The sequence below is a fragment of the Virgibacillus sp. L01 genome, assembly GCF_052246775.1.
Taxonomy (GTDB): domain Bacteria; phylum Bacillota; class Bacilli; order Bacillales; family Amphibacillaceae; genus Lentibacillus.
Genome location: NZ_JBQQCP010000003.1, coordinates 288358 through 346028, shown reverse-complemented (window position 1 = coordinate 346028; position 57671 = coordinate 288358). Strand labels below are relative to the sequence as shown.

59 protein-coding genes and 1 pseudogene (2 of these 60 only partly in view) are annotated in these 57671 nt (G+C 35.7%); 25 read left to right on the top strand and 35 right to left on the bottom strand.

The features are described 5' to 3' along the window. Nucleotides 1-1207, top strand: the 3' portion of a protein-coding gene (locus ACTWQM_RS08745; protein ID WP_443257807.1) for a carboxypeptidase M32. Its footprint begins 284 nt before the window's first position; 1207 of the gene's 1491 nt are visible here — the last part of the coding sequence; its start codon lies off the left edge, out of view; its stop codon occupies nucleotides 1205-1207. 115 nt (nucleotides 1208-1322) lie between these two features. On the opposite strand, the gene ACTWQM_RS08740 is transcribed toward ACTWQM_RS08745, so the two are convergent. Genes ACTWQM_RS08740 through ACTWQM_RS08730 form a run of 3 tightly spaced genes read right to left on the bottom strand, consistent with a single transcriptional unit; the run spans nucleotide 1323 to nucleotide 3657 of the window. Beyond that, nucleotides 1323-2981, bottom strand: a complete 1659-nt coding sequence (locus ACTWQM_RS08740) for a b(o/a)3-type cytochrome-c oxidase subunit 1 (protein ID WP_443257806.1) — start codon at nucleotides 2979-2981, stop codon at nucleotides 1323-1325. Then, nucleotides 2981-3484, bottom strand: coding sequence for a cytochrome c oxidase subunit II (locus tag ACTWQM_RS08735; protein WP_443257792.1), 504 nt, complete (start codon nucleotides 3482-3484; stop codon nucleotides 2981-2983). The genes ACTWQM_RS08740 and ACTWQM_RS08735 overlap by 1 nt, the downstream gene beginning before the upstream one ends. A gap of 26 nt (nucleotides 3485-3510) precedes the next feature. Then, entirely contained in the window at nucleotides 3511-3657 is a 147-nt protein-coding gene (locus ACTWQM_RS08730; RefSeq protein WP_443257791.1) for a cytochrome c oxidase subunit 2A, read from the bottom strand. 226 nt (nucleotides 3658-3883) lie between these two features. Here ACTWQM_RS08730 and ACTWQM_RS08725 point away from each other — a divergent pair, with 226 nt between their 5' ends. Both ACTWQM_RS08725 and ACTWQM_RS08720 read left to right on the top strand, forming a co-directional pair. After that, nucleotides 3884-4975 carry a type III polyketide synthase gene (locus tag ACTWQM_RS08725; RefSeq protein WP_443257790.1) on the top strand — a complete coding sequence of 364 codons (1092 nt, stop codon included), beginning with the start codon at nucleotides 3884-3886 and terminating at the stop codon, nucleotides 4973-4975. Then, nucleotides 4960-5481: an isoprenylcysteine carboxyl methyltransferase family protein gene (locus ACTWQM_RS08720; protein WP_443257789.1), complete on the top strand. Its 522-nt coding sequence runs from the start codon at nucleotides 4960-4962 to the stop codon at nucleotides 5479-5481. The genes ACTWQM_RS08725 and ACTWQM_RS08720 overlap by 16 nt, the downstream gene beginning before the upstream one ends. Before the next feature lie 35 nt (nucleotides 5482-5516). On the opposite strand, the gene ACTWQM_RS08715 is transcribed toward ACTWQM_RS08720, so the two are convergent. Both ACTWQM_RS08715 and ACTWQM_RS08710 read right to left on the bottom strand, forming a co-directional pair. Next, nucleotides 5517-6191: a queuosine precursor transporter gene (locus tag ACTWQM_RS08715; protein ID WP_443257805.1), complete on the bottom strand. Its 675-nt coding sequence runs from the start codon at nucleotides 6189-6191 to the stop codon at nucleotides 5517-5519. A 325-nt stretch (nucleotides 6192-6516) separates the two neighbouring features. Further along, nucleotides 6517-6717, bottom strand: a complete 201-nt coding sequence (locus tag ACTWQM_RS08710) for a cold-shock protein (RefSeq protein WP_375053123.1) — start codon at nucleotides 6715-6717, stop codon at nucleotides 6517-6519. A 335-nt stretch (nucleotides 6718-7052) separates the two neighbouring features. Between ACTWQM_RS08710 and ACTWQM_RS08705 the strand changes: the two genes are divergently transcribed. After that, complete coding sequence (locus ACTWQM_RS08705) at nucleotides 7053-8723, top strand: formate--tetrahydrofolate ligase (RefSeq protein WP_443257788.1); 1671 nt, start codon at nucleotides 7053-7055, stop codon at nucleotides 8721-8723. Next, nucleotides 8723-9313 (top strand): HD domain-containing protein, encoded by a 591-nt coding sequence (locus ACTWQM_RS08700; protein WP_443257787.1) that lies wholly within the window; start codon nucleotides 8723-8725, stop codon nucleotides 9311-9313. The genes ACTWQM_RS08705 and ACTWQM_RS08700 overlap by 1 nt, the downstream gene beginning before the upstream one ends. 63 nt (nucleotides 9314-9376) lie before the next feature. Here ACTWQM_RS08700 and ACTWQM_RS08695 read toward each other — a convergent pair whose 3' ends face one another. Further along, a complete protein-coding gene (locus ACTWQM_RS08695; RefSeq protein WP_443257786.1) occupies nucleotides 9377-9745 on the bottom strand; it encodes a DUF2512 family protein in 369 nt (122 codons plus the stop codon). 78 nt (nucleotides 9746-9823) lie between these two features. Continuing rightward, complete coding sequence (locus ACTWQM_RS08690) at nucleotides 9824-10849, bottom strand: C40 family peptidase (RefSeq protein ID WP_443257785.1); 1026 nt, start codon at nucleotides 10847-10849, stop codon at nucleotides 9824-9826. A gap of 243 nt (nucleotides 10850-11092) precedes the next feature. On the opposite strand from ACTWQM_RS08690, the gene ACTWQM_RS08685 reads away from it, so the two are divergent. The 7 genes from ACTWQM_RS08685 (at nucleotide 11093) to ACTWQM_RS08655 (ending at nucleotide 14792) form a co-directional block, all read left to right on the top strand. Then, on the top strand, nucleotides 11093-12049 hold the full coding sequence (locus ACTWQM_RS08685; RefSeq protein WP_443257784.1) for a thymidylate synthase: 957 nt from the start codon (nucleotides 11093-11095) through the stop codon (nucleotides 12047-12049). Between the two features lie 23 nt (nucleotides 12050-12072). Continuing rightward, the gene (locus ACTWQM_RS08680) at nucleotides 12073-12564 is read left to right on the top strand and encodes a dihydrofolate reductase (RefSeq protein ID WP_443257783.1); all 492 of its coding nucleotides are present in this window, start codon (nucleotides 12073-12075) and stop codon (nucleotides 12562-12564) included. 12 nt (nucleotides 12565-12576) lie between these two features. Further along, nucleotides 12577-13188 carry a molybdenum cofactor guanylyltransferase gene (mobA, locus tag ACTWQM_RS08675; protein ID WP_443257782.1) on the top strand — a complete coding sequence of 204 codons (612 nt, stop codon included), beginning with the start codon at nucleotides 12577-12579 and terminating at the stop codon, nucleotides 13186-13188. Between the two features lie 131 nt (nucleotides 13189-13319). Then, entirely contained in the window at nucleotides 13320-13526 is a 207-nt protein-coding gene (locus tag ACTWQM_RS08670; protein ID WP_443257781.1) for a twin-arginine translocase TatA/TatE family subunit, read from the top strand. 19 nt (nucleotides 13527-13545) lie between these two features. Continuing rightward, nucleotides 13546-13734 carry a twin-arginine translocase TatA/TatE family subunit gene (gene tatA, locus ACTWQM_RS08665; protein WP_209482220.1) on the top strand — a complete coding sequence of 63 codons (189 nt, stop codon included), beginning with the start codon at nucleotides 13546-13548 and terminating at the stop codon, nucleotides 13732-13734. 71 nt (nucleotides 13735-13805) lie between these two features. Then, on the top strand, nucleotides 13806-14567 hold the full coding sequence (tatC, locus tag ACTWQM_RS08660; protein WP_443257780.1) for a twin-arginine translocase subunit TatC: 762 nt from the start codon (nucleotides 13806-13808) through the stop codon (nucleotides 14565-14567). A 3-nt stretch (nucleotides 14568-14570) separates the two neighbouring features. Next, nucleotides 14571-14792 (top strand): YozE family protein, encoded by a 222-nt coding sequence (locus ACTWQM_RS08655; protein ID WP_443257779.1) that lies wholly within the window; start codon nucleotides 14571-14573, stop codon nucleotides 14790-14792. 816 nt (nucleotides 14793-15608) lie between these two features. Here ACTWQM_RS08655 and ACTWQM_RS08650 read toward each other — a convergent pair. Next, nucleotides 15609-15938: a YolD-like family protein gene (locus ACTWQM_RS08650; RefSeq protein ID WP_443257778.1), complete on the bottom strand. Its 330-nt coding sequence runs from the start codon at nucleotides 15936-15938 to the stop codon at nucleotides 15609-15611. Nucleotides 15939-16035: 97 nt separating this feature from the next. On the opposite strand from ACTWQM_RS08650, the gene ACTWQM_RS08645 reads away from it, so the two are divergent. The 7 genes from ACTWQM_RS08645 (at nucleotide 16036) to ACTWQM_RS08615 (ending at nucleotide 23114) form a co-directional block, all read left to right on the top strand. Next, nucleotides 16036-17187, top strand: coding sequence for an exonuclease SbcCD subunit D (locus ACTWQM_RS08645; RefSeq protein ID WP_443257777.1), 1152 nt, complete (start codon nucleotides 16036-16038; stop codon nucleotides 17185-17187). A gap of 1 nt (nucleotide 17188) precedes the next feature. Beyond that, on the top strand, nucleotides 17189-20299 hold the full coding sequence (locus ACTWQM_RS08640) for an AAA family ATPase (RefSeq protein WP_443257776.1): 3111 nt from the start codon (nucleotides 17189-17191) through the stop codon (nucleotides 20297-20299). A gap of 137 nt (nucleotides 20300-20436) precedes the next feature. Beyond that, nucleotides 20437-20577 carry a hypothetical protein gene (locus ACTWQM_RS08635; protein WP_443257775.1) on the top strand — a complete coding sequence of 47 codons (141 nt, stop codon included), beginning with the start codon at nucleotides 20437-20439 and terminating at the stop codon, nucleotides 20575-20577. A gap of 123 nt (nucleotides 20578-20700) precedes the next feature. Continuing rightward, nucleotides 20701-21138: a VrrA/YqfQ family protein gene (gene vrrA / locus ACTWQM_RS08630; protein ID WP_443257774.1), complete on the top strand. Its 438-nt coding sequence runs from the start codon at nucleotides 20701-20703 to the stop codon at nucleotides 21136-21138. Between the two features lie 85 nt (nucleotides 21139-21223). After that, nucleotides 21224-22183: a peptide-methionine (R)-S-oxide reductase MsrB gene (msrB, locus tag ACTWQM_RS08625; protein WP_443257773.1), complete on the top strand. Its 960-nt coding sequence runs from the start codon at nucleotides 21224-21226 to the stop codon at nucleotides 22181-22183. A gap of 49 nt (nucleotides 22184-22232) precedes the next feature. Next, nucleotides 22233-22439 carry a DUF6501 family protein gene (locus ACTWQM_RS08620; RefSeq protein ID WP_443257772.1) on the top strand — a complete coding sequence of 69 codons (207 nt, stop codon included), beginning with the start codon at nucleotides 22233-22235 and terminating at the stop codon, nucleotides 22437-22439. Between the two features lie 123 nt (nucleotides 22440-22562). Next, nucleotides 22563-23114 carry a histidine phosphatase family protein gene (locus ACTWQM_RS08615; RefSeq protein ID WP_443257771.1) on the top strand — a complete coding sequence of 184 codons (552 nt, stop codon included), beginning with the start codon at nucleotides 22563-22565 and terminating at the stop codon, nucleotides 23112-23114. An 11-nt stretch (nucleotides 23115-23125) separates the two neighbouring features. Here ACTWQM_RS08615 and ACTWQM_RS08610 read toward each other — a convergent pair whose 3' ends face one another. Then, entirely contained in the window at nucleotides 23126-24316 is a 1191-nt protein-coding gene (locus ACTWQM_RS08610; RefSeq protein ID WP_443257770.1) for a M14 family metallopeptidase, read from the bottom strand. Between the two features lie 147 nt (nucleotides 24317-24463). Here ACTWQM_RS08610 and ACTWQM_RS08605 point away from each other — a divergent pair, with 147 nt between their 5' ends. Beyond that, nucleotides 24464-24706: an indolepyruvate ferredoxin oxidoreductase subunit alpha gene (locus tag ACTWQM_RS08605; protein WP_092492771.1), complete on the top strand. Its 243-nt coding sequence runs from the start codon at nucleotides 24464-24466 to the stop codon at nucleotides 24704-24706. Nucleotides 24707-24737: 31 nt separating this feature from the next. Here ACTWQM_RS08605 and ACTWQM_RS08600 read toward each other — a convergent pair whose 3' ends face one another. Continuing rightward, a complete protein-coding gene (locus tag ACTWQM_RS08600; RefSeq protein WP_443257769.1) occupies nucleotides 24738-25007 on the bottom strand; it encodes an acylphosphatase in 270 nt (89 codons plus the stop codon). A gap of 281 nt (nucleotides 25008-25288) precedes the next feature. Between ACTWQM_RS08600 and ACTWQM_RS08595 the strand changes: the two genes are divergently transcribed. Next, the gene (locus ACTWQM_RS08595; protein WP_443257768.1) at nucleotides 25289-26809 is read left to right on the top strand and encodes an FAD-dependent oxidoreductase; all 1521 of its coding nucleotides are present in this window, start codon (nucleotides 25289-25291) and stop codon (nucleotides 26807-26809) included. Nucleotides 26810-26849: 40 nt separating this feature from the next. Here the strand turns inward: ACTWQM_RS08595 and ACTWQM_RS08590 are convergent, their stop codons facing one another. After that, on the bottom strand, nucleotides 26850-27737 hold the full coding sequence (locus ACTWQM_RS08590; protein ID WP_443257767.1) for a LysR family transcriptional regulator: 888 nt from the start codon (nucleotides 27735-27737) through the stop codon (nucleotides 26850-26852). Between the two features lie 106 nt (nucleotides 27738-27843). Here ACTWQM_RS08590 and ACTWQM_RS08585 point away from each other — a divergent pair, with 106 nt between their 5' ends. Continuing rightward, complete coding sequence (locus ACTWQM_RS08585) at nucleotides 27844-28899, top strand: citrate/2-methylcitrate synthase (protein ID WP_443257766.1); 1056 nt, start codon at nucleotides 27844-27846, stop codon at nucleotides 28897-28899. 201 nt (nucleotides 28900-29100) lie between these two features. Here ACTWQM_RS08585 and cls read toward each other — a convergent pair whose 3' ends face one another. The 5 genes from cls to ACTWQM_RS08560 form a co-directional block, all read right to left on the bottom strand. Further along, nucleotides 29101-30552, bottom strand: a complete 1452-nt coding sequence (gene cls / locus ACTWQM_RS08580; protein WP_443257804.1) for a cardiolipin synthase — start codon at nucleotides 30550-30552, stop codon at nucleotides 29101-29103. A gap of 29 nt (nucleotides 30553-30581) precedes the next feature. After that, complete coding sequence (locus ACTWQM_RS08575) at nucleotides 30582-31157, bottom strand: class I SAM-dependent methyltransferase (protein ID WP_443257765.1); 576 nt, start codon at nucleotides 31155-31157, stop codon at nucleotides 30582-30584. 490 nt (nucleotides 31158-31647) lie between these two features. Continuing rightward, nucleotides 31648-32895: a glutamate-5-semialdehyde dehydrogenase gene (locus ACTWQM_RS08570; RefSeq protein WP_443257764.1), complete on the bottom strand. Its 1248-nt coding sequence runs from the start codon at nucleotides 32893-32895 to the stop codon at nucleotides 31648-31650. After that, the gene (gene proB / locus ACTWQM_RS08565) at nucleotides 32892-34016 is read right to left on the bottom strand and encodes a glutamate 5-kinase (RefSeq protein WP_443257763.1); all 1125 of its coding nucleotides are present in this window, start codon (nucleotides 34014-34016) and stop codon (nucleotides 32892-32894) included. Before proB ends, ACTWQM_RS08570 begins: the two co-directional genes overlap by 4 nt. 285 nt (nucleotides 34017-34301) lie before the next feature. Then, nucleotides 34302-34514 carry a hypothetical protein gene (locus ACTWQM_RS08560; protein WP_443257762.1) on the bottom strand — a complete coding sequence of 71 codons (213 nt, stop codon included), beginning with the start codon at nucleotides 34512-34514 and terminating at the stop codon, nucleotides 34302-34304. A 148-nt stretch (nucleotides 34515-34662) separates the two neighbouring features. Between ACTWQM_RS08560 and ACTWQM_RS08555 the strand changes: the two genes are divergently transcribed. Continuing rightward, nucleotides 34663-34854 carry a hypothetical protein gene (locus tag ACTWQM_RS08555; RefSeq protein WP_443257761.1) on the top strand — a complete coding sequence of 64 codons (192 nt, stop codon included), beginning with the start codon at nucleotides 34663-34665 and terminating at the stop codon, nucleotides 34852-34854. A gap of 113 nt (nucleotides 34855-34967) precedes the next feature. Here the strand turns inward: ACTWQM_RS08555 and ACTWQM_RS08550 are convergent, their stop codons facing one another. Continuing rightward, nucleotides 34968-35612 (bottom strand): DUF3889 domain-containing protein, encoded by a 645-nt coding sequence (locus tag ACTWQM_RS08550; RefSeq protein WP_443257760.1) that lies wholly within the window; start codon nucleotides 35610-35612, stop codon nucleotides 34968-34970. Between the two features lie 86 nt (nucleotides 35613-35698). Here ACTWQM_RS08550 and ACTWQM_RS08545 point away from each other — a divergent pair, with 86 nt between their 5' ends. Next, nucleotides 35699-35911 (top strand): hypothetical protein, encoded by a 213-nt coding sequence (locus ACTWQM_RS08545; protein ID WP_443257759.1) that lies wholly within the window; start codon nucleotides 35699-35701, stop codon nucleotides 35909-35911. Between the two features lie 25 nt (nucleotides 35912-35936). On the opposite strand, the pseudogene ACTWQM_RS08540 reads toward ACTWQM_RS08545, so the two are convergent. The 4 genes and pseudogenes from ACTWQM_RS08540 to ACTWQM_RS08525 all read right to left on the bottom strand — a co-directional run bounded on the left by ACTWQM_RS08540 (nucleotide 35937) and on the right by ACTWQM_RS08525 (nucleotide 39781). Then, nucleotides 35937-36532: pseudogene (locus ACTWQM_RS08540) on the bottom strand (DNA alkylation repair protein). A gap of 99 nt (nucleotides 36533-36631) precedes the next feature. Next, nucleotides 36632-37552 (bottom strand): cysteine synthase A, encoded by a 921-nt coding sequence (gene cysK, locus ACTWQM_RS08535; RefSeq protein WP_443257758.1) that lies wholly within the window; start codon nucleotides 37550-37552, stop codon nucleotides 36632-36634. Between the two features lie 20 nt (nucleotides 37553-37572). Then, entirely contained in the window at nucleotides 37573-38874 is a 1302-nt protein-coding gene (locus tag ACTWQM_RS08530; RefSeq protein ID WP_443257803.1) for a D-serine ammonia-lyase, read from the bottom strand. A gap of 64 nt (nucleotides 38875-38938) precedes the next feature. Continuing rightward, nucleotides 38939-39781 carry a gamma-glutamylcyclotransferase gene (locus ACTWQM_RS08525; protein ID WP_443257757.1) on the bottom strand — a complete coding sequence of 281 codons (843 nt, stop codon included), beginning with the start codon at nucleotides 39779-39781 and terminating at the stop codon, nucleotides 38939-38941. A gap of 216 nt (nucleotides 39782-39997) precedes the next feature. On the opposite strand from ACTWQM_RS08525, the gene ACTWQM_RS08520 reads away from it, so the two are divergent. Next, a complete protein-coding gene (locus tag ACTWQM_RS08520) occupies nucleotides 39998-40840 on the top strand; it encodes a COX15/CtaA family protein (protein WP_443257756.1) in 843 nt (280 codons plus the stop codon). Between the two features lie 242 nt (nucleotides 40841-41082). Here the strand turns inward: ACTWQM_RS08520 and ACTWQM_RS08515 are convergent, their stop codons facing one another. The 14 genes from ACTWQM_RS08515 to parC form a co-directional block, all read right to left on the bottom strand. After that, nucleotides 41083-41466 carry a DUF302 domain-containing protein gene (locus ACTWQM_RS08515; RefSeq protein ID WP_443257755.1) on the bottom strand — a complete coding sequence of 128 codons (384 nt, stop codon included), beginning with the start codon at nucleotides 41464-41466 and terminating at the stop codon, nucleotides 41083-41085. A gap of 255 nt (nucleotides 41467-41721) precedes the next feature. Beyond that, nucleotides 41722-42591: a 5'-3' exonuclease gene (locus ACTWQM_RS08510; protein ID WP_443257754.1), complete on the bottom strand. Its 870-nt coding sequence runs from the start codon at nucleotides 42589-42591 to the stop codon at nucleotides 41722-41724. Nucleotides 42592-42595: 4 nt separating this feature from the next. Further along, the gene (locus ACTWQM_RS08505) at nucleotides 42596-46231 is read right to left on the bottom strand and encodes a dynamin family protein (protein ID WP_443257753.1); all 3636 of its coding nucleotides are present in this window, start codon (nucleotides 46229-46231) and stop codon (nucleotides 42596-42598) included. Nucleotides 46232-46408: 177 nt separating this feature from the next. After that, nucleotides 46409-46888 (bottom strand): CBS domain-containing protein, encoded by a 480-nt coding sequence (locus ACTWQM_RS08500; protein WP_443257752.1) that lies wholly within the window; start codon nucleotides 46886-46888, stop codon nucleotides 46409-46411. Nucleotides 46889-46905: 17 nt separating this feature from the next. After that, nucleotides 46906-47364: a flavin reductase family protein gene (locus ACTWQM_RS08495; protein WP_443257751.1), complete on the bottom strand. Its 459-nt coding sequence runs from the start codon at nucleotides 47362-47364 to the stop codon at nucleotides 46906-46908. A 279-nt stretch (nucleotides 47365-47643) separates the two neighbouring features. Further along, nucleotides 47644-49173, bottom strand: coding sequence for an acyl-CoA carboxylase subunit beta (locus ACTWQM_RS08490; RefSeq protein WP_443257750.1), 1530 nt, complete (start codon nucleotides 49171-49173; stop codon nucleotides 47644-47646). An 18-nt stretch (nucleotides 49174-49191) separates the two neighbouring features. After that, nucleotides 49192-49974 (bottom strand): enoyl-CoA hydratase, encoded by a 783-nt coding sequence (locus ACTWQM_RS08485; RefSeq protein ID WP_443257749.1) that lies wholly within the window; start codon nucleotides 49972-49974, stop codon nucleotides 49192-49194. Between the two features lie 18 nt (nucleotides 49975-49992). Next, nucleotides 49993-50892 carry a hydroxymethylglutaryl-CoA lyase gene (locus tag ACTWQM_RS08480; RefSeq protein ID WP_443257748.1) on the bottom strand — a complete coding sequence of 300 codons (900 nt, stop codon included), beginning with the start codon at nucleotides 50890-50892 and terminating at the stop codon, nucleotides 49993-49995. Nucleotides 50893-50928: 36 nt separating this feature from the next. Next, nucleotides 50929-51141 (bottom strand): acetyl-CoA carboxylase biotin carboxyl carrier protein subunit, encoded by a 213-nt coding sequence (locus ACTWQM_RS08475; RefSeq protein WP_443257747.1) that lies wholly within the window; start codon nucleotides 51139-51141, stop codon nucleotides 50929-50931. Between the two features lie 13 nt (nucleotides 51142-51154). Further along, nucleotides 51155-52510, bottom strand: coding sequence for an acetyl-CoA carboxylase biotin carboxylase subunit (locus ACTWQM_RS08470; protein WP_443257746.1), 1356 nt, complete (start codon nucleotides 52508-52510; stop codon nucleotides 51155-51157). Between the two features lie 9 nt (nucleotides 52511-52519). Beyond that, nucleotides 52520-54154, bottom strand: a complete 1635-nt coding sequence (locus tag ACTWQM_RS08465) for an AMP-binding protein (RefSeq protein ID WP_443257745.1) — start codon at nucleotides 54152-54154, stop codon at nucleotides 52520-52522. A 25-nt stretch (nucleotides 54155-54179) separates the two neighbouring features. After that, nucleotides 54180-55322 carry an acyl-CoA dehydrogenase family protein gene (locus ACTWQM_RS08460; RefSeq protein ID WP_443257744.1) on the bottom strand — a complete coding sequence of 381 codons (1143 nt, stop codon included), beginning with the start codon at nucleotides 55320-55322 and terminating at the stop codon, nucleotides 54180-54182. 77 nt (nucleotides 55323-55399) lie between these two features. Then, a complete protein-coding gene (locus ACTWQM_RS08455) occupies nucleotides 55400-56047 on the bottom strand; it encodes a TetR/AcrR family transcriptional regulator (RefSeq protein ID WP_443257743.1) in 648 nt (215 codons plus the stop codon). A 515-nt stretch (nucleotides 56048-56562) separates the two neighbouring features. Further along, on the bottom strand, nucleotides 56563-57671 hold the final stretch of the coding sequence (gene parC / locus ACTWQM_RS08450; protein ID WP_443257742.1) for a DNA topoisomerase IV subunit A. It continues 1342 nt past the right edge of the window; only the last 1109 of its 2451 coding nucleotides appear in the window; the start codon falls outside the window, past its right edge; it ends in the stop codon at nucleotides 56563-56565.

Here is a 57671-nt window from a genome sequence, read left to right as displayed (position 1 = left end):
CAATGATGAATTCAAGGAATATGTGATGCTTCAGTCTAAATCAGAGTCCGTTTGGCAGGAAGCACGTCAAACAGATAATTTCTCCTTATTCCAGCCTTATTTGGAGAAGTTAGTCGCATATAATCAGAGGTTTGCAGCGTATTGGGGTTATGAAGATAATATCTATGATGCTTTATTACATAATTATGAACCAGGCGTCACAACTGCAACGCTTGATAAAGTATTCCCTGAAGTTAGAAAGTCCCTATCTTCATTATTGAACAAAATTAACAAAAGCAGCAGAAAGCCAGATCCATCAGTTTTAATGGGTCATTTTCCTAAAAAAGATCAGGAAGATTTTACAATTAGGGTATTGGAGCAAATGGGGTATGATTTTTCTTCAGGACGCCTTGATGAAACCGTACATCCATTTGCTATCGCACTTAATGTTAATGATGTACGTATTACGACTCGTTATGATGAAGGAGACTTTCGGTCAGCTGTTTTTGGTACAATTCACGAAGGCGGACATGCATTGTACGAGCAAAATATTAGCAAGAAATTAGCCAAAACACCGTTAGCCACCGGAACATCTATGGGTATTCATGAATCACAGTCACTGTTTTGGGAAAACTTTGTCGGAAGAAATAAGGCTTTTTGGGAGAGTAATTACGAGTTATTTCAGTCATATGCACCAAGCCATTTCCAGCAGCTTCCACTGGGTGAATTTTACCGTGCGGTCAACGAAGTGAAACCATCATTCATTCGAATTGAGGCAGATGAGTTAACTTATTCGCTTCATATTATGATACGGTATGAATTAGAAAAAGCACTAATTAACGACGAAATTAGGGTTAGTGATCTACCACATCTCTGGAACGAAAAAATGGAGGATTACCTTGGAATAAAACCACCAACTGACAGAGAGGGCGTCTTACAGGATATTCATTGGTCAGGAGGAGATTTCGGTTATTTCCCTTCTTATGCATTAGGTTATATGTATGCAGCGCAGTTTCATAACACAATGAAGACTAAATTAAATGTAGATGACTTAATTCGAAATAACCAGTTCGATCAAATACGCAACTGGCTGACAGAAAACGTTCATCAGTATGGAAAAATGAAAAAACCTCTTGAAATAATTGAGGATGTAACAAAAGAAAAATTAAATCCGGATTACCTCGTGGATTATTTAACGAAGAAGTACAGCAAAATTTATAAACTTTAGTATGCAAAAAAACAGGGGGGAGAACCCTGTTTTTTGTTTTAGCCGTTAAGAAAGCATTCCATTCTTATTCCGTAATTGTAACTATTGCTTCGCGATAAGCCATTTTTTCTTCTAATCAGTTATTTCCAATCGGCCAACCAAACGGTGGTGATCCTGGGGGTGAATGCTGTATAATTTCTATAAACGGAATGGTATATGCAAATAGAATCAACGCTATTGTTAATCCTATCCAAAGTTTCCAGTTTTCAAGGAAGTTTGGTGTAGGCTCTGCATCTGGTTCTTCTTCTGCAATAGGAAACTCTTCTATTCCTTTTGGTGCAAAGAATGCTAATTTAATAAATATATACACCATCAATATGATTCCTATAAATAGAATCGATCCACCGATAGCCTGTGAGTACTGATAACCAATCAACTCTGACGCCTGTTCGGTACCGCCATATGTTGAATAAGCTGATCGACGTGGTGCCCCGAATAAACCAGCAATATGCATTGAACCAGACATAATGGTCATACCAATTGTCCATATAATTGTTTGAATTAAACCTAATTTATTGATATCAGCAGTAAGTTTTCTTCCAGTTAAAGCTGGAATCAGCCAATAAGAGATACCAAAAAAGGTTAAAATTACAGTCGTTGCAACAGTCAAGTGAAAGTGGCCTGTTACCCAAATTGTATTGTGTACAACTGCATTTAGCTGGTGCGAAGCGTTAATGATACCGCCTGTCCCAGCGGGAATAAATGCAAGCATACCTACCATTGGTGCAAAGAATCTTACGTCTTTCCATGGCAAATGTTTTACCCAGCCAAATATACCTTGAAATCCTTTTTTACGTCCGGTAATTTCAAACATTGCAAACATGGAAAATGCGGTTAACAAAGAAGGGATTATAACCATAAATGTTAATACAACTTGAATAAACTTCCACATCGGATCAATCCCGGGTTCGGTTAACTGATGGTGAAAGCCTACCGGAATGGAAAACATTAAAAATAGAACAAAGGCTAGACGAGCTAATGAATCACTAAATATTTTCCCACCAATAATTTTAGGGATTATAGCGTACCAAGCCATATATGCCGGAAGTAACCAGAAATAAACTAACGGATGTCCAAAATACCAAAATAATGTTCTGCTTACTAAGATATTTATCGTGTCAGCATAACCAAGTGACCAAGGAATAAACTGAATCAATACTGTAGATGCTACACCTAATGTTGCAATAAACCATAGCAACATATTTATAACAACCATAAATGCTAATAGAGGTGACTTTTCATGTTTATGATTTTTTCTCCATAAGAACATTTGCCTGAAATTAGCAAAGCAAGCAAACCAACTTCCGATGATTACTAATGCCAACCCAATATAAAAGGCTGGATGTGCCTTTAATGGAGCGTAAAAAGTATAAAGTACACTTGCTTTGCCTAATAAAATTGTAATTGAAGCCATAACAGTACCGACTAGCATGATCCAAAAGCCAACCCAGGATATCTTCCGCTGTTTAACGGTTAGTCCAATTGTTTTATTAATTAAAGCATACTGGAATCCAATAATAAAAAACGTTGTTAAGACAAGCCCTAATATAACGCCGTGAACGGTTAAGACTTGGTAATAGTCTATTCCCCACGGAAGTGTAAAGGTGCCGGAACGAACCAAAGTTTGGAGTAGCCCCATCAGCCCCCCTACAAGAAGAGCAATAAAAGCTACATAAATATAGGCCATAGATAATTTCGTTTCCTGATTAGATAAACCTAATTTTTCACTAATCATCATTCATACACCTCCACGGTAGCGTACATCAAATGATGTCCTGTCCCGCAATATTCATTACAAACTAAAGTATATTCACCAGGTTTTTCCATTACTGTTTCATAACTGCTGACATAACCGGGTTCAACCATCATATTTACATTTGTTCCAGCAAGTTCAAACCCATGAACAACATCTTTTGACGTTACATGGAACAAAACAGTTGATCCCTTAGGTACTCTGATAGATTTAACCTGAGTTCCATCCTCATCAACACTTAAATCATAATTAAATGCTGAAGCAACAACATTAAGAATATATTTCTTATCATCTACTTTAGTTAAACCAAGATTTTCCTGTTTAAATGCGTCGTTTGCTTCAATATTTTGCGGATCAATTGTTGTCATCTGGCTTTGTGGATGTGTTCCTTTATAAAATGCACCGATACCTATAACAAGAAGGAATACCACAAGTGATCCAACCCCAAACATTAGCCAAATCTTTTCGTATTTGTGTAAATGCATGAAAAACATCTCCCTATCAATCTTTTTTATCTGATAACAAAAAGAGCATATACACCAAACCAACTAGCCAAAATAAATAGTCCAAGCATCATAACCAAAATGAATGTTCCTTTTAGGTTTGGACTTTCTTTTTTATTAGCTTTATCGTCCTTTTGATGATGTAGACTCGTCAAATTACTCACTCCTTTTTAAAAAGATTATGTTTCCATCTTTATGATACACCTATAAATAATGAAAATAATTTAATTACACGATAATTCATAAATTGTTCAATAACAGCTGAAATCCAATATTTTAAAGGGATTAGAAGCAATATATCTATTGAGGTTATGAATAATTTGTGAAGAAACTGTTATATTTTTGTGTAAATGAAACAAACTAACCTAAAAAGGTGAGTCCATGTCGTTTATATGTTCAGTTGGATTAGGTATTCCTGCAAATGAATTATCTCAGCCTTCAGTTAAAAATCTGGTCAGGGACATTTTTACATACTCTGAAAAACAATTATCCAGATTATTACCTGTTTTTGACCATGCAATGATTAATAAAAGACAGTTTGTAGTGGGAGAGCATTGGTTTAAAGAAGAACATTCATTTCAGGAAAAAAATAATTTATATCATACAAGTGCTATAACTTATTCATTACAGGCAATGGATGCGTGTCTAACTAATAAAGAATTTCTGGAACAAGATATCCCATATGAAGCTATTGATTTAATTATTTTTGTATCCAGTACTGGAATTGCCACTCCGTCGTTAGATACATATTTAATGAATGAACGGCCAATCCGGGAAGATGTTTCTCGGATGCCATTATGGGGACTGGGGTGTGCCGGTGGGGCAATAGGAGTTTCCCGGGCCGATGACTGGCTTACAGCTCATCCTGAAAAAACTGCGCTTATTGTATCATGCGAGCTATGCAGTCTAACATTTCAAAAAGACGATAATCAAAAAAGCAACTTAATTGGTACAGCTCTGTTTGGAGATGGAGTGAGTGCTGCGTTATTAGTTGGTGATTGCTCAGCCTATTTATCATATGTTAAGAAAGTAAAGCCAAAAATTAAACGTACGAGCTCAGCTACTATGAAGAACAGCAATTCTGTTATGGGATGGAATATTACCAATGATGGATTAGAAGTCGTTTTCTCAAAAAGTATTCCAGCACTTGTGCAGACATTTTGGAGGAAGCATATTTTATCATTTTTGCAAGATAATATGATAGACAAAAACGAAATACATTCAATTATTGCACATCCTGGAGGTAAAAAGGTATTAGAATCTATGGAAGATGTGCTAAATGTTCCACAAGAAAAGTTTAAACATTCTTATCGTGTTCTTGAAAACCATGGAAATATGTCTTCAGCAACCGTTTTTTATGTACTCAATGAATGGTTAAAAGAAGAGGTTCCAAAACAAGAAAAAAGTATATTATCAGCCTTAGGACCAGGATTTAGCTCAGAATTACTAATATTGGAGTGGAACGAAAGATGACAACATGGATGTTGCTATTTATCATTGCAGTTATCGTACAAAGATTGGTAGAGCTTAACATTGCCAAGCGTAATGAAAGGTGGATGAAGGATAGAGGGGGTATTGAAAAAGGTGTGAAGCACTATAAATGGTTTATATGGCTTCATAGCATCTTTTTTCTGTCGATGGTTTTTGAAGCAGTTTTGAATGAAAGCAGTATCGGAATTAATTATCCTTTAATTACAATATTTTTATTAACACAACTAGGAAGGTTGTGGTGTATTCATACTTTAGGGAAGTTCTGGAATACAAAAGTTATTGTCCTGCCAGGGGTATCGGTGATTAAAAAAGGGCCATATAAATACGTGAAACATCCAAACTATATTATTGTTGCTATAGAATTATTTGTAATTCCCTTTCTTGTCGGAGCATATTTGACTGCATTTGTATTTCCACTCTTGCATGTTCTTCTATTAACCATAAGAATTCCACGTGAAGAAAAAGCATTAACGAAAGCGACCTTATAATAAAAGAGGATAGCATATCTGCTATCCTCTTAAGCTTATTTTTTATGCATGTTTTTAGCAATATACATAAATGGTGTATCGATTAGTGCTACTGCAAATTTAATTATATATGTGGTAAAGAAAATTTCCAACCAAACAGAGGTTGGATATTCACCATAAAATGCAATAGTACAGAAAACAGCAGTATCGAGGAGCTGACTGATAACTGTACTGCCATTATTACGGATCCATAAACTTTTTTCTGAAGGAAACAATTTACGTAATTTGTCATAAATAAAAACATCGAAATATTGACTAATAGCGTAAGCAGCCAGACTTCCAGCAGCAATACGTGGAATCATTCCAAAAATTGTTGCAAGTGATCCATGGGCAATATCGTCTGACCCAGGTTCAAATACAAGAACAATCTGCATCATAATTGTCATCGCAATTAGAGTTGAGAATCCCAGCCACACAGCTTTCTTTGCATCTTTCTTGCCATACTTTTCATTTAAAATATCTGTTGCAAGGTATGCTGTTCCATAAATAATATTTCCCAATGTTGCAGTTAACCCAAATAGCTCAACTGTTTCCAGAACCTGGATATTTGCAATAACAGTTGCCATGCCTATCCAGGCAAAAAGGCCCATTTTCCCAAATAACCGGTAAAATAACAATAATAATGAGAAGTTAACAAGTGCAAACAATATCCAAATTATTTCATTTGGCATCATATTGAATTCCTCCTTAGTTTTGATAACGCGGGAGTTTGCGAACCGCGATTAGACGACAAAATTTATTATACGTATTTAGAGTTTGAGAAGCAAGGGTGAAAAAAATAAAGTGTATCGACATATTTAAATATTACTTTTTCAACTTTCGTAACGTAAAATGAATGCATAAACCTTGCATAATGGTACTGAAAACTTTGCTTATCGCCAAGCCTTAATAGTGAAAGGCTTAGCTGCACTTATGCAGTAATAAAGGATTTAGACTTTTTTAAATACCAAAAAGAGCGGTAATCTTTATCAGATTACCGCTCTATATATTGTTGAGTTATTTTTTAGTTACATTTGCAGCTTGTGGGCCACGTTCGCCTTCTACAATTTCAAAAGAAACTTCTTGACCTTCTTCTAATGTTTTGAAGCCTTCTTCTTGGATAGCAGAATAATGTACGAATACATCATTTCCTTCTTCCAATTGAATAAAACCATAACCTTTTTCTGCGTTGAACCATTTTACTACTCCGTTTTCCATGTAAATAAATCCTCCTAAAAGCTTTCACGTAAAACGTGTTAATACAAAGCAGATAAATGAATATTAAAAAAGACACCCTTTTATAGAAGGTAGGATCACTAGTACATCCACTTCTATAGAAGCTGCCTGTCGTTAATGATTCCATACATCTTCTTTGCTTATATCTAATATAGCCCATTTCAGTCCGTCCGTCAAGGAGATAGGTGTAATAAGAGTCATTTTTTTATAACAAATTAACCAAATAATACTAATGTAAACGTTTTAAATATCTTCAAAAGTAATGTGAAAAAAATGATAAATGCGTTACACTATATATAATGTGAGGAGGAATATAAATGAAGACAGATATAGAGATAGCTCAGCAAGCTGAACTAAAGCCAATTGAAGAAATTGCTACAGGACTGGATTTGTCTGCTGAAGACTGGGAACCATACGGTCATACAAAAGCAAAGCTGTCTGATTCTTTATTAGACAAACTAAGAGACAAACCAGAAGGTAAGATCATACTGGTAACATCAATTAATCCAACACCTGCTGGGGAAGGGAAATCCACTGTTACAGTTGGGTTAGGACAAGCACTTACAAAATTAAATAAAAAAGGGATTATTGCATTGCGAGAACCTTCACTGGGACCAGTTATGGGAATGAAGGGTGGAGCAGCAGGCGGGGGATATTCGCAGGTGTTGCCAATGGAAGATATTAATTTACATTTCACTGGTGATTTACATGCAATAACAAGTGCAAATAATGCATTGTCAGCCATGATTGATAACCACATACATCGAGGGAATGACTTAAACATAGACCCTCGTCGAATCGAATGGAAACGTGTTATGGACATGAATGATCGAGTACTGCGTCAGATCGTTGTCGGATTAGGAGGACCTTTGCGCGGCGTTCCAAGAGAAGATGGATTTAACATTACGGTTGCCTCAGAAATAATGGCTATATTGTGTTTAGCAACAGGTATTGAAGACCTGAAAGAAAGAGTCTCGAAAATAGTTGTTGGCTATACATATGATGAAGAGCCTGTAACAGTTAAAGACTTAAAAATAGAAGGCGCTATTACACTGTTACTAAAAGATGCCATAAAGCCAAATATGGTCCAAACAATTGAAAATACACCAGCAATTATTCATGGAGGTCCTTTTGCTAATATTGCACATGGATGCAATAGCATAATGGCAACCAAAACTGCGGCTAAACTAGGGGATTATGTTGTAACAGAAGCAGGATTTGGAGCAGACCTTGGTGCCGAAAAGTTCCTTGATATTAAATCACGTGCTGGCAATTTTGATACCGATGCGGTCGTGATTGTGGCAACAGTTCGTGCGCTAAAAATGCATGGAGGTGTTGCAAAAGACAATCTGACTGTCGAAAACATGGAGGCACTAAAGGCAGGAATGGAAAATTTAAAAAAACATATAGAAACCATTGAAGAATTTGGGCTACCCTTCGTCGTTGCTATTAATAAATTTCCAACAGACACACAAAACGAGGTTGACTTTATTCAAACCTGGTGTGAATTCAGAAACATTGACGTTGCACTAAGTGATGTCTGGGCGAATGGCGGAACAGGTGGCATTGAACTTGCTGAAAAAGTTATTGAAAAGGCTGATTCTCCTGAAAGGAATTTCAAACGTATTTATGAATTAGATGAACCGTTAGAAACAAAGATTAGAAAGATTGCAACAACTGTTTACGGCGCTGATGATATTGAATTGTCTCAGAAAGCCAGAAAGCAGCTGGCGTTTTATGAAAAACAGGGGTGGGGAAATCTTCCGGTATGTATAGCTAAAACACAATATTCTTTATCTGATGATCCTTCCTTGGTAGGGAGACCTAAAGGATTTACTGTTATGATAAGAGAGCTGAGGCCATCGATTGGAGCAGGTTTTATTGTTGTATTAACAGGTGATATGATGACAATGCCTGGTTTGCCAAAAGAACCAGCTGCGCTGAAAATGGATGTCGCTGAAGATGGTAAAATCGTGGGATTATTTTAATGCATTATACTGAGAAATTAGATGCTATTCGGCACTATATATACAACATGTTTTCTAATGACTCTACTGGCCATGATTACTATCATATGGAACGAGTAGCTAGAATGGCAAGAACCATTGCAGAGCAAGAAGGGGCAAATCGATTTATAGCGGAAGCTGCAGCATGGATACATGATGTCGGTGACCGAAAGTTATTTTCAGATAGTGCAAATGAAATAAATAAATTAAATGAATTTTTACTGACAATAAATTGTACTCCAGATCAATTAAACCAGATTAAGGCGGCGGCTAGAGATGTATCGTTCAGTAAAGGGAGAATTCCTATGACACAGGAAGGTAAAATTGTTCAGGATGCAGACCGATTGGATGCAATAGGAGCCATTGGCATTGCACGAACTTTTGCATATGGTGGTTCAAAGGAACAGCTGATATGGGACAATAACTCTAAAGACAATACGTCTGTTCAACATTTTTATGACAAATTGTTAAAACTCAAGGATTTAATGAACACATCTAGTGCAAGAGAAATTGCCAAAGAACGACATAGCTTTATGGAAAATTATTTGGATCAATTTTTTCATGAATGGTAATTTGGCCAAGAAAAAATAAAAGTCGAGCAGATAAGTTCTACTCGACTTTCTATTACTAGAAAACTAACTGTCATTCACAACTGTTTCTTTTTTTACCCTGCCACTATCCAAAAGCCAATTATGCTGAAATATTTCTGTCACAGCCAGTAGAGCACCGGTCAAAATAGCCCCCAGAAAAGTTACTTCCGTATCTGCAAATAACATCGCTCCAAAGTAGACTATTACTGTTGATGCAACAAAATCCATGAATGTACTTAACCAGTTAGTTTCTTCGCGTAGCATGATTCTCTCCATAAAGTATCCGACAAAGGCTAACACAACCCCCAATATAATTGGCTGATACCAGTATCCAAAGTCCACATTCGGAAAAATCCATGCAGCTAAAAACAAGCCAATTGGACATACAAGCAACTTTACAACTAATCCAGTCATAAATATCCCACCTTTACGGTTTAATACAGATAGTATTAATAGTAAAGGCAAAAACTATTCAGTTCGGCAAAACAAGTATTATTTAACTCTCCTTGCACCTAAATATCTTTGATCCCAATACGAAGTACTTAACTTACTTATCTCTACACCACGTGATTCTCCAGCATGAATAAATTTTCCATCACCAATATATATTCCCATGTGCGAAGGTCCTGGTTTATACGTCTCAAAAAAGACCAGATTTCCAACAGAGGGACTATCAACATGTTGGGTGAAATTCCATGCATCACTCACAGTTCGAGGCATGACAATGTTTTGCGTTTGAAAAATATATTGAATAAACCCACTACAATCAAAGCCTCCAGGTGATTCACCACCCCAAACATATGGTGTGCCGATTTGCGCATATGCTGCATCAATTGCCCCTGAAAAATTTGCACTTGTAACTTCGGCCTTTTTTGTCTCTTGTGTCTTCTCCTTTACTTCCTGTTTAGCCTTTTGTTCGATGTTCTGTTCATTTTCCTCGTCTTTTTCGTACAATGCTGTTAGTGACGATTCTGTTACTTGTTCTGACTCATCAATCAGTTCTAGCCCGTGTTTATCTTCTGCAATTTTTAATGCTTTTTTAGTAAGTGGACCATATATTCCATCTATTTCTCCCTCATAATAACCGAAGTATTGTAAAGCATGTTGGGCAATCTTTACATCTTTACTTTGCATCCCTGGATAGATAGATTCAGACATTTCGTTAATTTGTGCCATATACTTTTGCTTTTCTTTATTAATAATAGTAGTTAAGGTTTTTATATCTGCTTGACCGTTAATTGTTATGTTATTGTCTGCCTGAAACTTTTTCAATGCATGTTCAGTTAAAACTGTAAAGTCACCGTTAATTTCATCATCATAGTAGGATAATTTGTTTAATTTATGTTGTAGAACACGCACTGATTCCCCATGCTCTCCATATTGTAACTGGTCCGCTTCTAGTAACTGCTTATTTTGATGGATAGGATATGCACTAACATAGAAAGCAAACGGCTGACTTAACACGTAGCTGTATAGAACAGATTGTTTAACTACATGTTCCATAGTACCATTCAGCATACAAATATCCCCTTTCTTGGCAGTTTAGTAAGTATAAATACTCTTACTGCATAAGTGGAACTAAGGCATACGCCATAAAAAATTGGCAAATAACCCACGTTTCCTAATGTGACTCTTCCTAACAGATTTATGTCGATTTAATGTTGAATATGCCCCAGCCAGTTTACGTTTGTGTTACAATAAATTAAATTATAATGATGTGAAATCATAATTATATTATGATTGATATATGGAGGGTTATAAATGCTGAAAGGTGAACAAGCATACTTGGATATGTGCAAATATGTTCTGGAAAATGGTACTAAAAAGGAAGATCGGACAAATACCGGTACATATTCAATTTTCGGTCATCAAATGCGTTTTGATTTAAATGAGGGTTTCCCGCTTCTGACGACAAAGAAGGTTCCATTTCGTTTAATTTCCAGTGAATTGTTGTGGTTTATTAAAGGGGATACGAATATTCGTTATTTACTCGAAAACAATAATAATATTTGGAATGAATGGGCTTTTAAAAAATGGATAGAGAGCAGTGATTACGAGGGACCTGATATGACTGACTTTGGAAACCGTATTCAGGAGGATCCTCAATTTAATATTATTTATCAGGAACAAATGAAGAATTTTAAAGAAAAGATATTGAATAACGATGATTTTGCAAATAATTTTGGTGACTTAGGCTCCGTGTATGGGAAACAATGGCGTGATTGGAAAACATCCCAAAACGACACAATTGACCAATTAAAGGAAGTAATAGAATCCATTCGCAACAAACCGGATTCAAGAAGACATATTGTATCTGCTTGGAATCCTGAAGATGTTCCGAATATGGCCTTACCGCCTTGTCATACACTGTTTCAATTTTACGTAGCTGATGGTAAACTTTCATGTCAGCTTTATCAGCGTAGTGCAGATATATTTTTAGGCGTGCCATTCAACATTGCCAGTTATGCCTTATTAACCCATTTAATTGCGTATGAATGTAACCTTGAAGTAGGAGAGTTTGTACACACATTAGGTGATGCTCATATTTATGCAAACCATGTGGAACAAATAAAAACGCAGCTTGGCCGCGATTTAAGACCATTACCAAAACTTAAAATCAATAAAGAAAAGAGCTCTATTTTTGACTTTGAACTGTCCGATTTTGAATTAACCGATTATAATCCACATCCTGCAATTAAAGCACCTATCGCAGTCTAGAATTTAAAGGGGGCAACTAGTATATGATATCATTACTCGTAGCTATGGATAGCAATCAAACAATTGGCGCAGAGAACGATTTACCATGGCGTTTGCCAAATGATTTGAAGTTTTTTAAGGAAAAGTCCACCGGAAACACAATTATTATGGGACGAAAAACATATGAATCAATGGGCAGACCGTTACCAAATCGCAAAAATGTGGTGATTACACGGCAACAAATTGATTTTCCGGATGAAGTTGATGTCATCGATAATGTAGAGATAATAAGGGAATGGAACAAAGAAAACCCAGAGCAGGAATTTTTCGTTATTGGAGGAGGCGTTATCTTTGAGCAAATACTGCCATATGCAGACCGTATGTATATTACCTGGATTGAAGAGCCGTTCAAAGGGGATACATATTTCCCTGAATTTTCCCAGCAAGAATGGAATTTAACTTCTAAGGTAAAAGGGGAAAAGAACGAAAAAAACCCTTATGATTATTATTTTCTGCAATATGATCGTAAACGATAGGCAGTGATATTTATGAACATTTCTGGTGTTGTCCTTTCAGGTGGTAAATCATCTCGAATGGGGACTAATAAATCTCTCTTAACATTGGATGGTAAGCCAGTCATTGAACATATTACAAATGAACTTCAGTTAATGAGTGATACAGTTTCCATAATCACAAACATGCCGTCATCATTTGATTTTCTTAATCTCGGTTTGTATAAAGACAGGTATCTGGATTCAGGTCCACTTGCTGGTTTAGAATCAGCTATATATCATATTGATGCTGATGTATATATCTGCTCAGCTTGCGATACACCATTTGTACATGAAGATGTCTATGATTACTTATTACACTCGTTAGGTGATTTTGATGCTGTGATTCCAATTTATAAAGAAAAAATGCATCCTCTGTCAGGAATTTATACTAGTAATATTCTACCTGAAGTACAGCAGTTATTAGCGAATAACCAACTAAAAGTAAGGAAATTATTTGACCGGATAAATGTTAAATATGTTCAAGATTTCGGCAATATTCCAGAACACATTTTGACAAGGCATTTTTTTAATATGAACTATCCAAATCAATATGAAGAGGCAAAACAGAATCTCTTTAGTGAATGCCAGGTTTTTAAAAGTTGTTAAACTGCCAAAATTCATGTTAAACTATATACGTTTACATAAACTATGTCTATTATGTGTATTTTTCGTTTTTGGATATACGTCATTGTCCAAATGCATTATAATATAATCAATCATACAAAGAAGGTGTTACAATGTTATCAAGTATAGGATTTCCAGGACTTATTCTGATTCTGATCATTTCTTTGATCATCTTCGGGCCGAAAAAATTACCCGAAATCGGCAAAGCAGCAGGTAATACGCTGCGTGAGTTCAAGAATTCAACACGTGATTTAACAAGTGATGTTTCAGATGAGGTAAAAGAAACTAAAAGCATCGTTAAAGGTGAAGAAAGTAAATAATCTTGCGGAGTGATTATGAATGATTGGAAATATCGGCATTCCTGGGTTAATTTTAATTCTTGTGATTGCTTTAATCGTTTTTGGGCCATCAAAATTACCTGAAATCGGTAAAGCTGTTGGAAGTTCTTTGAAGGAATTCAAAAATGCAACAAAAGATATTGTGTCAGATGATGATTCCAGTAAAAATGATAAATCATCAAAAAAATAATTAACTTGTTGAAGGTGTAGGGGAAAGTACCTTACATCTTCTTTTGCGCTTGAGTGCTGGGGAGTGAAGTAATGTCTGAAGAACAGCAATTTGAGAATGAAAAAGAAATGAATCTGGTAGGACATTTATCAGAATTAAGAAATAGGCTTATTGTTACAGCAGTTTTTTTCATTATTTTATTTGTTATCGGTTTTATGTATGTTGAGGACATGTATAATTTTTTTACAAAAAGTCTTGATTTCACCTTAAATATTACAGGAATGACCGATATTGTTTCGGTTTATATTACACTGGCAGGTTTGGTGGCTATCATTGGTACATTACCCTTGCTTTGTTTACAAATTTGGCTGTTTATCAGACCAGGTTTAACTAAATCTGAACAAAGAGCATCATTATTATACATACCAGCTATTTTCTTATTGTTTATAGTCGGTTTAACTTTTGGGTATGTTATTTTCGTTAATTTAATTGTACCTTTTTTATTATCTTTAAATAATGGTATGTTTAATGAAATATTTACGTACGATAGATATTTCAAACTATTATTTCGTATAGTCATACCTTTTGCACTTTTATTTGAAATTCCGGTTATATCAATGTTCCTTACAAGTCTGGGGATTCTTACGCCTGCATTTATGCGTAAAACAAGAAAATATGCGTATCTTATCCTTGTTATAGTGGGAGCAATTATTACCCCGCCAGATTTTGTTTTGCAAATCGTAGTGGCGGTACCTTTAATCGTTTTATATGAAATCAGTATTTATCTATCTGGAATTGTCTATCGAAAAAAAATTAAAAAGCATCAGGAGTTTATGGAGAATAATGAGGTGTAAACTATGCGATCATTCTATCATTATATGATGACACATCGGGGGAAGAAAATAGCTGACGATGAGAGTCGACTTGCTGATTGGATTTTTTACGATCATGATTTCCCAAAGCATTCAATAGATTATGATGAGATCAGCAATTATTTGGAATGGAACAGTCCCTTTGCCAACGCTCTATCTGTGTTCGATCAATTATGGGATATTTATACAACAAAAAACATTGATTAGGCTGGGATATGGCTAAAATCTTTCAATTTAAAGACGAATAATAACAGGATAGAATGTTTAGAAGATTTGGATCTAATACGTAGTTGATATATACTGCGAACTAACTGCTAGAATAATTTCTATAAACTCTCACGCGCCATCCGGGATCGCTCCGGGCGGATGCTTTCCGCGGGCAACGCTTCAGCTTCCTCGGAAGCCAAAACCGCTTCCTGCGGGATCTTCAGCTGTTGCTTTCCCGCAGGATTCACCGCCCTCCGCTCACCCGGACTAGTGTAGTGCTGTCACATAATTATTCTATAGCGATTCCTACTCGAGTCAACAGCGAAGGAAATACACGTAGACTCCTGTGGGAGCTGAGGCCTAAGATGAGACTCTACGCAGCGACGTAGGAGCAAGGAGGCTCATCAGCCGCCCACGGAAAGCGTAGTGTATTTCCGAAGCGGTATCATAGCACTCAACCATTTTTCCGTGTTAGTTCGCAGTATATATCTAATCGGTAACATTAGAAATCTAGACATTCGTTAAAGGGAAGCGTATTTTGCTTTTTTTAGAATCCCTTATACTCTGGAGTGCAAGCCTTTTGGTGAATACTTAGTTGCACTTATGCAGTAAGAAAGTAGTCATACTTTTATATGAGAAAACCTCTCTAATTTGATTACAAATTCATTTTCATGATAGAGGGTGGCTGCGCATGCATGCTGTAGCCATGGTGGTTTCTTAACTGCAAAATAAATCCGAACTAACTCGAATTCTATTTTAAGAATTTTGAAGCCTAGTTCGGATTTTACGTTGACTAAATACTTTTGTCTCCGCCTCTTATCTAATCATAATGGATAATATATCATTAAATGGTATCGTTACATGAGTAGAATCAGTTGATTGCAATATTATATGATTCGTTTGGCTGTCTAATTTAATAATTACTCCAATATGGTCAAAGACCGTGCCATCTGAATAAATGGATACTGAAACCGTTGATCCTAATTCAAAGGCTTCCAGTATTTGAGCGTTAAGCATCTCTATTTCTTGTGAATCTAGGACAGGTTTTGTCATTCGGTAATCATCCTGCCACATATCCTGAAGCAGTTTAACGTGTTCCGGAAGCATCAATGAAGCCCACTTAATGGTACCTCGATCTTTTGACATTGTAATCACCTCACACTCATTATATGCAAACATATGTTCTTGTTCAACTAAAAGTATCTGATTAATGATAAACTTAACATACGAGGGGGGAAGGAAAATGAAAATACTACATACAGCGGATTGGCATCTAGGAAAAATTGTAAATAGTGTTCACATGACAGAGGAGCAGGATTATGTGCTCCAGCAATTAGTGGAGGTTATCGATACAGAAAAGCCCGATGTCATAATAATTGCTGGTGATCTGTATGATCGTGCAGTACCACCGAAAGAAGCAGTTGAATTATTAAATAGGATTCTTACTAAAATTATCCGTGATTTTAAAATACCCATACTTGCAATAGCAGGGAATCATGATAGTCCGGATCGTCTTGAATTCGGAAATCAGTTATTCCGTTCACAACAACTGTATATTGAATCAAAATTAACAACTGCACTAGAACCAATTGTTATCCAGGATAAATCGGGTCCAGTAAATTTTCATTTAATTCCATACTTAGAACCAGCAGAAGTTCGGGCTTTTTTTGATGATGAGGCCATCTATTCTCACCAATCAGCAATGGAAGCAATTGTAAATAGAATCGAGCAAGAAAACGATATGAATGAAAGACATGTCTTTATTGGACACGCATTTTTAGCTGGGGGAATGGAGTCAGAATCGGAAGAACGATTGTCAATGGTTGGTGGAAGTCCTTATATCGACACAACGTTGTTCCATAATTTTTCATACGTAGCTTTAGGACATTTACATCAGGCACAACGTGTAATGAATGAAACAATCAGATATAGTGGATCTATTTTAAAGTATTCATTTTCTGAAGCTAAACACAAAAAGTCAATAACAATGGTTGATCTTGATAATAATGGAGAAGTCGAGTTATCCCTTATCCCACTTGTCCCTAAGCACGACATGAATGTAATAGAAGGATATTTTGATCAATTGATTAATAATCCAATCAAAAAAAGTAACGATTATTTGCATATACGTTTATTGGACGAGGGGCAGATTATTGATCCAATGAATAAACTGCGAAAAGTATATCCTAATATATTGCGTCTTGAACGTGTAATGCGGACATCAAAAAAAGGCTTACTTGATTTAGAGCAAATTCGAAAAAAACAAACACAATCACATACGGAGTTATTTGCCTCATTTTATGAAGAGATTAAAGGCGAAGCAATATCTGAAACGAGCAAACAGCAAGTAGAAAAAATTGTGACATCAATACTGGAAAAAGAAAGAAGGGAATAGTGTGCGCGCGATATCACTTAGTCTTACCGCTTTTGGACCATATTGGAATAAACAGGTGATTAATTTTAATGAACTTGGCGGAGAGTCAGTATTTTTAATAACTGGCCCAACCGGTGCAGGTAAAACAACGATATTTGATGCGATTTGTTTTGCACTTTACGGTCGTGCCAGTGGTTCTGATCGTGATCAGGACACACTCAGGAGCCATTTTGCAGGTATTGATGAACCAACAGAAGTGAAATTTCGATTTATTCTAAATCAAAAAGAATACGAAGTGATCCGAAATCCGAAACAGTCCAAGAAAAAGGAACGAGGTGAAGGATACACAGATGAACCTGCAAAAGCAGTTTTATACGAAATTGTTAATGATGAAAAACATCTGATTAGTTCCCGGGTTAAAGAGGTAAGTGAGTCATTGGAAAAAAAGCTTGGCTTTGATTACGAACAATTCCGTAAAATGATTCTAATCCCACAAGGTGAATTCCGAAAATTGATATCAGAAAATAGTAAAGAACGTGAAGCTATATTACAGAAGATTTTTCACACCTATTTTTATGAACAGATCACTGAGCAGCTAAAAGAACAATCAAAAGACATAAAAGATAAAGTTAATAACCTGGATCAATTAATTCAACAGGAATTAACAAAAATTGAATGGACTGCAGTTGAACTTAATCAAACGGATACAATTGATCAGGTGATGCAAAAACTGGCGGAAGAAATAGCATCTCTTAAAGAACAGCAGGCTGAAAGCGAAAAATTGAAGGTTACCAGAACAAAAGAATTGAAAGAAGCTCAGAATAATCTGCACAAAGGAAAATTACTTGAAGAAAAGTACCGTGAAATTGATTTTCTAAAAAAGGAAAAGGATGACCTGAATCAGCGATCAGGTGAAATTGACCAAAAGAAAAAGAAATTAAAGCAAGCGATAGATGCACAAAAAATCCAGCCTTTTGAGGAACAAAGCTATGTACGTAAAAAAGAATGGCAGGAACAGCAGAAGCAATTAACCAAGCAACAGGAAAAGGTAATGAACCTGGAAAAAGAGTATGACACGATTGCTGCTCAATATAATGAAGAAGCAGAGAAGGAAAGTGATCGTGAACAACTTAAAGAAACAATCAACAAAGCCAGTGAACAGCTGCAGCAAATAAAGATTTATCAGGAAGAGGAAACTAATGCAAAAAATATAAGAAAAACAACTGATAATTTGAAGGAAGAACTTGATAAGCTGAAGGAAAAACTAACCACAACGGATAACAGAATAGAACAAATTGAAAACAAGCTAAATGATGAGCAAGAAATAACAAAAGCTTATTACTCGAAAAGCACCGAAGTGGAGAAAGCACATCAAATGGTGGATAAAATCGCCGAACTAAACAAAGAAAATAAGTACCTGCAGAAACTGCGATCGGAATATAAATCAGTCCATTCCAAGTATACTAACATACAGAAAGAAATTGAAAGATTACGGAGAAGCTATAACGAAATGGAAGCCAAGCAAAGGGAACATTATGCTGCGTTAATGGCCAAACAATTGCACGAAAATTCACCATGTCCAGTGTGCGGGTCACTTGAACACCCTCACAAGGCAAAAGCGCATGAAGAAGTAATGTTTATGGATGAACTTGATCAACTTCAGGAAAAGCTTCAGCAAAAAGAAAAAGAGTTCGCTGCATACCAAACAACATACACGGATTCTAAATCTAAAGGTCAGAGCCAAAGGGCAACCGTTAATAAACTTTTCGAAGAACTTGATGTAGAATTACAAGATCTAGAGCAGAATGAAATCGATAAAAAGTTAAGTATATGGAAAGAAAAAATTAAAGCATTAACCCTTGAACTAAACAAAATAGAAAAAGACATGGAAGAACAGAAGCAGTTAAAAGCAGAAAGAACGCTGTTAAAACAAGAAAACAAGAAATTTAAACAAACGTTTGATCAATTAACTGAAAATTTCCAGAAATCAAGTGCATCATTAGCCAAAAGCGAAGCACGTTTAGATGAAATAGCAAAATTTTTACCGCAAGACATTGACGATTTTGAAAGCTTTCAGAAGAAGATTACACGCTATAAAGAAACTTACCAGACTTGGATAACAAAATGGGAAGCAACGAAGGATAAATTTCAGAAAACACAAGAGCTATTACAACAGGGGAAAACAATTCTTGAACAGCAAAAAGAATTCGAGAAAAATACAAAAAATAATTATGACATCCAGTATAATCTTTTCGCAGAATCAGTAGAAGAAAACGGATTTAAAACAATTGAAGACTATGAAAAAAGTAAAGTGTCACCTGATTACCAGGCCCAAATAGAGCAAGACATTAAAACCTATGAAAATAAAACGGAACAAATTAATTATCGATTAAAAGAATTAGCAGATCAGACAAATGAAACAATTCGACCTGATCTGAACATGTTAGAAGAAATAGCGGAAAGAAAGCAAACAGAGCTGCAATCGATTCACGATAACCTAAACATACTGGATACAACAATCAAATACAATCAACAGATAAAAACAACTATAACTGAAAATATAAACATTCAAAAACAGCTATCCAGGGAATATTACGAAATTGGAGAACTAGCTGAGTTAGCAAATGGTAATAACCAGTTAAGACTTTCTTTTGAGCGATATGTGCTAGCATCCTTCCTAGACGAGATTTTACTTCAATCGAACATACGATTGGATAAAATGACAGAGCACCGTTACCAGCTTATTCGAAGTGGACAAGTTGCTAAACGCGGAGCACAAAGCGGATTAGACTTAGAAGTACTTGATCATCATACAGGGAGACAGCGTTCTGTTAGAACATTGTCTGGAGGTGAAGGTTTCAAGGCAGCACTATGTTTAGCACTTGGACTTGCTGACGTTGTCCAGGCACATGCAGGTGGTGTACAACTGGATACGTTATTTATCGATGAAGGATTTGGTACGTTAGACGATGTTTCATTACAGCAGGCTATTGACTGTCTAAAGGATTTACAGGATAGCAATAGATTGCTGGGGATTATCTCGCATGTACCCCACTTAAAAAGTGAAATTCATGCAAAGCTTCAAATATCTCCATCAAACCAAGGTTCCGAATTGGAATTTTCTTTTGGATAGTTGGAACGGATGCAGACTGCATTCGCATTCATTCGTCAAAAACCGCAATATATATGTAAAATTATGTAGTAACGTGCGGTTGCCCAGGAAATAATTAGGTGAAAGAATTGATATTTCATGAAATTTTCAAATGTAGGATGCCTTTATCGCTTTCATATCATTTATACTTACAATATAAGGATAAGAAAGAAGGGGATAGTATGTTTACGGCAATTGTATTTGGTATTATTCTAACAGGAACAATTGGATTTATTATTGCAGCAGAAGTAGCAGAATAACCAGATTCAAGCCCTTACCAAAATTGGTAGGGGCTTTTTTAGATAAATAATGATGACTGCCTACACCCTTTAAGAATTATTACGTACAATAATCTAGAAAATTGTTTTGAAGGGGAGGATAACATGGTATGGCCTATACAACCGCAACAACCCAGTAATCATATCTTGCAAAGTCGCGCGGGGTTCCAGGGAGGCCCACAACAATCACAGATGCAACATTTAATGCATCGTTTCCTGCCGCCGCAATATGCTCAAAATTTGTTGTCCCCAGATCGAATTGGCGGCATCACACAGAAATTAAACAATATACAGCAAGTTTTAAAGGTAGTTCAATCTACAGCCCCTATCGTACAACAATATGCTCCAATGGCTAAAAACCTTCCAATGATGTTCAAGTTGATGAAAGCACTAAACGAGGACGATGAAACGGAGAGTCAGATAGAAAGCGAAGAGAAAACAAGAGAAATAGAATCTAATAATAATGACCATAGACAGGCAAGAAATAACGAATACACCTCCAGAAGAAATGTTGGCCAGTCGACTCCAAAGTTATATATTTAACTATTCAAGGCAGACAACTTGATTTTTTTTGTTAAAAACGAAAAAATAGGGTTAAGATAACTTTGTAAACAGTGGAGGTAAAATAATGACTAATCATAGTGAATTAGCAACATTTGCAGGAGGATGTTTTTGGTGCATGGTAGAACCATTTGATGAGCGCCCGGGTATCATCAATATCGCGTCAGGTTATACAGGTGGAGATACCGAAAACCCCACATATGAACAAGTATGCTCAAACACGACTGGACATGTGGAAGCAGTCCAAATAACATTTAATCCTGAAATAATGTCATACGAAGAACTTGTTAATATCTTCTGGCAACAGATAGATCCAACTGATGCAGGTGGCCAGTTTAATGATAGAGGGGAATCTTATCAGACAGCTATTTTTTATCATAATAAGCAGCAAAAGCAAATTGCAGAACAATCAAAACAAGAATTAGATCAAAGCGGAAAGTTTTCAAAACCAGTAATCACCCCTATCATACCTGCAAAAACTTTTTATGAGGCAGAAAAAGAACACCAGGATTATTATAAGAAACAATCATTTCATTATAAATTATATAAAAAAGGTTCCGGCAGGGAAGATTTCATTAAGAGAAACTGGCAGCAAACACCAGATAAAGATAAACTAAAAGAGCAATTAAGTCCTATTCAATATAGTGTTACACAGGAAAATGCTACCGAGCGGCCTTTTGATAATGAATACTGGGATAATGAAGAAGAAGGTATTTATGTAGATATTGTATCAGGCGAAGTATTATTTTCTTCACATGATAAATTTGATGCGGCCTGCGGATGGCCAAGCTTTACCAAACCTGTTGATCCGCATCAGTTAAATGAAGAAACAGACACATCTCATGGAATGATTCGCACTGAAGTTAGAAGCAAAAATGCGGATTCACACTTAGGTCATCTCTTTGATGATGGTCCAAAAGATAAAGGTGGTATGCGTTATTGCATGAATTCAGCTGCTATGCGTTTTATCCCAAAGGAAGAAATGGATGAAAAAGGCTACAGCAATTACCTGTATCTGTTTAAATAGGTCAACAATAATCTGATTATGTATACTAACTCAATGAGGAGAGGTAGAAATGATTCACTTAAATTGGGAAGAACGCGATACAGGGAAAACAGTTGAATGCGTCCATGCAGATGCCAAAAAATTTATTGTTCATAATAAGTTAACTCCTGGGAAACAATATGAGGTAAAGAATGAAACAGAAGAGTTTTATTTTATTATGGATAATAGCAATCGTATTGGCGGATTTTATAAAAATTACTTCAAAGAATTAAAATAACAGGTTTCGACCTGTTATTTTATATTATATTTTCTATTTTAATTCATTAATGCTATAATTGATTTACTATTTAGAAATATTTTGCACTTCCATTCATTCTTCTAAAGAAGGGGTTGACTTACTTTGAAAAATTTATATTTGATTCGTCATTGTGCTGCAGATGGACAACACTCAGATTCACCACTAACAAATGAAGGCATACGACAGGCGTATTTACTTTCTGCTTTTTTTACAGAACAGAATATGAACATAGACAAAATCATCTCAAGCCCTTACTTAAGAGCAATTGAAAGTATTAAACCCTATGCTGAACAAAATAATATAGAAGTTAATGTTGATGATCGCTTAACAGAACGAATATTAAGTGAGGATCCGATAGATGACTGGATTGATGTATTAGAACATTCCTTTACAGATTTAGACTTCAATTTACCAGGCGGTGAATCAAGTAATGATGCTGTGAAACGAGCGACATCAGTAATTGAAAATATCCATTCTGATGACAATGCAACAAATGTAATTCTGGTAAGCCACGGAAACCTGATTGCATTATTACTAAATCAATATGAACCCAGTTTTGGTTTTGAGGCATGGAAAAATCTTCGAAATCCTGATGTATATCTAATTAATATTGATGACAGCAAACATTCAATAGAATGCTTATGGGGTGGTTAGTAGACCCTGGGTTACAAATATAAATTCGCTAACATAATACCCAGACTTTCCTGGTATATTTCCTCAAACTGAGCGAACGGTAGCGGGTTAACGCCACTTCCTAATTCGATTGTAAAACCTGGACGTCTAAAGTCCTGTATAAACCAATCTTTATAGCCTGCATAACTGTCTACATATCGTATTGGCTGATAACCACTGACACGAGCATACTCATTAACAATTTCCCCTGCAACTTCTGGTTCAAATCCTTCGAACCCCCAATAAATCACTTCACCTTGTGTATGAAAAGCATTAACACGCAAAAAATTTCGTTCTCTTACTAGATTGGCCATTGCAATAGCCTCTGGCTCTGAAAGTGGATAAGGCCCAGGGTAATCACGTGGTTGTGGTGAATCCGGCTTACGTGCTGCTTCTATTTCCCACAGTGCAGGATATTGATTATTCAAATCAACACCAGATATGTTTGCCTTCCAATTTGAAAAATCTTCATCCTGATTGTTAATTTCCAAAACCTCCTGCTGATGCTCACCTGCAGCAGATGAACCGTTCAAAACAAGGTTAACACCATCCGGATTCACCATTGGAACAATTGACAGTAAAGAATCATTGTATAATGGAAGCATATTAACACCACGGATAGGTTGTTTGTTTGTCAGTGATAGCGCGTAATCATTCAAGAAACGCATAATTACGGAAGTTGTTATCCATTCATTAGCATGAAAAGATCCATCTATATGAACCTGTTTACCACCATTTCCAATCTGCAGCTCCACTAAATCTTTACCCATCACGGAGTTACCGATATTTTGTCTCGAAATAAAAGGATAAATTGCCAATAAGTTATTAATATCACCTAACATTTTATCAAATGTATAATTATCAAAATCAGATATAATCAAACTGTTAACTCGCTGTGGAATTACAATTGTTTGCCCAATTTGAAGGTTTGCTGGATCAATTGACTGATTCATTAATAACAGTAAATCTACCGGAATATTGTTTTCCATTGCAATTTTCCATATTAAATCATTTCCCTTAATTTGATAGTTGGTTGGTGTGTACCCTGGCATTTCAATACTTTGTCCCACCATTAATTGATTTGCATTGAGTTGTGGATTCGAAAGTTCTATTAATATGAGTGGAATATCGAATAATTGGCTATAATACCAAAACGAATCATTTGGTCGGATGAATACTTCCATGTACATTCGCTCCTCTATTTATCGAATAATAAATAATATGTCTAACAGCCTAACTATGTGTGTAATTAGCTTGAAAGAATAGGAAAATTTCTGTAGTATTATTGTATAAATAATTATTTTGGCCTTTAATTTAAGGAGGAGTTTTACTTGGCATTTATTATTACATCACCTTGTAAAGATGAAAAATCAGGCGAATGTGTCGAAGTTTGCCCTGTTGATTGTATAGAAGAAGGAAAAGATATGTTCTTCATCGATCCGGATATATGTATTGATTGTGGAGCTTGTGAAGCAGTTTGCCCAGTGGAAGCGATTTACATGGAAGATGAAGTTCCGGAAGAGGAAAATGAATACATTGCTTTAAATCGTAAATTCTATGAAGATCAACAATAAGGTATTAGCCGCTACTCATAAGAGGGCGGCTTTATTTTATCGAAAAATTATTAAAATCCTTATGCTTCTCTACTTTTTCCACTTTTATATCATCAACACGAATGAACTTATTAAACCCACCTTTCAGCTCTTTCAAAAATGTTTGTACGCTTGTTTCATTACCTTCAGCCTCCAATTCAACAGTACCATCAGACTGATTTTGAACCCAACCTGTTAATTTATATTCTCTCGCTTTTTGTTGAGTGGTATATCTAAAACCAACTCCTTGTACCCGTCCACTTACAGTCACATGTACCAGCACCGTAATCACTCCTTTGCAATAATATTCCTTTTTACATATTTAACAACGTTGTAACAACTTAATAGTATATTGCCGCATAATTTGCTAATTAAACCAAGAAATCCCTCATGTGTGATTCTGTTCGCATTAAAGCTTATACTAATTCCATATCAACTCACCTCCAACTATCTCATTAACTGGGGCACCATAGGTTAGCCAAGAGCATTAGTGTATAATTATTGAATTACTGACAAAAATAAGATAGAGATAATAGCTGATATACAATAAAGGAGTTATGAAAAATGTCACACAACATGAAATCGCCACAAAATCCAGAGCCGTATTGGCGGGATTCTGTAAAATTACCCTCATACCCACCACTGGATAAATCAATAAAAACAGATGTTGGTATTGTAGGTGGTGGTATAACAGGAATTACAGCTGCTTATTTACTGGCAAAGGAAGGTGTACAAGTTGTCTTAATTGATGCCAACGAATTACTCAATGGAACAACAGGTCACACGACTGCAAAAATCACAGCACAACATGGGCTAATATATAATGAACTAATAGAGCACTTCGGTTCCAAGAAAGCTTCCTTATACTATAAGGGTGCAACCGAAGCAAAAAAGCTTATTAACGATATCGTTACGGACAACAAAATAGATTGTAATCTCAAGGAAGAGGATGCGTATGTTTTCACGAACGATGATTCCTACATATCTCAATTGGAGAAAGAAAAGAAAGCCTATGACCAGTTAGAAATACCTAGCGAACTAGTTAAAAATATGCCACTGGATATACCGATGAAATCAGCATTATTAATGAAACAACAAGCACAATTCCACCCATTAAAGTACCTTAAGGCGTTGCTAAAAGACAGTGTTGAAAATGGGCTTGAAATTTATGAAAATACCACTGCAGCAGACATTGAATATAACAAACATCCTTCAATTATACTGAAAGATGGAAATCGTATAACATGTCGTTATGTTATTGAGGCTTCTCATTATCCATTTTACGATGGACAAGGATTCTATCCAACCCGAATGTATGCTGATCGATCTTATGTAGTGGCCGGTAAATCCAGCAAAAAGTATCCCGGAGGAATGTATATCAATGCAGAAAATCCAACCAGATCAATCCGTATTGCAGAGGATGATATATGGCTGATAAGTGGAGAAAATCATAAAACAGGACAGGGGAAATCAACAATGCATCATTATAATGCATTGGAGGAGTATGCCGAAAATAATTTTGGAATATCAGAGTTTGTAAATCGTTGGTCAGCACAGGATTTAATAACATTGGACAAGGTTCCATATATTGGTCCCATTACTAAGGCACAACAATCCGTTTTTGTTGCAACAGGCTTCCGTAAATGGGGCATGACAAACGGTACGTTGGCAGCAAAAATGATAACGGATATGATTCTTCAAGAAGATACACTTTATAAAGATTTATACACACCTTCTCGTTTTCAGGCTGACCCAGCACTTCGTAAGTTTACAGGAATAAATGCAGACGTAGCAAAACATATGGCAAAAGGAAAAATGGATAGAAGAGATGATAATTTAGATGATCTATCCCCTGATGATGCTACGGTTACACGAATTAATGGACAAAGAACCGGTGTTTATAAAGATAATGAAGAGAATCTTTATGCAATAGATACCACGTGTACCCATTTAAAATGCGAAGTCGAGTGGAATTCAGGCGACCGAACCTGGGATTGTCCTTGCCACGGATCAAGATTTTCCTATACTGGCGAAGTAATCGAGGGTCCCGCAAAAAAACCTTTACCGAAAATTGAAATCGACTAGTTGTTATTTTTCAGAAGCAGCCAAATTGGCTGCTTCTGCTTTAACTAAAATGAAAATCAGATATAAATTTTACAAACTCACTTTCAATTTCATGTTCATATTTATAAATTATATACATACTAGCTGTTGGCAGCTCCATGAAGAAAACAGGTATTTTCATCAATCTGCCCTCGATTATTTCACGATTTACAATTGATTTTGGCAGAAAACTTACACCAATGCCTTCCAATACAAACCGTTTCGCTATATGAGATTGGGTGACGCTCATAAACTGGTATGAAGATAATGTGTATTTTAGTTGCTCCTTTAGATTGTTCCAGTAAAAGGGATGATTATCTGTTAAAATGATATTCCTCTCGAGAATCTCTTTTGCGTCTACTATAGGGCCAGATTCTGCATCATAACCGTCATGACTACATACTAGACCAACAGACTCTTCGTGAAATTTTAAGCAGTTTACGTTTGGATCTCCAGGTAAACAGGATAATCCTACGTCTACATTTCCTTCTTCCACTACAGAAGCTATCTCCTTTGACTCCAGCACTTGTATCGATAATTCAACATGAGGATGTTGCTTTGTATACTCTCTTATAATACTTGGCAGAATCGTATCGGCTAGCAAAGGTGAAATTGCAATACGCATTGTTTTGTTAAATCCTTGCTGGAATTTACTAATTTGACTTAAACTTCTTTCACTTTGTGCAACAATTTCCTTTGCTTCTTTATGAAATAATCGACCTAACTCAGTTAATTTTATATGTCTGCCACGTTTATTGAATAGCTTACCACCGATTTCTTTTTCCAGTTGCCTTATCTGAGAACTTACAGCCGGTTGAGTAATAAACAGTTTTTCCGAAACAATCCTAAAATTCTCATATTCTGCAGCCAAAATAAAGGTTTTTAATGTTCGTGTATCGATAAGTAGCACCTCATTAATAAAATATATTTATTATTATACTAAAAATAATTAAATTTTAATAATGATTGAATTGATATACACTTGAATTATCAATGAGAGGGAAGGGGAGCGTATAATGTACCAACCAGGATTAAAAGGAATAATTGTTACGGAAACGAAATTAAGTCATATCGATGGTAAAAATGGAACATTGATTTATCGGGGCACATCCATTCAAGAACTTGTAAAAAATAACACATTTGAAGAGGTTGCGTACTTTTTGCTGAACGGGGAATTACCAACTAATAAAGAACTCGCTGATTTTAATTCAACGTTAAAGGATTATCGCAAATTGCCTAACCACGTTAAAACGATAATTGATAGCTTACCAATACATTTTTCCATAATGGACGTTCTAAGAACTGCAGTATCGTCCTTATCTAGTAATACTGATGCTATCCAGCTTATAGCAATCATGCCAACAATAATCGCTTACCGTTATCGCAGATTAAGTTCTATGAAAGCAATTGAACCTGATTTGAACCTCGATCACGTTGAAAATTTTCTTTATATGCTTACAGGCAATGTGAATAAATCGAACGTGAAGATGCTTGAAGCCTATATGATTATGACCATGGAACATGGCATGAATGCATCGACATTTTCCGCAAGAGTAACTATTTCAACACAAAGTGATCTGGTTGCTGCTGTAACAAGTGCTTTAGGAACCATGAAGGGCCCATTACATGGTGGTGCACCGTCTGGTGTTATAGAATTACTTGATGAAATAGGTACTGAAAATAAAATAAGTGAAATTATTCATAAAAAATTGAAAAATAATGAAAGGATTATGGGATTTGGCCATAGAGTGTATAAAACGTTTGATCCACGTGCAGAAGCTCTAAAATATAAAATACTCGACTTAACTGAAATTCCAAACTGGATTGATTTAGCATTAAAAACGGAACAAGAAACAATAAGGATACTGAACACATATAAACCAAATCAAAAACTGTACACAAACGTAGAATATTATGCTGCAGCAATTATGAAGTCACTTGAGTTAGATTCATCATTATTTACAGCAATTTTCAGTTCCAGCAGAGTTGTTGGCTGGTGTGCGCATGCAACGGAACAAATTAACAATAATACCATTTTCAGACCAGCAGCTAAGTATGTTGGCGAGAAATAATATCAAAAGATCACGTTATAATTAGCGTGATTTTTTATTTTATCTCACTATCATAAGTATACTTAGTTATTGAGATACACTTTATTAAATTTAATATAACTTCCTATAATAAATGTTATGTAAACTAGAAATAAAAAATAAGTTTTACCTTAGTTCTTATAATAAGCTTTTCATTGATATTCCCCCACTATCTATTTAAAACTAAAGAATAGGTGAAAATAGACGCGATACTGCTTCTTTAAACTTTACCGTATTGGACCTTTGTTTATACTTTTCAATTGTTAATTCAGAACTCATTTCACTATCTTCGATGAACAATTTATGGAGTTTTTGAGAAACCTTTTTATCATAAAATAGTCCATTAACTTCAAAATTTAATTCGAAACTGCGTATATCAATGTTTGTAGTTCCTACAGAAGCTAATTCCTGATCAATTACAATAGTTTTAGCATGTAAAAATCCTTTTTCATACAATAATATTTTTGCACCATATGTTAAAAGTTCACCTGCGTATCTACTATTAGCCCAATAAACAATTGAATTATAATTTTTTTGGGGAATCATAATTCGTATATCAACCCCTGCCAATGAAGTAATTTTACAAGCATCCATAAAACTTCTATCAGGTATAAAGTAGGGTGTTTGTATATAAACTGTTTGTTTGGCAGACATGATCAGCATAATATACATATTTTTAATGTACTGTGTTTCCGAATTTGGGCCACTTGGTATTACCTGGACAGGACAATGGCCACTAAATTCTTCCGTCGAAAAAGTGAATTGCTCAGATTTATTTTGTTGCTTTTTAGTAGCTTGATACCAGTCTATAATAAAACTCTCTTGAATATCATGAACTGATCCCCCCACTATCCTGCAATGGGTGTCTCGCCAATAACCGTACTTATTACCAAGCCCCAAATAATCATTCCCAATATTAAAACCACCCATGTAAGCAACTTTACCATCAATAATACAAAGTTTTCTGTGATTTCGATAATTCAGACGAAAATTAAACAACTTTAAAAATGTTGGAAAGAAAACCTCTACTTCCCCTCCATTTGAAATTAGTTCTTCAAAGAAAGCGGCAGACATCCCTCTAGAACCAATTCCATCAAATAGAACACGTACCTTTACCCCTTTTTCCGCTTTTTTCGTAAGTTCATCCCGAAGTTTAATTCCCAAAGCATCTGGTTTAATAGTGTAATACTGAATATTAATTTCCTTCCTTGCAGCACTTATATCGTCAAATAATATTTTAAACTTCTCTTGCCCATCTTTTAAAATGACTATATCATTGTTCATTGTTAATAATGCATTCGATGATTTTAAATTCATCAGAAGTAATTTTGAATACTTTTTCAGTATCTGATTGTCATAAAATGAACTGTTTTGTAAAAGTTCTATTTGTTGATTTATAGTTGAATTTTGGAAATCCTTTTTTTTACTTGAATTTTTAATATTATTATACTTAAGTTGCTTTCCAAAAAATATGTATAAAAGTAATCCAGCAATTGGAATCAAAAAAATAACGATTAACCAAGCCCAGGTTGAACCAACCTCCCTTTTTTCTACAAATATTATAAAACCAGCTGAAATAACGTTAATGATTATAACAAAAAATATAATAGCGTATATTATTTCTGAATACATAATATCCCTTCTACCCTTCTCACTTCCCAATTTCAATAAGCTATTAAAAAAAGCTCATTATAAAAAAAGCATTTTTTGAATGTTTCAATTGTTTCACACTTAAAGCCTTCTTTTTTAAATAGATCATGGTAACCTTTTTCGTTTTGGATAAAAAAACCATTATCATTATTTTTCATATACCAGTTACTAATTTTACTCTTTTTAAAATAACAGGGTTCAATTACTATAATCATCCCTCCCTGTACAATTATTTTTCGAAATTGTTTAATATATTCTTTCATTATTTCAGATGGAATGTGATGTAACACTGATATAATTAGAATTACATCTGTTGAATGATTTTTAACAGATATTTCATCTCTTTGGAATACACCAAAATCATAATCAGGATAGATTTTTTTCGCATAATTAATTCTTTTCTCATCAGGGTCTATTCCAAAGTATTTTTCAGGTTTGCAAAGGGTACAATTTGCTCCAGTTCCTGATCCGAAGTCAAGAACATTTTTATCATATAAATTAAAATGCTTTTTAATTCTATTATGAATATAAATTTGATTAATCCATTTAGGTCGTATTATTCTGTGATATAAAGTAGGTGAAAGTTCCAATGTTATATCCCCTTTTTTCCTTTGCTACTATCCTCCCAACTATAATTAATCACACCACTTTGATTACAGACTAAATTAGAGACAATTTGCAACTGTTCACTAACGTATAATAAAGAAGTTTTTAAGAGGAACAACAATTAATCTTCCCCATTATTTTTTTGTAATACTTTTTTTAACTTTTATAATGATAAACCATTAAGATATAACTTTTTAGCGATTCTCACAATCTCCACTTAAAAAACACCATGAAAATTAACATGGTGTTTTTTATTTGAATGTGTTCTAACAAATTGGTGATTAAAGTCACCAATTTTTTTGGGGGAACAATATGCGAAAACAAAAGCACGTTCGTTATGATTAACTAAATCATTAAGAAATCTACTAGTGTCCTCATAAAATGAGGAAAGTGCGCTTTCTAAATGAGTTAACTACAACTACAAACGTTTATTTATTAAATCTACAAGATATTCCTCGATCTATATTTGTAAACTCATCCTTTTATTTGGCCTGATCCCCGAACAATATACTTCGTTGATGTAAGGGCGGGTAATCCCATTGGACCACGGGCATGCAATTTCTGTGTACTAATACCGATTTCTGCTCCAAAGCCAAACTCGAAGCCATCGGTAAAACGAGTTGACGCATTATGATAAAGCGCGGCCGCATCTACTTGTTTAAAAAACGTTTCGACATTTTCTTCTTGTTCTGTGACAATTGCTTCTGAGTGTTTGGATCCAAAGGTTTGAACATGATTAATTGCCTCCTCCAGACTATCAACAATACGGATTGCGACTGTTAAGTTAAGAAATTCTGTTTCATAATCTTCATTGGTAGCCGGTAACAAAGTGCTATCTAGTTGTCTAGCTTTTTCATCTGCTTTGATCTCAACGTCATTTTCCTTTAATACATGAGTTAACTTCTCAAAGTACTGTTCAGCCCAATTTTGATGAACCAGAATTGTCTCTGCTGCATTACAAACCGATGGACGCTGTGTTTTGGCATTTAATGCAATTTCTACCGCCATATTTTTGTCAGCACTCTCATCAATAAAGACGTGGCAGTTTCCTACACCAGTCTCAAGTACAGGTACTGAAGCATTATTAACCACTGTTTGTATTAAGTTTGCACCACCCCTAGGTATGAGTACATCTAAGTATTCTGTGAGTTTGAACATTTTTGCTGCTGTTTCTCTACTCGTATCTTCTAACAATTGAACAGATTCAGTTGGCAAACCACTTTTCTCAAGTGCCCGGTGAATAACACTTACAATAGCTTTGTTTGAAGTGATTGCTGATGAACTACCACGTAATAAGACTGCGTTACCAGTTTTTAAACAAAGGCTTGACGCGTCTACAGTTACGTTTGGTCTTGCTTCAAAAATCATCCCAACAACGCCAAGTGGGACTCGGATTTTTTCAAAGTGGAGCCCATTTGGGTTATCCCATTGTTCTAGTAGCTCTCCAATTGGATCAGATAAGGCTGCTACTTGCTGAACTCCTTCAGCCATATCCTGAATTCGTTCTTCAGTCAGTTTTAGGCGATCAAGTAAATTTGCATTCATACCATTATTTTTTCCTGCTTCTAAATCCCTGCTATTCTCTGATAAAATAAATGCTGTCTCGTCCAGCAGTTGTTTAGCTATCAGTTTAAGTGCATCATTTTTTTGCTTTGTGGTGCACTGTCCAATAGTTATTGCGAGATTACTAGCTTTCTGCCCCTTATCATTAAGTTCACTCATTTTATCCCACTCTCCTTTGTAAATGACACCCAATTATTTCGATGAATTACTTCTGGTCGGTTCTGCATTGTTATTTCTTTAGCCTCTTTACTAGAAAGGCCCTTTATTTGGATAAGCTCTTCAACTGTATAATTTGTTTGCCCTTTGCCAATAAGTTCTCCTTCTTCATTTAACACCTCAACTACATCACCTGTTGTAAATGAGCCTTTTAACGTTCTTACACCTGCTGGCAATAAGCTTTTACCGTGGTAAACTACTGCAGACTCAGCACCTGAATCAATTCCAATTTGTCCAGCAATGTTCGAATGGATACCTATCCACTGTTTTTTATTTTTCAATAATGTATTTGGGATATATCCTACATATGTTCCGTCACCTTCACCAGAAATAATATCAAGCAGCTTATTGATTCCTTCCCCTTTTCCAATAAAAACCTTAACCCCAACTAATAGTCCTGTTTTTGCAGCTTCTAATTTGGAACGCATTCCACCTGTTCCTACTTTTGAACCAGTATCACCAGCTAAAGCAAGAAGATCATCGGTGATTTCTGCTAAAAAGTTATATTTTTTTGCTCTTGGATTATGGCGAGGATCCCCATCATAAAGACCATTAATGTCAGTTAAAATTATTAGCAAATCCGCATGAATAAGCCCACTGACTAACGCGGAAAGTACATCATTATCCCCGAATGTTAGTTCATCAATAATGACTGAATCATTTTCGTTAATAATTGGTAGTATGCCACGTTTTAATAGCTCGGTAAGTGTCGAATAGGCATTATTGTATTGCTCTTGTTGTGAGAAAACATGTCGCGTCAGTAAAAGTTGTGCGGATACGATATCTTCTTTCTGAAATTGTTCAAAATAGCTTTGCATAAGCAGTCCCTGGCCGACAGCTGCCGCAGCTTGTTTTCCAGCAATTGTCACTGGCCTTGTTTGATATCCTAAGACTGTAAATCCTGCTGCAACAGCTCCTGATGTAATGAGGATTACTTCATTACCTTCTTTTTTCAGTTTAGATAGTGCTGCAACATGCTCAGCAATTTTCTCTTCTGAAAGACCACCGTGCGTATTAGTTAATGAGCTGCTTCCAATTTTTACGACAATACGCTCTTTTGCCAAATAAATTCCCCCTTCTTATATTGTTAAAACAGTGGGAAAATTTAATGTTTTATTTTGGGTATTAAAAAACCTCCCATCCATCAAAGGACGGAAGAAAATTTTCCGTACGATCCTGTTTGTTCTAGCCATACCATATACGAAATGCTAATCCATCAATTTAGACATCTTTTATTTCTTTTAAAGTATTATAAGTTCATACTTGTAATCCGTCAAGGTATGGCTTGAATTAATTTCTAGATCACGAAATCTGCTACCTTTAAAAGGAGAATATTCGTGCAAAAATTTTTATTCATCGTCTCTTGTAATCCACGTTTTTCCATCAATATTATGTTGAACGGCCTCTTCAAGAGGTGAAAGCAAACTATCTTCTTGCTGACTTTCATTTTGTCCTGGATATTGTTCAAATTCACTATCCACTACATCATTTAGTATAGCCGGACTATTTGTTTCCTCTTTTACATTTTTAATTTGCTTTTCAAACTGATTTCGCTTTTTCATTATCTAGCCTCCAATAATAAATCATATTAATCGTTATTCTTCCTATTTTTTCTCTTAATATGAGCTTGTCCATAAAAAGATTTCATATGAATATCACTTTGAATTTTTCCTAACTTTTTATGCAAGCTAATCACAGGAGGTGATTATTATGCCAGATAATAGAGATACAAATAATGGTGATCAGGACCCACACTTTGATGGAGCAAAAGAAAGCATCATATCTGACCCCACTGGAAAACAAATTGGCATTCAAACAGGTAAAAACAGGCAATACGCTAATCCCAATGATGCACATTCTTTAAAACAAACACGTGAACAGGAGGGCTTAAATAAACATTAAAAATGGAATATATGCTTGGTCTTGCCGGTACCAAGCATATTCTAATATGCAAAATTGCTCGACAAAAAAGCGAACAGATTTACTTACTGCCCGCTGCAAATTATAAATTTTAATTACACTTCACTAATATCAAAAGAAACAATTCTGTCTGTGTTTGGATTATAGACAACATTGCCCCTAACGGTTATTCTTTCTTGTTGAGATTGTAAAATATATTCATACGTTTCTCGTGTTTGTGTAGGAGACACTTGCGTTTTTCGTATGAAATTATATTCACTCACATTGTAGCCAGGATAAGCTAACTGTGCAAGCTCCAGTAAATATTTCCCCCACTTTTGCTGCTCTAACTCCGGATCAGCTATAATTTCAACATCAATAACACCTTGTGCTGTATTTGCTCCCAGTGCTTCAAAAGCTCTTCGATGAAGGTTGATTCGGTTTTGCGGATAACCTGCTACTTCATCCACTACTGTTACAAGAAGTTCTCTTCCTGTTTTTTGGTTTCTTACTTTAATGGTTTGCCCACATTGATATGGAGAATTTTTCCCAACAGCTACAGTCATATAACGATTTTCCGACCATGGAATACCACATTGTGTTACTTGTCCTCCCTCTGTCCAAGTAGCTTGACCTCTAACTGGCTGTTGACGATTGTAATTATCATAGTGGCTATTATAAGTATGGTACGGATGCTGCCTGTAATAGGGATGATTTACGTACTGGAACCCATTTGTATTATAGGAATGATTAAAATACATAACTTTCCTCCTATCTAAAATAAAACATTCCAGATAATATATGCACCGTATATTTTAACTGTTACAGAAGCCTTGTATTTAAAAGTTTGGTCTTAGACAAGTTTATTTGGAAGTATAATGTATTAGGTGGAAAGGAGCATGCCATGAGAAACCTTGATTGGCAAATGATGCTATTTGTTGGTTCATCTCTTTTACATGATTATTGGATTTACTGGGGGCTGCCAAGGGTTTACTACTGGGATATTAAGCGAAAGAATTTACAATCATCAACTAACGTAAATAAAACGAAAAAAAGCTAGCAAAGCCTGCCAGCTCTTAAATTGATTATGTAACTTGTTTTAAATATTTGCTACCTTCCCGAACACTTAGTCTTGCCAGCTTATTTTCCGCAATAAATTGCTTTACTGATTCGGGATTCGTTTTTGAATATTCTCTTAAGGCCCATCCAATTGCTTTTTGAATAAAAAATTCCTTGCTATCCTTATTTTGATTGATATACCGGTACAATAATTTATCATCTGTTTGGCTTTTGTACTTTAATTGAAAAAGAATTGCTGTTCGTCGAAGCCATAGATTATCACTCAATGCCCAGCCTTCAATTGTCTCAGAGATTACATCAGGATTGTGTTTGGCAATCTCTCCAACAGGTTTCTGTGCAAGCATATCTACTGTATCCCACCATGATTTTGCTGTAATAAATGTTCGAATAAGTAGATATCATCTTTTTCAAGCTTTTTTAACGATCTGTCAATATAGTCAAGGGCGGCATTCTGAAACTCCCGCTCTTCTTTCTTCCATAACGCTAATACAAATTCTTTTTGAAACGGCTGTTTTAGAATGCCACTTTCACTATAAAACTTTTTCATTATTGCTCTCCGTTCGGGGGTTTTAATGCCGAGAAAGGGAAATTTCCCCTTCATATACCGCTGCATTGGAATAGCTTGTTCAGTATTCTGGTTCTCCTCAAATAACTGTATTAAATATTCCATAAAACGTACTCCCTCTATAAAATGGAATTATTACGAGTCAAACAAATTCATACTTAGATATCGTTCCCCTGTATCTGGGGCCATGCATAATACTTTTTTCCCTTTGCCAAGTCGTTTTGCTACTTCAATAGCAGAATAGACTGCAGCCGCTCCTGACAATCCAATAAATATACCTTCAGATTGCGGTAGTTTTTTAAACATATCAACTGCGTCTTTATCATCAATTAACATAATTTCATCGTAAACAGAAGTATTTAAAATATCTGGAATAAATCCAGGACTTGTTCCGACTAACTTGTGCTTACCAGGCTTTCCACCTGATAAGACTGGTGATCCTTTTGGTTCTGCGACGGTAATCTCAAGGTTAGGGATTTTATCTTTCAACACTTCTCCAGTTCCCGTTACTGTGCCACCTGTTCCTGCTGTAGCAACAAACGCATCCAATTCTCCATCCATTTGCTCAATAATCTCTAATGCTGTGGTCGTGCGATGTATATCTGGATTATCACTGTTTTCAAATTGCTGTGGTATAAAACTTCCCGGTATTTCCTGCTGCAGCTCTTTTGCCTTTTCAATTGCCCCCGGCATTTTGTCTTTGCTTGGTGTTAGCACAACTTTCGCGCCAAACGCCTTTAAAATATTTCTCCGTTCCTGTGTACTATTGTCAGGCATGACTAAAATTGCTTGATAACCCTTTGCAGCTGCATTCATGGCTAGTCCTATCCCAGTATTTCCACTTGTTGGTTCGATTATTGTATCACCTGGCTTAATTATTCCTTTGTCTTCTGCAGCTTTTATCATGTTATAAGCTGCACGATCTTTAACACTTTTGCTGGGGTTTTGTGATTCCAGTTTTATATAAATATCTGCCGCGTCATCTGGTACAATTTTATTTAAATGTACTATAGGTGTTTCTCCAATTAGTTCTGATATGTTTTGTGCTACCCTCATTAGTTAAGACAACCTTCCTATCATAAACTTTTTCCTTTTTCATAAAAATCTCTCATATCTTCTTCTGGTACAAGCGCGCCACCTGTTGCCCATGAGATATGCGTTGCATTTTGAACATTCAGCTTCTTTTCCTTGGCATAACTACGAATTCGTTCTGGTCCAACAAGTCCAGCGGTTGCAGAAGGTTCTAAATAGATGTCTTCAGAATCAGCTAGAAGTGTAAGCAATCTATACAAATCATTGTCTTCAATTGTATATATACCACTTACCAATCGATTGCTAATGGCTGTAGCAAAGCTAGATGGACGGCCCACTGCTAAACCATCTGCTTCTGTGCGGTTATCAATTCCAAAATCCTGAACACTAACATCACTCATTTTTTCGGTAAGTAGACCAATCAAAACAGAAGGTGAATGTGTCGGTTCAGCAAAGAAACAATGAACATGATCCCCAAAAACTTGTTTTAACCCGAATGTAATACCGCCTGGTGCACCGCCGACACCACATGGGAGGTAAACGAACAATGGATGTTCTTCATTTACTTTTACATTTCTTTCCTTCAGTTGTTTCTCAAGTCTTAATGCTGCAACACTATACCCTAGAAACAAATGCTTTGAATCTTCATCATCGACAAAATAAGCTTTTGGATCTGTAATTGTCTTCTGTCTCCCCGCATTTATTGCTTCACTAAAATCACCGGTAAACTCGTGAACCGTTGCTCCTTTTTGGCGAAGCAGGTTCTTTTTCCATTGCTTTGCATCCGCAGACATATATACAAACACATTGAATCCAAGCTTCGCACTTATTATACCAATGCTTAATCCTAAATTGCCTGTAGAACCAACTCCAATTGAATACTGACTAAAAAACTCTTTAAATTTCTGGGATGATAATATTTCATAGTTCTCACCACCAGTTAAAAATCCTGCTTCATAGGCCAGTGATTCTGCATGCTGTAATACTTCATATATCCCACCTCTTGCTTTAATTGAACCAGCAATCGGCAGGTCATTATCACATTTTAAGTAGAGTTCTCCTTCAAAAGAATCCGAAATTTTACTTTGCATATCAGCTATTCTTTGCAAAGGTGACTCAAGAATCCCTTTTGACTTTTTTGTTTCAGGGAATTCACTTTCTAAAAATGGGGCAAAACGCTTCCATAAACGTTCTGCTTTATCCATATCATCTCTTGTTAAGGAAAATGTACTACTACTGCTTTGTAAATTTGGATTCATCCAAACTACCGGCTTTAAGTCAATTATATCCTTTAGTATAGGGTACTTATTTTTCCATTCGATTAGTTCCTGCTGTGAATAGACTATTTGGATCACCCTTCCTCTTATTACTATCTCCTATTCAAATTTTATCATGACGTTGAATCCAATTCTAATTAAAACGATCGATTTTCTGCTGAATCTTTTGGAGATAATCGTTACTTAACAAACTGCACCCGCCTCGAATAATTTCAGTTGCATACAACTCAGTCGGCTTCGTTTCAGCTGATTTATCCATACCAATAAATGTAATGACAGGATATATCAACTTGTTAATCATAACCGGCACTATAGCAGGGCGATAGGCATTTGCAACAACACCTTCTCGTTTATATAAGTATTCAAGTGCCTCATGTGATATTTGATAGACTTTTCCCTCCACTATTTCTTTACTATTTTCAACCAAGTCTGCCTTGCCACCATCATGTGTACTTCTTGAGAAGCTAAATTTAAAGCCATTTAAGATTCCTCTGCCCTTCAAATTTGCAAAGTATTGGTCTACTCCCGCCAGTTTAAATCGCTCTTCATCCATACAGGACCCATATGCAAAATATAATATTTCATCCTGCTTTAAATAATTGTATACAAGCCAATCTCCAGAAGGAATTCGTTTAGTAGACTTATGTAATGTTTGACCAGCAGTATAAATAATTGCACTTACTTTTCCTCCTGAATCGTTGTATACAGGAACGGTGGTTCGGTTGTATAGGTTATCTTGGCTGCCTTCCTCAAAACCTTCTAATCTGTCAATTGCTCGCAACTGTGATTCTGTTACCTCGTATAATTCACCATATATCCAGCTCGATTTATTTTCTTTCATGACCGGGTACCCATTGTTTGTATCATATAAAGATCCATTTGTTTGACATTGCCCAAAAGTACATGGAGCACCATCTAAAAAATGGTGATTTCGCTCTCCCTTTCTTAACGTTCCATACACAAATACATTCGGCATCATGTTCCTCCTAAAATTTTTGCTTTATTTTATTAGAAAACCTGGTTTGTCGCCATGCCTTAATATAGATAAGCAATAGTTGGACTAATCTAGTGAAAAAATTTAGATACCTAGAAATTTTTACAAAACGTCCTTTGTGTGATACAGAGCACATTCATTTTATTTTATTTCTGCTAAACTGTGAATGTTTTCGTATAAAATTGAAGGGGTGTTGTAATGTCTAAACAAAAGTTTGCATTTATTACTGTGTTACTAACGTATCTTTTAATTGTTTTCGGCGGCTATGTTGCTTCATCAGAATCCGGGATGGGCTGCGGGCCTGAGTGGCCATTATGTAACGGTCAATTAATTCCGGGGCTTCAAGGGGATACATTGATAGAATTTGGTCATCGTGTTATTGGAGCTATTTTGTTCTTCATGACTGTCATTTTATTTATTAAAATAAGAAAAGACAATGAGAGCTTGTTCAAAGTTAATGTTGCCAATTGGATGATCGGCTTATTAATTCTTCAATTAATTATGGGAGCAACCGTTGTTTTTTATCATCTTCTATCAATTATTATTACAATCCATTTACTTATCGCAATGATATTTATGGCAATTTTAATTTGGTTCTGGCGAAGTGATCAACCAAAGATTAATGTAGAAAGCTCTCTAATAAAACATTTAAACATACTAAGTATATTATTATTTATGACAATCGGTTTAGGAGCATATATAAAACACCAGCATTACGGTCTTGCATGTGGATGGCTTGGGTGTGATGATAGTGTTCTACCTGCTTCATTACCTGAGTTATTACAAACATCTCACCGAGTTCTAGCTTTTATTGTAACTGGCTACATAATATATCTAGCTGTTCAGCTATTTAAAGTACATAAACATCCATTGAGGTATAGGATGGTGGTTGCTCTTAGCGTAGTAATCCTTCAAAAAGTTGCAGGTATTGTAACGATTCTCTCTTTTGTTTCACTTTCCATGGCGGTGTTCCACCTTGCCATAGGAACTTTACTCTTTACAATAATAGTAGAAGGTAGAATTATGTCCACAAGACTATGATTCAAAATTCTTGAAATAGAATTCGAATCAGTTCGGATTTATGCTGAGGCCTAGATGAGACTAGGCAGCGACGTAGGAGCAAGGAGGCTCATCAGCCGCCCACGCAAAGCGAAGTGTATTTCCGAAGCGGTGTCATAGCACTCAGCATGTTAGTTCGCAGTTTATATCAACTGCGTATTAGATCCAGCCACTGAAAATGAACGTTTTTAAACATCCTATCCTGTTATTATTCCTTTTCACGTCTATTTTGCAGCGTCCATAACCTTTATCAGTGTATTTTCAATATCATTGGCGAAATCATAAAGTGAATTATCTTCAGTAAGTTTAATTAACTCTGATGGTCGGGGCATCCCTATAAAAGTCTTACCTTCAGCTTCATAAACGGCAATTTTGCAAGGAAGAAAATAACCAACCATGTGATTTTTTTCAAGCAGTTCTTTTGCAGCTTTAGGATTACACACTTCCAAAATACGATAATTCGGTTCATAATCTAGTCCCTTATTCTCTAAGGTCTTTTTTACATCAAAATCCCATAGCACCCCAAAACTATCCTCTTTTAATTTTAATTCAAGTGATTCCACAGCTTCGTCAATATTCTTAGATGTCTCAACAGTATAATTAAACATGTAAATGCCTCCTTCTAAGTTTAATTTTCTCTTTCAATCACCATTCTATCATACCTGTACACCTATAAGTATATACCCTGCAACCATTAACCGCAAACAATCTCAGGGGTATATACCAGTACACCTATAGGTATCTATTTTTAATATAAATCATACCCTTAGCACCTTTTCGTATATACTGTCTATTTATATTAATAGTAACGGTTATGCGCCAAGAGCAAAAAAATGCAAAGCATGCTTTGCATTTTAACTACGCTAATTAATTAATTTTAATAAATTATTAAATTCTAAATCCGTAAACTTTTCTTCTATTTTTTTCTTATCATAATTCCATTTTGCTTGCTCTAAGGAACATTCAATAGGTACATCACACCTGATTTCAGCTAAATCTCGTGATAGGTGAAGCATATCTAAATTCTCACTTATTTTTGTTTGTACTCCTTTTGGCAACCTATCAATATTAACCAGTATATTTTCAATGGTTTCATATTCCTGTATCAATTTTAAGGCTGTTTTTTCACCTATTCCTTTTACACCAGGATAATTATCAGACGTATCACCCATTAATCCTTTGAGATCAATCATTTGCTTTGGTTGAATACCTTTTTTCTCGTAGAATGTTTCATAACTGAATACATCATAGTTTCCCTGCCCTTTTTTCATAATCGCTACACTTATACCCTCATCTACAAGCTGGAGTATATCCTGATCGCCAGTAAGAATTAAAACTTCATTCTCAGACGCATATTGGTTTGCTAATGTTCCAATACAATCATCCGCTTCGAAATTTTCCAGTCCGATATTCGGCAAATTAAATGCCTCTGCTACTTCTTTTATAAGATCGAACTGAGGAATTAACTCCTCTGGCGGAGCCGATCTGTTCGCCTTATATCCATCAAATAATTCTGTTCGAAATGTTTTACTACCCATATCCCAGCAGCAAACTACGTGTGTTGGTTCAAACTTATCTACTGCGTCCAAAAAATAGCGCAAAAACTGATAGATACCATTCGTTGGAACGCCCTTACTGTTTTTCATGAAATTTCCCCGAAATGATGTGGCAAAAAACCCACGAAAAAGTAATGCCATTCCGTCAACTAGCAATACATTGCTTTGTTTTGACATAGTGTCACGCCTCCATTTTCTCCTGTACAGCTACTATTGAATTTACAATACGATTCTTATCTTGCAATGTATCTATATCCACAGGCTGATCAGTTACCATTGATAAGTAATTATCAATATGTGTTCTTACGGTACGTTTTATATCCTCTTTCATATCATCAAGTATAACATTCCATTGTTCAGTATAAACATCGTTCATTTTCTGATGACTTTCTTCAATATATCTTTTTGCAAATGGGGATAAGCGATTAAATATGTCTTCCTTCATTTGTTCTTTTTCATTTTTTACAAAGAATGCTTTAGTCCCATTAAACCTTTTCAACTCTTTATGAAACGTCTGTACATCAAGATCTGTAAAAGCCTGGTAATAGGCGGGTGTTTCAAGCTCAGCTTCATCAAAATCAGGAAGCAAAAAGTTCTTATCTATCAGATTGCTTTTTGTTGAGTAATCAAACTGAATATCTTTTTTCATCTCTGCTATAAACGATTCTATTCGAAGGGAAACTGCTCGTAACTCCTGCATTAGCTCATACCCAGCATAATCCAGCAGATTCCTTAAGCTTTGTTCCAATTGTACTTGAGCTTTCCTGCCAGATTCTGTAATCGTCGTAGGGTTAAATGTTTCTTTAAACATATCATGAAAACGAATTGATTCACGTTCCAGAACATAATATAACTGTTTATCCAATTTTTGTTTAATTTTTTGTACGTAGACATCATTATCAATTTGATCTACCAATTGCTCTAAGGATGATTGTTTCTTATATAAATCCTCGCGATAATTTTCTTTTTCGGCTGCATTTAACTGTAACGAGTCTATATAATTTTTAATAGATTGTGAGGCACGATTGATATCCCGGCCGACTGACTGGATTGTGAGTGCTGCTAATTCATAATGGATAAAGTTGTTAAACGTTTCCTCAAAATTTCTCATTTGATGATTTGGCACTTCATTATTTAGCTTTTCCCGAAGTGATTGCTTACTTGAAATTGGATATAACCTTGGGAAACGAATTCCTAATTGTGTTAGCTGCTCTTCAATGTAATTCATTACCATCTTAAGTTCCGAGTTATCTTCAGCAAGGTCAGCGGCATTCATGATAAAGAACATTTTATCAAGTTGGAAGGCATCCTTCACTCTTCCCAATTGCATTAAAAAGTCTTTATCCGCCCTTGCTAATGCATGATTGTAATAAGTAACATATAAAATGGCATCTGCATGCTTAATATAATCAAATGATACGTTTGTATGGCGTGCATTTACCGAATCTGCTCCAGGGGTGTCAACCAAGGTGATACCATCTCTCGTTAATGAGCAATCATAATAAAGGTCAACCGATTCAATATAGCATGCTTTTGTTTCATCCGTTATATAGCTTGAAAACTCACCTATACCAATTATTACTTCTTGTGCTATAGCATCCTTATTGTAACTAAATCCATTAATAATCGCATTGAGATATGTCTGATGTGTTTGATGAAGCTGGTCACTCCTATGAATATTATTCTTCATTATCCAATCAAGCAGCTCTTCAAAATTAAGCGCTTCTGGAGAAAAATGCCTGATTAATGATCTTATATCATCAACAAGTGTCTGCTCATCCTTAAATTTAACAACAACAGTTCCGTGACTATACGTTTTATTTACTGGATTAATACGATTAATCACTGCTGTGGTTGGATTAGGTGAAACGGGCAATATATTTTCGCCTATTAATGCGTTAGCAAATGATGACTTGCCTGCACTAAACGCACCAAATAAAGCAATCGTATACGAACGTTTTTTTAACCGAGTTTGTTTTCTGTTCAAATCGTCAATGACAGATTGAAAGCCCGGCAACGTTTCAATAGTCTCAATTGTCTTTTCAATATTATCTAATACATTATCTATCGAAACAGTTTTCTGTGGCCTTTCCACGGTTTCAATTTCAACTTCTTTTTCCGGTGAAGTCTTGGTATTAAAATTTTCAGTTTCCTGTTTAACCGTTTTATATCTAGACTTGATTTCATCATTTATTTGGTTCCATATTTGTTCATTTGGATTTGGGTTATCCAATGCAGCATCAACCATTTTATATTTCTCATAATGATTATTTTCCAGCTTTTCCTGCTTTTGCTGTTGCCAGAAAGCATGATTAAGCTGCTGCTGCTCCTCTTCGTACTTAGCAACTTCATCATTTAATTCATCTATAAAACTATTGTAAATTAAATCCCATAATTTCCATGCTTCCATTTTGTATTTCTTTTTTACGTCAGCGCTGACATCATTTGTATAATTTAATATATAATCACCATTAACTGTTGCACCCGGTTTTTGTAATGATGTAAGTGCCTCAGAATTATAATTAACTGAAAATTGCTGAATTTCCTGTTCAAGCTTTTGGTCATGGATATTGTACTGCTTCAGCAGATTCAGGAACTTGTCACGAAGTTTCCACTGAATGGCAGCCTCAATACGTTCCAGTAAATGATTATAAAACTCGTTTAAACGTGTTTCTCTCTCTTCTTCCGTTTTCTTTTTTGAGGCAAACAATCCTACCTTGAAATCTTTCTCTTGTGATTCTAAAAATAATTCTGCTTTATCCCGCAAATCAGAGGGCATCAAATACGCATTTTTTAAAGTTGTATTTAAATTGGTTAAAAAGTCTTTTTCCATTTCTTTGGGCTTAGATTTGAGGTTTGAAACAATACTATTAATATCTTCTAATTGCATTGATAAATTTTCATACATATCACTTTCACTAGCTGAAATTTCTGCCAGTTTTTCCTCGTAGATGCTATCCAAATAACGTTTGTGTTCATCGATAACCTGCAAAACAGATCGTTCTGTATTTAAGGTGGATTGCTTATCAGAAGTCATCAGTGCAGTAAGTTTATCTTTGATTTCTGGGAATTCATTGTAGGTTGTATCACTATCTATTAGGGATGAATAAAAGACATTTTTTGGTAATATATTCCATTGATCAAACGTTTGTTTAATTTTTTGTTTGAAGGTTTCAAAGGTTAATTCACTTTCATCATGTTTATCTATCTGGTTAATAATAATATAAAATGGAATATTATTATTTTGCAATTTTTTTAAAAATTGCAAATTAACTTCTGATTGTACATGATTATAATCCATAACATAGAACAACACATCCACAAGGTGTAATGATGATTCTGTCATGATTCGGTCGGCATCATCAGCGGCATCTATACCTGGTGTATCAATAATAACGCATTCATTTGGAAGAATTTCTTCCTTTGTATTAATCTCTATTTCCTTGATGCTTGCCTTATCCTTTGCATAATCTTTAATCATGTCAATATCATAAGGCTCTTCATATTCCACTGGAGCACTATCATGAAAGTATACACGTGCAAATCCCTTGCCTGATTTTATTTTAACGACATTTGCACTTGTTGGGATAGGGCTTTTCGGCAATATAGACTTCCCTAATAGACTATTGATCATAGATGATTTTCCAGCAGAAAAATGACCAGCAAAGCTGATCATTAATTCTTGTCTGATGAGTTTTTCATAGACATCCAGAATTTTATTAGCATGTTTTAAATCATCATTTTCAATCATTGCCTGATATAGTGCAGCTATCTGCTGAAGATTAGCTTGAGTTTGGTTTTGTTCTGTTATGATCATGAAGAAAATCCCTTCTAATTAACAATTCTTTCAACTATTATACTGAATTCCTGACTTTATTTCCACCCTATAAAATTAAATTATCTGTACAAGTAACCTTCAATGGTATGTAGAGTTATTGTTATTAATGCGCACTGCAGTGGAAGTATGCAAATATTTAGTTGGCTTGTCTACTATCTATGAATTTTCCCCATTTTTAGTTGAAAGAATTTTTGCAGTAATAGATCGTATTATATCCCCTCGACTGATAACCCCGACTACTTTTGAATTTTCATCTACAACAGGAATTTTCTTAAAATGATATTTAGATAAAATGGTTAAGGCTTCTTCAAGATTGTCATCGGGGTGAACTGTATGCGTATGTCTTTTATTCATAATCGTGTCCACTTTATTATTAATACTGTATTTGATCTTCTGGCTCAAGTCTTCCTCCTGGCTTACCAGAACAACTGTGAACATGTCATAAACTGTTCTTCCTTTAGGTTGAAGACAACGAATTACATCTCCATCACTTATCATACCAATTAAATGATTTTGATCATCTACTACAGGTACCCCGCCAATTTTATTCTTTACTAGTGTTTCTAACAATTGTTTTATCGTTTTATCCTTCGTTATACTGATTATATCTGTTATCATAAAATCTTTTATTTTCATATGGGCACCCCTTCACATTATTTAAGTGTATGGTATCGACCACTATAAAACAGTACAGGATCTCCACCATTCATTTTTGCATCTGTTACTTCAGCAATAAATATCTTATGGTCACCAGCATCTGCTGTTTCCTTGACATGGCATGAAAGTGTTGCAATAGAATCTTTTATCACTGGAATATTAGCCTGCCTTAAGTACGAAATATCTCTTTGACTATTCTTTTGTTTAGCAAATATCATAGATAAATCCTTCTGATCTTCTGTTAATATACTTAATCCAAAATTCTTGGTTTCTTGTAATTTATCATACATTCGTGCTTTTTCATCGATTGAAATAGCGATTAATTTTGGGTCCAATGAAACGGACATAAATGCATTCACTGTCATCCCCATGATTTCCCCATTATATTCAGTTGTTACTATAGTGATACCTGTTGCAAATTTACCCATAACATCACGAAAAAGTCTATTATCCATTACGAAGTATCCCCTCTTCCACTCTAAAACATTCTAGTTTAGAATATCATTTATACAGTAAAACTGAAATAAATAGGTTTTTCTCACCTTTGTTTACATAATAAAATTATAGTCAATTAAGTTAGACTTTGAGTATAGAGTCACAGCTTATATCAATTATTTGTTGAAATTTATTGGTTCGATTTAAAAAAGCAGCCTCTCATAGTATGGCTGTGAACTCGGCCCTAGTCTCTAGACAAATAAAGGCTTTGGTATCTCTACCAAAGCCTTATAACTTATTTATACTGGATAAACACCATGTTTTCTTTCGGTAAAATTAGCATTCTTTGCCTCATATATGCTGAATCGTCTTATTAGTTCATCCCTTAGCTTATCCGGATCTACAATGGCATCAACAACCATTTCTGACGCTAATCGATAAATATCAATATTGTCTTTATATTCTTCCTGCTTTTCTTTGATAAATGCAGGTCTATCTTCCTCTGGCAAGTCCGCAATTTTATTTGCATATACAGCATTCACGGCTGCTTCAGGTCCCATAACTGCAATCTGAGCAGTTGGTAACGCTATGCAGCAATCTGGTTCAAACGCAGGACCAGCCATTGCATATAATCCTGCACCATAAGCTTTACGTACGACTACTGAGATTTTCGGTACAGTTGCTTCACTCATTGCTGCGAGCATTTTTGCACCATGTCGAATAATGCCTGCACGTTCCACTTTTGTACCAATCATAAAGCCAGGAATATCCATTAAGAATAATAGTGGAATATTAAATGCATCGCACAATTGAATAAATTTAGCAGCTTTATCTGCTGAATCCGGGAATAAAACGCCTCCTTTCATCCTTGGCTGATTTGCAATAATTCCTATTGACTTCCCATTAACTCTGGCAAGTCCAGTAATCAATTCTGGTGCAAATTTCCTTTTAACTTCACAAAAACTATCCTCATCAATTATCCGGTCTATGAAGTCGTACATGTTGAAGGGAGCGTTTTGATTTTCCGGAATTAAATCTGTAATCGACTTTTCAAAAGCTTTTATCTCCTTAGAATCAGCAATGTTAGGCTTGTTCCTGAAGTTAGCTGGAAAATAGCCAATGTATTTTTTTGTGTATTCAATTGCTTCTTCTTCAGATTTTACCAGTACATCGCCACAGCCTGAAACAGAACAATGCATTTGTGCACCACCCATTTCTTCAAGGCTAACCTTTTCACCAATGACTTTTTCTGCCATACGTGGTGAACCTAGATACATTGATGCGTTTCCTTCGACCATAACTACAATATCACAAAACGCCGGAATGTAAGCTCCGCCTGCCGCAGAAGGTCCGAATAAAAGACAAATCTGTGGTACGCGGCCAGATAGTTTTATTTGGTTATGAAAGATTCGACCAGCGCCACGACGCCCTGGGAACATTTCTATTTGGTCAGTTATTCTTGCACCAGCAGAATCTACAAGATAAAGCATTGGTATTTCCAGTTTCTCTGCTGTTTCCTGTATGCGGATTATTTTTTCAACAGTTCGTTTTCCCCATGAACCAGCTTTTACTGTAGAGTCATTTGCCATAACACAGACAGCCTGACCGCCAATTTGACCAATTCCAGTCACAACTCCATCTGATGGTAAAGAATCATCCATACAGTTTGCAAAAAATGCATCTTCTACATCTATCTGATCATCGAATAATAACTCCAGACGTTTGCGAACGAATAACTTGCCTTTTTCTTCATTTTTCTGGTGGTACTTTTCCTGCCCGCCTTTTTTTATTTCTTCAACTCTTTGTTTGAATTCTTCAATATATGACATTTAGTGCCCTCCCTGCTTCTATTTACCTTGATAGACAGGTTTGCGTTTTTCCTTAAATGCTTGTAAACCTTCTATGCGATCTTCGGTAGGTATCGTCTCTTTATAACATAAATGTTCAATAGCCAAACCAGTGGTAATATCGGTTTGAATGCCTTTGTTGATGGCCGTTTTTGCTTGTCTGAGCGCAATAGGTCCATTTTTAGTAATTTGTTTTGCCATTTCAATAGCTTCATCTTGTAATGCACCTGATTCCGCAACTAGTTCTACCAATCCGAGTTCAGATGCTTCATTAGCTGTTAATGGCTTAGCAGAAAAAATTAGACGTTTTGCCTGCCCTAAGCCTATTAAGCGTGTAAGACGTTGTGTTCCCCCAGCACCTGGTATAATGGCTAGCGATGTCTCCGTTAGCCCTAACTTCGAATGGTCAGCTGATATACGAAGATCACAGCCTAATGCTAGTTCAAGACCGCCCCCGAAAGCAACTCCATTAATAGCAGCTATAACCGGAAGTTTCATATTTTCAATGTTTGTTACAGTTTCACCAATATAATTAACTGCAGCAATCACCTGATCTTGAGACATTCCTTTCCGTTCTTTAAGATCAGCCCCGGCACAAAAAGACTTTTCATTAGATCCAGTTATAATAGTGCACCTTATTTCATCATTCATGTTTATTTGATGGACATATTCGTTCAATTCATCGAGTAGTGCCTTTGACATCGCATTCATAGCTTCAGGTCTATTAAGTGTTAAGACTGCAATATGGTCTTCTACTATTTTGTATTCTATAAGCGCTGCCACGATTATTATTCTCCTTTCCTATCGTTCGCTATTTATTATTTTCATTTGATGACTGGAAAGATTTGAAACATAATTTTCAATGTATAATGCTGATTCAATCACTTTATCAATATTCATTCCTGTTTCAATACCCATCCGATGTAACATATATAATAAATCATCAGTAGCGAGGTTTCCCGATGCACCTTTAGCATATGGACAGCCTCCAAGACCACCAACTGCACTATCAAAGTTTGTTATACCATGATTTAATGATACCAGAACATTTGCAAGTGCAGTCCCTCTCGTATCATGGAAATGCATTGTAAGTTTTTCTTTAGGAAAGTATTTTAATAGTTCTGTAAGCACTCTATCCACTTGAACTGGATCTGCTACACCAATCGTATCCCCAATAGAAATCTCATCTGCACCCATTGTTAATAACTTGTCACAAATGGAAATAACTTTTTCAATATCAATAGCACCTTCATAAGGACAGCCAAAAACCGTAGAAACGTAGCCTCTAACTTGTTTATTAGACTGCTTAGCCTTTCTGGATACATTTTCTATAATTGGTAAAGTTTGATTAATTGTTTTATTTATATTGTTTTTGTTATGTGACTCACTGGCTGACAGAAACAGACAAATCTCATCAACGTCTACTTCTAAAGCTCGATCAAGTCCTTTATTATTAGGGACTAAAGCAGCATAGGTTACATCTGGATTCCGTTTGATTTTTTTTGCGACTTCTGTTGCATCTTTCAGCTGTGGAATCCAGTCGGGATGAACAAAGGATGAAATTTCAATATAAGGAGCCCCGGTGTCAGAAAGCATATTTATCCATTCAATTTTTGCATCTGCCGGAACCAATTCAGCCTCGTTCTGCAGTCCATCACGTGGTCCTACTTCTTTTATGTTAACTTGATTTGGAAAGTTCAATCGCAACCCTCCTATCTGTTCAATCAAAATTAGTTTCTACTCTATAATGGCAATTACGTCACCTTCATTGACGAAATCACCCTCTGAAACTTTCAATTCCTTTATTATTCCACCTGATTCAGCTGCGATTGGAATCTCCATTTTCATTGACTCCAGAATAACCACATCCTGCCCTTCTTCTACAGATTCACCAGCGCTAACTGTTATTTTCCATACACTTCCTGCCATTGACGCTTTTACTTCGTTCATGATAAATTCCTCCTTATTTTTTCTTGACTTGTGGTAAATAAAAATCTTGTACAAAACCTGTCGTAGTATTTCCTTTTTTAAATTCTTCATTATCAACAATAGCCAGCAACATCGGTATATTTGTTTTTATACCTTCTACTTTGTATGTTAATAATGCTTCCTTTAGTAATGAGATAGCTTCATCTCTAGTTGATCCTTTAACAATTAATTTTCCAATCATAGGATCATAGTATGGCGTTACATCATAATTGTCTGCTACGGCAACTTCATTACGGCAGTACTTCCCATCTGGCATCTGAAAAACGGATATATGTCCTGGTGACGGAAAAAATGTAACTGGATCCTCTGCATAGATTCGTACTTCAATTGCATGACCATCTATTTGTAAATCAGATTGTTTAATTGATAGTTCCTCACCGTTTGCTATAGCAATTTGGTGTTCAACAATATCCTGGCCAGTTATTTCTTCTGTTACTGGATGCTCAACCTGAATTCTTGTATTCATTTCCAGAAAATAAAAGTTCTCCTCTTCATCCACTAAAAATTCAATTGTACCAGCATTGGTATATCCTAAGGACTTTGCCGCTTTTACTGCAGCCTCCCCCATTAATTGACGTGTTCTATCAGATATAAACGATGAAGGAGCTTCTTCCAGTACTTTTTGATTCCTGCGCTGAATGGAACATTCTCTTTCAAATAAATGGATTGCATTTCCATGGTTATCTGCTAGAAGTTGTATTTCTATATGTCTAGCATTATCCAGTTTCTTCTCTAAGAACATAGCACCATCACCAAAAAATGTTTGAGCACGTTTTGAGTTACTTTCAAATGCTTTCATAAGCTCTTCATCTGTTTGTACAACCTGCATGCCGATACCACCACCGCCTGCAGAAGCCTTTAGCATAATGGGATAGCCGATATCCTTCGCAATTTCAATCGCATTTTCTGCAGATGCAATAGCGCTATCAGTCCCTGGAACAATAGGAACACCGGCCTTTTTCATGGCATTTCTTGCTTCAATCTTACTGCCCATTTTTTCCATAACCTTACTTGTTGGTCCGATAAACTGAATTCCTGCATGTTGGGATTTCTCTGCAAAATCTCCACTCTCACTCAGGAATCCATATCCTGGATGGATTGCATCAACATTAGCTTCTTTTGCAATTGAAATTATTTTATCGATGTTTAAGTAACTCTCATTAACACGTGGAGGTCCAAGTAAGAAGCTATCATCAGCCATTAATACAAAAGGTGCTTTTTGATCTGCTTCTGAGTAAACAGCTACTGTTTGTATATCCAGCTTCTTACAAGTTCGAATGATACGAGCTGCTATTTCCCCGCGGTTTGCTATAAGTACTTTTTTTATCATAAGCTCCTCCTATTGCCCTATTTGTTCAACTGCATATTCTTTTAGTTTAAATTTTTGGATTTTACCGCTCGCAGTCATTGGATATTCATTTACAAATGCTATGTGCCTTGGTATTTTGTGCCTCGATATATTGCCTTCGCAAAATGCTCTAATATCATCTTCAGTTGCCTTTCCACCATCTCTTAAAATTACCCATGCCATTACCTCTTCACCATACTTTTTATCTGGTATACCAACAACCTGAACATCAAGAACATCTGGATGCTGATAAAGATATTCTTCAATTTCACGTGGATATATATTTTCTCCACCACGGATAATCATATCTTTCATGCGGCCGGTAATTTCCAAATACCCATTTACATCCATGACAGCAAGATCACCGGTATGTAACCAGCCATCACGATCGATTGCATTATTTGTTGCTTCCTCGTTGTTATAATACCCCTTCATCACGTGATAGCCTCGGGTGCATAGTTCACCGGGAACCCCTTGAACCTGTTCATCATTTGTACCTGGAACTATAATTTTCACCTCAACATTTGGATGAACCTTTCCTACTGTACTCGCTTTAAGTTCGGCAGGATCATCTGTTTTTGTTTGGGTAATCACAGGAGAAGATTCAGTTTGTCCGTAAGCGATTGTGATTTCTTTCGCGCCCATTTTATTCATAACATCGTTCATTACTTCAATTGGACAAGTTGAACCCGCCATAATACCCGTCCGTAAATGAGAAAAATCATACTTTGAAAAATTAGGATGATTCAATTCTGCAATAAACATCGTTGGTACTCCATGCAATCCAGTGCATTTTTCATCTGAAACCGCCTTCATAACCTTTTCGGGTTCAAATTGCTCCAGGATCACCATTGTTGTACCCTTGGATACAGCTGCCAGAACACCTAATACGCACCCAAAGCAATGAAAAAATGGAACTGGTATACACAGCCGGTCTTTATTCGTTAGTTTCATGCAGTCAGCAATTTGATTTCCGTTATTAACGATATTAGAATGAGTAAGCATGACACCTTTTGGGAATCCAGTTGTACCCGACGTATATTGCATATTGATAACATCATGATGGTGTAAGCTCTTTTTTCGTTCATCAAGTTTTTGATCGGAAATTTTAGTTCCATTTTCGATCATTTCATCCCACGTGTAGGCATTGGAATAGTTATCTTCGCTGATTATAATGACATTTTTTAAAAACGGTACATTCTCAGAATGTAACTCTCCCTTTTTTGCATCCTCAAACTCAGGGCATACCTGCTTTAGCACATCGACATAAGATGTTCCTTTATATGATTCTGCTAAAATAAGTGTTGTTGATTCAGATTGTTTTAATAGATATTCAAGCTCTTTTGCCTGATAGCTTGTATTGACTGTAACAAGAACCGCACCCATTTTTCCTGTAGCAAATTGACCGGTAAGCCATTCCGGTTTATTATCGGACCAAATAGCTACGTTTTCTCCTTTTTCAATCCCTAATGACATTAAGCCTTTTGCAGCTTTATTGGCCATTTCATCAAACTCTTTATATGTTTTTCTGAAATTTAGTTCCGGGTAGACAACTGCTTCGTGATCTGGATATAAATTCACTTGCTTTTCCAGTAACTCTCCAACTGTTAAGTTTAGTAAAGACATGAATTTTCTCCCCTCATCGGTATTATTAGCATCCTAACTGTCTAGCAATTACCATTCGTTGTATTTCAGATGTCCCTTCGCCGATTTCCAGTAACTTTGCATCACGCAAATACCTTTCAACTTCATATTCGCGCATATACCCATAACCACCATGAATTTGTATTGCCTGATTTGCATTTTTGAATGCTGTTTCGGTAGCATAAAGTTTTGCATATGCTGCTTCTTTTGAGAATGGCTTATTATTGTCCTTTAACCATGCAGCCTTGTGTACCATATTCCGGGCTAGTTCAGTTTCCATTGCCATATCAGCAAGCTTAAACTGTATTGCCTGAAAACTGGAAATTGATTTACCGAACTGTGTTCTTTCTTTGGCATACTCCAGAGCCCTATCTAAAGATGCTTGAGCAATTCCTAACCCTAATGCAGCAATTGAAATGCGACCACCGTCTAAGGTGTGTAAAAATTGTTTAAAGCCTTTATCAGGATCTCCCAGCAAATTTTTCTGTGGCACACGCACATTATCCAATACAATTTCCGCCGTATCTGAACCACGGACCCCCATTTTGTCATAATTGCTGTTTATTGTTACACCTTCAGTATTCGTCGGTACAATTATTGCACTAATAATATTTTTACCTCTGTCATCTTTACCAGTAACAGCTGTAACGGTTATTGTATTTGAATAATTAGCATTAGTAATAAAACATTTCTCACCGTTAATTACAAAGTCATCGCCATCTGCAACCGCAGCGGTTTTTGTTCCACCGGCATCAGAACCAGCGTTTGGTTCCGTTAATCCAAATGCGGCAAGTGTTTTTCCCTGTGTAATTGGAGTTAAAAATTTCTCTTTTTGTTCTTCTGTCCCAAAATAATAAATAGGACTCGCACCTAACGAAACTGTTGCAGCATAACTTAGTCCAGTACTCCCACATACTTTACCAATTTCTTCAACAGCTAATGCATATGATAACGTGTCCCCATCTGAACCACCATATTGTTCAGGAAATGGGATCCCCATTAACCCAAGTTCACCCATTTGTTTAAATATATCTTCTGGGAACTTGGCTTCTTTGTCAATTTCAACTGCCCTTGGTCTTATTACATTATCAGCAAAATCCTGAACCATCTTTTTAATCATCATTTGTTCTTTTGTTAATTCAAAATTCATGTCAAACCTCCTATTAATCTAACAATAAGACCGACTGGTTGGTCTGTTCACTTCAATAAAAAAGAAAGCGGTTTCTTTTAATTGGTAAAAAAAGGCTTTTCAATTAATTGATCTAAATATTTACTTTCCGATAAAGATTGGACAGTTAATACTGAATGTAAAATTAAATCAACGAATATATCGCCAATCTCGTCAATCGATTTTGGGCCTGATTGTTTATACCACTTGTATGCCCAATTCACCATTCCGAGTATCGCCATTCCGGTAATCTCTACAGGTATCTCCTTGCGAAATTCGCCGCATGCCTTGCCTTCTCTTATGGCACTAATTATTATTTGCTTAAATTGATCTCGCTTTTTCTTAATAAGTATTTCATATTCTGGTTTTAAATAAATATTTTCCTGATAGAAGACAGAGATGTGTGGTTTATAAAGATCGAATACTTTCACAAAATCTTTTATTATTGCTTGTAGTTTCTTCGTTGGTGACATATAGGTTTCATTCGCAATTGTAGCTTTTTCTAAAACATAGGTTATGAATGTATCGTGAATAACAAACAATAATTCATCTTTTGATGTAAAGTGGTGATAGAATCCACCTTTGGAAGTGCCCACGTTTTCCACAATCTGATTAACTGTAACACCGTGATAGCCATACTTTTCAAACATTAATAATGCTTCTTGGATTATTTTATTTCTTAAATCCGTTATAAACCCTCCTTCCACAATTTAAATTTACCTTATCATATTTTTCTGAATATAGAAAGGGGAATTAGAATGATTCAGAACCAGAAGGCAGTTTGAAGCAGCAAACCGCCTCTAGAATTACTATTTTCCAACAGCATAAGTAAAACTAAGAATAGACTGCCTTAATTAAACCAATACATCATGGAATACATCCACTCCGACGATGAACGCAATACTTTTAAATTTCCACGAAATTGTCGATAATTTATTGCCACTTCTGCGTCCTGAGAATCGAATAATACAAACAATATCAAATTTCGTATGACCATAGATGATAATTATTGATATACAAAGGATTTAATCGTTTTTCAGTAGAGAGATCGCTTGGTAACTCCAATTGTCGTTGTTGTACGATTATCCAGCAGTTAATTCGCATTTTATATCTAATCACAACAAATAAATCCGAACTAATTCGAATTCTAATTCTAGAATTTGAATCATAGTTCGGATTTTACTTTGACTAAAACACTTTTTTCCAAGCGTCTTCTAATAAATTATTCGGTTGATTCATCAAATGTTTTTTTATAAAAAGCTTCTTTCCAGACTTCACTTACCTCACCTTCATTATCACTATCTATTACGAATGACCCATTGCTGTAGCGATCACTCGTAGATAATTCTAACGGGTATATGCTATGTGTATTGCCTTTAGCAGTCCTTATACTTATCGTATCATTTTCATCTACCATAAATAACCCTTTTACACGGTGCGGTTTACTTTTTAATTCACGAAGCATGATGAGTCCACGTTTCGCACGGCTCGACTTTTCAAATTCACGAAGCCTCATTCGTTTACACGCGCCACGTTGAGTTACGAGAACAATCGATGGCTCTGAAAGGTCATCAAATACTTGACCATTTACAACTTGTTCATCATCTTTTAGCTTCATTGCTTTAACACCTGCTGCACGTTGTCCGACGACAGATATCTCAGACTCGTGATACCATAACCCAAATCCTTTATCAGAAGCAACAAACACATCAGAATTCCCATCTGTCTGAAACACATTAACTACTTCATCATCACCTTTGAGATTTAAAGCAATAAGTGCTTTGGAATACCGCTGTGCATTATATAATGCCAATTCACTGCGTTTAACCATACCATTTTTCGTGAAGAAAACAAGATAATTTTCATCGTTAAATTCGCGCACAGGTATCCCTTGAATAATTCGTTCATCCTTGTCAATACTTACGATATTGGAGATATGCTGTCCAAGATCTTTCCACTTGATATCTGGTAAGGCATGTACAGGAATGTAAATATATTTCCCTTTATTTGTAAATAAGAGTAAATTATCTGTTGTGTTTAGCTCTGTTAAACTAACAAGATAATCCTCATCCTTCATGGCAAAGTCCTCTCCATTCGAAGCGCCATAGGAACGGATGCTAGTCCGTTTAACATAACCATCCCTCGTAATTGATACTACAACGTCTTCACTTGCAACAGTAACTTCAATATTGAAAGTTAACTCTTCAATTTTATCCTCAATATCTGTTTTCCTGCTATTAGCAAACGATTTCTTTAACTGTCTTAAATCCTTTTTAATCAATTGAAAGAGTTTCTTTTCACTAGACAAAATTGACTCAAGTTCTTCGATCG

What these genes read in the sequence shown, in the direction of transcription:
- ACTWQM_RS08740 (WP_443257806.1), bottom strand. Translation starts at nt 2,981, where the DNA reads ATGATTAGTGAAAAATTAGGTTTATCTAATCAGGAAACGAAATTATCT.
- ACTWQM_RS08735 (WP_443257792.1), bottom strand. Translation starts at nt 3,484, where the DNA reads ATGCATTTACACAAATACGAAAAGATTTGGCTAATGTTTGGGGTTGGA.
- ACTWQM_RS08725 (WP_443257790.1), top strand. Translation starts at nt 3,884, where the DNA reads ATGTCGTTTATATGTTCAGTTGGATTAGGTATTCCTGCAAATGAATTA.
- ACTWQM_RS08715 (WP_443257805.1), bottom strand. Translation starts at nt 6,191, where the DNA reads ATGCCAAATGAAATAATTTGGATATTGTTTGCACTTGTTAACTTCTCA.
- ACTWQM_RS08710 (WP_375053123.1), bottom strand. Translation starts at nt 6,717, where the DNA reads ATGGAAAACGGAGTAGTAAAATGGTTCAACGCAGAAAAAGGTTATGGT.
- ACTWQM_RS08705 (WP_443257788.1), top strand. Translation starts at nt 7,053, where the DNA reads ATGAAGACAGATATAGAGATAGCTCAGCAAGCTGAACTAAAGCCAATT.
- ACTWQM_RS08700 (WP_443257787.1), top strand. Translation starts at nt 8,723, where the DNA reads ATGCATTATACTGAGAAATTAGATGCTATTCGGCACTATATATACAAC.
- ACTWQM_RS08695 (WP_443257786.1), bottom strand. Translation starts at nt 9,745, where the DNA reads ATGACTGGATTAGTTGTAAAGTTGCTTGTATGTCCAATTGGCTTGTTT.
- ACTWQM_RS08690 (WP_443257785.1), bottom strand. Translation starts at nt 10,849, where the DNA reads ATGCTGAATGGTACTATGGAACATGTAGTTAAACAATCTGTTCTATAC.
- ACTWQM_RS08685 (WP_443257784.1), top strand. Translation starts at nt 11,093, where the DNA reads ATGCTGAAAGGTGAACAAGCATACTTGGATATGTGCAAATATGTTCTG.
- ACTWQM_RS08680 (WP_443257783.1), top strand. Translation starts at nt 12,073, where the DNA reads ATGATATCATTACTCGTAGCTATGGATAGCAATCAAACAATTGGCGCA.
- mobA (WP_443257782.1), top strand. Translation starts at nt 12,577, where the DNA reads ATGAACATTTCTGGTGTTGTCCTTTCAGGTGGTAAATCATCTCGAATG.
- ACTWQM_RS08670 (WP_443257781.1), top strand. Translation starts at nt 13,320, where the DNA reads ATGTTATCAAGTATAGGATTTCCAGGACTTATTCTGATTCTGATCATT.
- tatA (WP_209482220.1), top strand. Translation starts at nt 13,546, where the DNA reads ATGATTGGAAATATCGGCATTCCTGGGTTAATTTTAATTCTTGTGATT.
- tatC (WP_443257780.1), top strand. Translation starts at nt 13,806, where the DNA reads ATGTCTGAAGAACAGCAATTTGAGAATGAAAAAGAAATGAATCTGGTA.
- ACTWQM_RS08655 (WP_443257779.1), top strand. Translation starts at nt 14,571, where the DNA reads ATGCGATCATTCTATCATTATATGATGACACATCGGGGGAAGAAAATA.
- ACTWQM_RS08650 (WP_443257778.1), bottom strand. Translation starts at nt 15,938, where the DNA reads ATGTCAAAAGATCGAGGTACCATTAAGTGGGCTTCATTGATGCTTCCG.
- ACTWQM_RS08645 (WP_443257777.1), top strand. Translation starts at nt 16,036, where the DNA reads ATGAAAATACTACATACAGCGGATTGGCATCTAGGAAAAATTGTAAAT.
- ACTWQM_RS08635 (WP_443257775.1), top strand. Translation starts at nt 20,437, where the DNA reads ATGCCTTTATCGCTTTCATATCATTTATACTTACAATATAAGGATAAG.
- vrrA (WP_443257774.1), top strand. Translation starts at nt 20,701, where the DNA reads ATGGTATGGCCTATACAACCGCAACAACCCAGTAATCATATCTTGCAA.
- msrB (WP_443257773.1), top strand. Translation starts at nt 21,224, where the DNA reads ATGACTAATCATAGTGAATTAGCAACATTTGCAGGAGGATGTTTTTGG.
- ACTWQM_RS08620 (WP_443257772.1), top strand. Translation starts at nt 22,233, where the DNA reads ATGATTCACTTAAATTGGGAAGAACGCGATACAGGGAAAACAGTTGAA.
- ACTWQM_RS08610 (WP_443257770.1), bottom strand. Translation starts at nt 24,316, where the DNA reads ATGGAAGTATTCATCCGACCAAATGATTCGTTTTGGTATTATAGCCAA.
- ACTWQM_RS08595 (WP_443257768.1), top strand. Translation starts at nt 25,289, where the DNA reads ATGTCACACAACATGAAATCGCCACAAAATCCAGAGCCGTATTGGCGG.
- ACTWQM_RS08585 (WP_443257766.1), top strand. Translation starts at nt 27,844, where the DNA reads ATGTACCAACCAGGATTAAAAGGAATAATTGTTACGGAAACGAAATTA.
- ACTWQM_RS08570 (WP_443257764.1), bottom strand. Translation starts at nt 32,895, where the DNA reads ATGAGTGAACTTAATGATAAGGGGCAGAAAGCTAGTAATCTCGCAATA.
- ACTWQM_RS08560 (WP_443257762.1), bottom strand. Translation starts at nt 34,514, where the DNA reads ATGAAAAAGCGAAATCAGTTTGAAAAGCAAATTAAAAATGTAAAAGAG.
- ACTWQM_RS08555 (WP_443257761.1), top strand. Translation starts at nt 34,663, where the DNA reads ATGCCAGATAATAGAGATACAAATAATGGTGATCAGGACCCACACTTT.
- ACTWQM_RS08550 (WP_443257760.1), bottom strand. Translation starts at nt 35,612, where the DNA reads ATGTATTTTAATCATTCCTATAATACAAATGGGTTCCAGTACGTAAAT.
- cysK (WP_443257758.1), bottom strand. Translation starts at nt 37,552, where the DNA reads ATGAGGGTAGCACAAAACATATCAGAACTAATTGGAGAAACACCTATA.
- ACTWQM_RS08525 (WP_443257757.1), bottom strand. Translation starts at nt 39,781, where the DNA reads ATGCCGAATGTATTTGTGTATGGAACGTTAAGAAAGGGAGAGCGAAAT.
- ACTWQM_RS08520 (WP_443257756.1), top strand. Translation starts at nt 39,998, where the DNA reads ATGTCTAAACAAAAGTTTGCATTTATTACTGTGTTACTAACGTATCTT.
- ACTWQM_RS08515 (WP_443257755.1), bottom strand. Translation starts at nt 41,466, where the DNA reads ATGTTTAATTATACTGTTGAGACATCTAAGAATATTGACGAAGCTGTG.
- ACTWQM_RS08510 (WP_443257754.1), bottom strand. Translation starts at nt 42,591, where the DNA reads ATGTCAAAACAAAGCAATGTATTGCTAGTTGACGGAATGGCATTACTT.
- ACTWQM_RS08505 (WP_443257753.1), bottom strand. Translation starts at nt 46,231, where the DNA reads ATGATCATAACAGAACAAAACCAAACTCAAGCTAATCTTCAGCAGATA.
- ACTWQM_RS08500 (WP_443257752.1), bottom strand. Translation starts at nt 46,888, where the DNA reads ATGAAAATAAAAGATTTTATGATAACAGATATAATCAGTATAACGAAG.
- ACTWQM_RS08495 (WP_443257751.1), bottom strand. Translation starts at nt 47,364, where the DNA reads ATGGATAATAGACTTTTTCGTGATGTTATGGGTAAATTTGCAACAGGT.
- ACTWQM_RS08490 (WP_443257750.1), bottom strand. Translation starts at nt 49,173, where the DNA reads ATGTCATATATTGAAGAATTCAAACAAAGAGTTGAAGAAATAAAAAAA.
- ACTWQM_RS08475 (WP_443257747.1), bottom strand. Translation starts at nt 51,141, where the DNA reads ATGAACGAAGTAAAAGCGTCAATGGCAGGAAGTGTATGGAAAATAACA.
- ACTWQM_RS08470 (WP_443257746.1), bottom strand. Translation starts at nt 52,510, where the DNA reads ATGATAAAAAAAGTACTTATAGCAAACCGCGGGGAAATAGCAGCTCGT.
- ACTWQM_RS08465 (WP_443257745.1), bottom strand. Translation starts at nt 54,154, where the DNA reads ATGTCTTTACTAAACTTAACAGTTGGAGAGTTACTGGAAAAGCAAGTG.
- ACTWQM_RS08460 (WP_443257744.1), bottom strand. Translation starts at nt 55,322, where the DNA reads ATGAATTTTGAATTAACAAAAGAACAAATGATGATTAAAAAGATGGTT.